Origin of the sequence: Pseudoxanthomonas taiwanensis (genome assembly GCF_010093135.1) — a bacterium.
Lineage (GTDB): Bacteria > Pseudomonadota > Gammaproteobacteria > Xanthomonadales > Xanthomonadaceae > Pseudoxanthomonas > Pseudoxanthomonas taiwanensis.
Map to the genome: position 1 here is coordinate 1 of NZ_PDWK01000025.1, position 42,002 is coordinate 42,002.

Here is a 42,002-nt window from a genome sequence, read left to right on the forward strand (position 1 = left end):
CTGCTCGCTACATGCATACGGCACGTGATGATACGGTGCGTCTTAGCTGTGTTTTTTTGTTCAAAGCAAAAGACGGCTGACGAGAGTCTCTCGGGTGTCCTGGGATCGGAGAATGAGAAAAGAGACAGTCCCTGTCCCGCCCCGCCGGCCCGGCCGTCGACGCCGTGGACTGGTGCTCCCCCCTGTAGGAGCCCGGTGCGCGGCGGCCTGGCCGACGCATCCGGCGCCGGCGTTCGCCCGCCAAGCCCAGGGCGCCGCACCGGCTGCGGCACGTGCAACGCAGGCTCCGGTCCCTGACTGCCCCGTCCGATCGCCGCTGGCTCCCGGCCGGATCGCCGCCGACGCGCTCCTGCGGGGGATGCCCGGGAGCGGCGGCAGGCTACAATGCGCGGCGATGACCGACACCGCCCCTGTCCCGCTGCTGGCCGCCCGTGGCCTGGCGTTCGCCCGCAACGAGGTGCCGGTGTTCGGCCCGCTGGATTTCGCCGTCGAGGCCGGCGAGGCCCTGCTGGTGCAGGGCGGCAACGGCAGCGGCAAGACCACCCTGCTGCGCGTCCTGGCCGGGCTGCTGCGCGCGGACGCCGGCGGCATCGAGATCGAGGGCCAGCCCGCCGCGCCGGCCTCGCGCGCCCATGCCATCGCCTACCTCGGCCATCTGCCCGCGCTCAAGGGCGAACTGACCGTGGAGGAAAACCTGCGCTTCCTGTGCGGCCTGCACGGCCGGCGACCCGGCCAGACCATCGGCGACGCCCTGGCCATCGTCGGCCTGTCCGGCTACGAGGACGCGCCGGCGCGGCAGCTGTCGGCCGGGCAGAAGAAGCGCGTGGGCCTGGCACGCATGTGGCTGTCGCCGGCGCCGCTGTGGCTGCTGGACGAGCCCTACGCCAACCTCGACCTGGACGGCATCAACCTGGTCAACCGCATGATCCCGGCGCACCTGCGCGCCGGCGGCGCGGCCCTGGTCACCACCCACGGCGCCTACGCCGCCCCGCCGGTGCGCACGCGCCTGCTGGAGCTGGGAGCGGCCGCATGAGCACCCGCCCCGGCCTGCTGCGCGGCGCCCGGGCCCTGCTGCTGCGCGACCTGCGTCTGGTCTGGCGGCGCCGCGGCGACGCCCTGCAGCCGGCGCTGTTCGCGGTGCTGGTGGTGGTGATGTTCGCCCTGGCCCTGGGCGGCGAGAAGCAGGTGCTGCGCGACCACGTCGCCCCGCACGCGATCTGGGTGGCGGTGCTGCTGGCCGGCCTGCTGTCGCTGGACAGCCTGTTCCGCGGCGATGCCGAGGACGGCTCGCTGGAGCAGTGGCTGCTGGCGCCGGTGCCGCTGGCCTGGCTGGTGGCGGTGCGCACCTTCGGCCACTGGCTGACCACCGCCGTGCCGCTGCTGGAGGCGGTGCCGGTGCTGGGCGAGTTCCTGTACCTGCCGCGCGCGCAGTTGCCGCTACTGCTGTTGACCCTGCTGCTGGGCACGCCCACGCTGAGCCTGCTGGGCGCGGTGGTGGCCGCGCTGACCGTGGGCCTGAAGCGTTCGGGCATCCTGGTGGCGCTGCTGGCCCTGCCGCTGTACGTGCCGGTGCTGGTGTTCGGCGCCGGCAGCGTGGCCGCCGCCGCACAGGGCCTGGATCCCAGCGGTTCGCTGCTGCTGATGGCGGCGATGCTGGTGGCTTCGGCGGTGCTGGCGCCGCGGGCCGCGGCGGCGGCGATCCGGATCGCGCGGGGGTGAGACTCAGGTTCCGGAGCGCGCCCCCGCCTGCGCCTTGCGCTGGATCAAGGGCCGCCGCGGCGCGTGCGGCGACAATGCAGGCTGGTGCGGTGTGGCCGCGCGGTGCGCCCACCCGGTCCACCCACGGCCTCCGCCGCCTTCGCTTGGCGCGGGGGACGGAGTCTGAAAAAATGCGCTTTTCCTGCCCGTACAGCCCGACCGGCCGGCGGCCCGCGCCCCCGACCGGCGCCTTCCAGCGAGCAATGTCCTGTCCATGAACCCGGTGATCCGCTGGTTCCACCTCCTCGGCTCGCCGCCGTACTTCGACCGCTTCGCCGCGCGCTGGGCACCGTGGTGCTACCTGGCCGGCGTGCTGCTGATGGCGGTGGGCACGTGGCAGGCGCTGTTTGTGGTGCCGGCCGACTACCAGCAGGGCGACAGCGCCCGCATCCTCTACATCCATGTGCCTTCGGCCTGGATGAGCCTGGCCGTGTACGCGCTGATGGCCGTCTACGCGGGCGTCGCCCTGGTGTGGCGGATCAAGCTGTGCGAGATCCTGGCCATGGCGTGCGCCCCGATCGGCGCGGCCTTCACCGCCATCACCCTGGCCACCGGTTCGATCTGGGGCAAGCCCATGTGGGGCACCTGGTGGGACTGGGACCCGCGCCTGACCACCGAGCTGATCCTGCTGTTCCTGTACCTGGGCGTGATCGGCCTCTACCACGCCGGCGACGACCGCCGCGCCTCGGCCCGGGCCGCCGGCCTGCTGGCCATCGTCGGCGTGGCCCTGCTGCCGGTGATCCGCTACTCGGTCGAGTGGTGGGACTCGCTGCACCAGGGCCAGACCGTGCGCGTGTTCGGCCAGTCCAGCCTGGACCCGAGCATGGCCGCGCCGCTGTGGTGGATGGTGGTCGGCACCAAGTTCTGGTTCGCCGGCTCCCTGCTGGCCCGTGCCCGCGCCGACAACCTGCGCCGCGAGGCCGGGCGCGACTGGGTGCGCAAGCTCGCCGAGGAAAGTGCATGACCTACCTGCCTTACGTGATCGGCGCCTACGCGGTGTTCGCGGTGGTGCTGCTGTGGGACTTCCTGGCGCCGCGGCTGCAGCTGCGGCGCGAACTGCGTGCCGCCCGCCTGCGCGCGGCGCGCGCGCGCAAGCCGGCCGCCACGGCCGGGGAGCTGAGCCGATGAACCCGGTCCGCCGCCGCCGCCTGCTGCTGGTGGCCCTGCTGGTGCTGGCCTCCGGCGCGGTGACCGCGCTGGTGGCCATGGCCCTGCAGCGCAACGTCGCCTATCTCTACACTCCGGCCGAGGTGCTGCGCGGCGAGGCCGGCGAGCGTGCCCGCTTCCGCCTGGGCGGCATGGTCGAGAAGGGCTCCTTCCGCCGCGAGGCCGGCTCGCTGGAATCGCACTTCCGCGTCACCGACGGCGACGCGCAGCTGCCGGTGGTCTACACCGGCATCCTCCCCGACCTGTTCCGCGAGGGCCAGGCGGTGGTGGCCACCGGCCGCATGCAGGACGGCGTGTTCGTCGCCGACACCGTGCTGGCCAAGCACGACGAGACCTACATGCCCAGGGAAGTGGCCGACAAGATGGGCATCGCACACCGCAAGCACGACGTGCAGGTGCCGGCGGAGGACACGCCATGAGGCCCTTCCCGGTGGGCGGCCGGAAGCGGCGCGGGTACGGCCATGCTGCCTGAACTCGGCCAGGTCCTGCTGCTGCTGGCGATGGTGGTGGCCGCGCTGCAGGCGGTGCTGCCGCTGGCCGGCGCCGCGCGCGGCAACGCCGCGTGGATGGCGGTGGCGCGCCCGGCCGCGCACCTGCAACTGCTGCTGCTGGCCGGCGCCTTCGCCATCCTGACCCACGCCTTCGTGGTCCAGGACTTCTCGGTCCGCTACGTGGCGGCCAACTCCAACTCGCTGCTGCCGATGGTCTACCGCTACTCGGCGGTGTGGGGCTCGCACGAGGGGTCGCTGCTGCTGTGGGCGCTGGTGCTGGCACTGTGGACCTCGGCCGTGGCCCTGTTCTCGCGCTCCCTGCCGCCGCCGGTGGTGGCGCGGGTGCTGGGCGTGATGGGCGCGGTGGCGCTGGGCTTCCTCGCCTTCCTGGTGTTCACCTCCAACCCGTTCGAGCGGCTGCTGCCGGCCCCGCCGGAGGGCCGCGACCTCAACCCGCTGCTGCAGGACCCGGGCCTGATCCTGCACCCGCCGATGCTGTACTTCGGCTACGTGGGCTTCGCCGTGCCGTTCGCCTTCGCCATCGCCGCGCTGCTGGACGGCCACATCGACGCGCGCTGGCTGCGCTGGACCCGGCCCTGGACCAACGTGGCCTGGGCGTTCCTGACCCTGGGCATCGCGCTGGGCAGCTGGTGGGCCTACTACGAGCTGGGCTGGGGCGGCTGGTGGTTCTGGGACCCGGTGGAGAACGCCAGCTTCATGCCCTGGCTGGTGGGCGCGGCGCTGATCCACTCGCAGGCGGTGACCGAGAAACGCGGCAGCTTCCCCGGCTGGACCCTGCTGCTGGCCATCGCCGCGTTCTCGCTGTCGCTGCTGGGCACCTTCCTGGTCCGCTCCGGCGTGCTGACCAGCGTGCACGCCTTCGCCTCCGATCCCTCGCGTGGCATGTTCATCCTGGCCTTCCTGGGCACGGTAGTCGGCGCCTCGCTGCTGCTGTATGCGCTGCGCGCCGGCCGCCTGGCCGAGGGCCCGGGCTTCGCCCCGGCCTCGCGCGAGACCCTGCTGCTGGTCAACAACCTGCTGCTGTCCAGCGCCTGCGCCATGGTGCTGCTGGGCACGCTGTACCCGCTGCTGGCCGATGCCCTGGAGCTGGGCAAGATCTCGGTCGGTCCACCCTACTTCGGCCTGCTGTTCTTCGTGCTGATGGTGCCGCTGGTGGTGCTGGTGCCGTTCGGCCCGCTGGCGCGCTGGCAGCGCGAGCAGCCCTCGAGGCTGGTCGCGGCGCTGGTGCCGTGGCTGGGCGTGGCCGCGGGCCTGGGCGTGCTGGCCTGGTTCCGGGCGCCGCAGGGTGCATGGAAGAGCGCGCTGGGCGTGGCCGGCGCGGCGTGGGTGGGCCTGGGCACGCTGCGCTTCGCCTGGGCGCGGCTGCGCAACAGCGGGCGCATGAACGCCGAGACCTGGGGCCTGGTGCTGGCGCACCTGGGCATCGCCGTGTTCCTGGTCGGCGCCCTGCTGGTCGAGGCGCAGAACGTGCAGCGCGAGGTGGCGCTGGCACCGGGCCAGCGCCTGGAGCTGGACCGCTACACCTTCGTGTTCGAGGGCGTGGAGCGCATCCCCGGCCCGAACTACACCGCCGAGCGCGGCAGCGTCCGGCTGCTGCGCGACGGCCGCCCGCTGGCCGTGCTGCATCCTGAGAAGCGCGCCTACGCCAGCGGCGGCCAGGTGATGACCGAGGCGGCGATCCGCCCCGGCCTGGCCGGCGACGTGTACGTGGCCCTGGGCGAGCCGCTGGGCAACGGCAGCTGGGCGGTGCGCGTGCACGTCAAGCCCTTCGTGCGCTGGATCTGGACCGGCGCCCTGCTGATGGCCCTGGGCGGCCTGGGCGCCGCCGCCGACCGCCGCTTCCGCCGACCCACGGAGAAAGCCCCATGACCGCTTCCCAGGAAACCCCGAAGAACGCGCCCCCGCGCCCGGGACTGCCGCCGGTGGCCATCGTCATCGGCGCGCTGTTCTTCATCGGGCTGGTCGGGCTGATGCTGTACGGCGTGCGCCGCTCCGGCGACGCCGGCCGCGACGTGCTGCCCTCGGCGCTGATCGGCAAGCCGGCGCCGGAGTTCTCGCTGCCGGTGCTGCACGATCCCGGCGTCCGCTTCGGCTCGGCCGAGCTGCGCGGCGCGCCCTACGTGCTCAACGTCTGGGGCAGCTGGTGCGCGGCCTGCCGCGAGGAACACCCGGTGCTGACCCGCTTCGCCGAGACCCGGCGCGTGCGCGTGGTCGGCTACAACTGGAAGGACGAGCCGGAGGAGGCGCTGCGCTGGCTGGAGCGGTTCGGCAACCCGTTCTTCGTCGTGGTCGCCGACCAGGAAGGCCGCACCGCGCTGGACTGGGGTGTGGCTGGCGCGCCGGAGACCTTCCTGGTGGACGGCAACGGCATCGTGCGCTGGAAGCACACCGGCCCGCTGACCGACCAGGTCGTGCGCGGCCAGCTGCTGCCCGAGCTGGAACGGGCGGAGCGGGCGCGGTGAGCCGGCCGCTGCGCTCCCTGCTGCTGGCGCTGGCCCTGGCGGCCGGCGCCGGCGTGCACGCGCAGCCGGTGGACGACCCGGCGCCGCTGCAGTTCCACGACGCGGCCGAGGAGGCGCGCTTCCAGCACCTGGCCGGGCAGCTGCGCTGCGTGATGTGCCAGAACCAGTCGCTGGCCGACTCCAACGCGCAGATCGCCCGCGACATGCGCCGCCAGGTGCTGGACCTGATGCGCGAGGGCCGCTCGGACGAGGAGATCAGGCGCTTCCTGGTGGACCGCTACGGCGAGTTCGTGCTGTACCGGCCGCAGGTCGGCTCGCACACCTGGCTGCTGTGGTTCGGCCCGGGCCTGGTGTTGCTGGGCGGCGCCGTGGCGGTGTGGCGGATCGTGCGCCGGCGCGCGGCCAACGCCACCGGCGGGCCGCTGGCCGACGAGGAACTGGACCCGTGAGCGACGCCACCCTGCCCTTCGTGATCGTCGCCGCCCTGCTCAGCGTGGCCGTGCTCGGCCGCGTGCTGTGGCCGGTCTGGCGCGGCCCGCGCTGGCCGCTGGGTGCCGCGGTCGCCTCGCTCTCGGTGGTGGTGCTGGGCCTGTACGTGCTGGTGGGCACGCCACAGGCGCTGCGCGCCCCGGCCGCCGCGGAGGCACCGCGGACCCTGCAGGAGGCGGTGGCGCGGCTGGAGGAGGAGCTGCAGCGCAACCCGGACGCGGCCGAGGGCTGGGCCCTGCTGGGCCGTTCGCGCGCGGCCCTGGGCGACCAGGCCGGCGCCCGCGACGCCTACGCTCGCGCGGTGGCGCTGGCGCCGGACGAGCCGGGTCTGCTGGTGGACGCGGCCGAGGCGCGCGCCCTGGCCGATCCGGAGCGGCGCTTCGACGAACAGGCGCTGGCCTGGCTGCGCCGCGCGCTGGAGCTGCAGCCCGGCCACCAGCGCGCCACCTGGTTCCTCGGCGGGGCCCAGCGCCAGGCCGGCCGGGCCGCCGAGGCCGCCGCGACCTGGGAGCCGCTGCTGGCCACGGTGGACGCGGCCACCGCGCGCAGCCTGCGCGAACAGATCGACGCCGCCCGCGCCGACGCCGGCCTGCCGCCGCTGCAGGCGGAGGCGGCCCCGGCCACCGCGCTGCGGGTGCGGCTGATGGTGCCGGCCGACCTGGCCGCACGCACCGGCGCCCGCGAAGACGCGGCGGTGTTCGTGATCGCGCGCATCCCCGGCGGCCCGCCGATGCCGGTGGCCGTGGAGCGCCATCCGCTGCGCGGCCTGCCGGCGGAGGTGGTGCTGGATGACCGCGACAGCCCCATGCCCACGCAGAAACTGTCGGCGCTGGGCGAGGTCGAGGTGCTGGCGCGGTTGTCGCTCGGCGGCAGCGCCGGGCGCGGCGAGGGCGACATCGAATCGCCCCCCGTGCGGGTGCGGCTGCCGGCGCAGGCACCGGTGGAGCTGCGCCTGGACGCGGCGCGCTGAGCCCGCCCCCGGCGGAACACGGCTTTCCCGCCCCGCGCTGCGGCCGGCGGCGCGATGCCGGTACACTGCGGCGCCTATGGCTACCGTCACGCCTGACGCCGCGCCCGGCGAGTTCATCCCGCCCGGCAGCCGCTTCCACTTCCTGCCGTCCCCGTTCCCGATGAAACGGGGCGGGCAGCTGCTGGGTGCGCGGGTGACCTACGAGACCTGGGGCCGCCTCAACGACGCCCGCGACAACGCGGTGCTGATCGTCACCGGCCTGTCGCCGGACGCCCACGCCGCCTCGCACGCCGACGACCCCACGCCCGGCTGGTGGGAGGCCATGCTCGGTCCCGGCAAGCCGATCGACACCGGCCGCTGGTTCGTGGTCTGCGTCAACTCGCTGGGCAGCTGCAAGGGCTCCACCGGCCCGGCCTCGATCGATCCGGCCACCGGCCAGCCCTACCGCCTGTCGTTCCCGGCCCTGTCGATCGAGGACATCGCCGACGCCGCCGCCGCGGTGGTGCGCGGCCTGGGCATCGAACGGCTGGCCTGCGTGATCGGCAACTCCATGGGCGGCATGACCGCGCTGGCGCTGCTGCTGCGCCACCCGGGCATCGCCCGCGCCCACATCAACATCTCCGGCAGCGCGCGCGCCCTGCCGTTCTCCATCGCGGTGCGCTCGCTGCAGCGCGAGGCCATCCGCCTGGACCCGAACTGGAACGAGGGGCACTACGACGCCGGGCGCTATCCCGAATCGGGCATGCGCATCGCCCGCAAGCTGGGCGTGATCACCTACCGCTCGGCGCTGGAGTGGGACGGCCGCTTCGGCCGCGTGCGCCTGGACTCGGACCGCGCCGACAACGAGCCCTTCGGCCTGGAGTTCGAGGTGGAAAGCTACCTGGAAGGCCACGCGCGCCGCTTCGTGCGCCGCTTCGACCCCAACTGCTACCTGTACCTGAGCCGCTCGATGGACTGGTTCGACCTGGCCGAATACGCCGACGGCGACGTGCTGGCCGGGCTGGCGAAGATCCGGGTCGAGCGCGCCCTGGCCATCGGCGCCAACACCGACATCCTGTTCCCGGTGCAGCAGCAGGAGGAGATCGCCGAGGGCCTGGCCCGCGGCGGCGCGCAGGCGCGCTTCCTGGGCCTGGACTCGCCCCAGGGCCACGACGCCTTCCTGGTCGACTTCGGCCGCTTCGGCCCGGCGGTGCGCGGCTTCCTGGACGAGCTGGCCGGGTAAACGTTTCCACCGAAACGTTTATCTAACATCCGTCCCGGTACCCTGCCGACCCGTCCCAACGGAGCCTGGGCTTGGATTTCCCCGGCAAACAGAAACTGGTCGAGGCGCTGGATGCGGCCGTGCGCCTGCGCGAGAAGACCGCGGTCACCGCCCGGCTGCGCCAGGCCCTGTCCAGGCTGTTCGCCGGCGGCGCGGTGGAGCTGCCGCCGGCGGTGCTGGAGCCGGTGGCCGACCACTACGCGCGCCGCCTGCTGCACCAGAGCCCGGACCTGGGCTACAGCGTCATCGCCATGACCTGGGGGCCCGGCCAGGGCACCCCGATCCACGACCACGACGGTTGCTGGTGCGTGGAAGGCGTCTGGCACGGGCGCCTGGCCATCACCCGCTACGAGCCGCTGGAGCGCGACGGCGACCGCTGGCGCTTCCAGGCCGTGGAGACGCTGGAGGCCGGCCCCGGCTCGGCCGGCAGCCTGATCCCGCCGCACGAATACCACGTCATCCGCAACACCGACCCGGCGGCGGTGGCCGTCTCGCTGCACGTGTACCAGCACCCGCTGCTGCGCTGCCACGTGTTCGTGCCCGAGCCCGGCGCGGACGGCTGGACCCGGCGCGAGCTGCGCGAACTGGCCACCGACCCGGCGCGATAGCCGGTGCCGGCAGGCCCCGGCTATACTTGCCGCGCCGGCCGAAGTGGCGGAACTGGTAGACGCAGCGGACTCAAAATCCGCCGCCCTCAAAGCGTGTGGGTTCGAGTCCCACCTTCGGCACCATCGGCAAGGGCCGGGCCTGTCGCCCGGCCCTTCGCGCATCCGCGCCAAGCCCGGCTCACCGGCACCAGGTCCCGCCACCGCGGCCGCCATCGGCGCAGCCGCAGGAGTCGGCCACATGGCCGTCCCGCTCCGGGCCTGGCCGCCGGCGTGCGGCGTGGATGCAGCGCCAGGTGGCGCGGGCGCCGGCACCCGCGGCCAGCGCCAGGAAACCCGCCGCCACCCACAGCAGCCCGGGCGAGGCCGCCTCCCGCGGCGTGCCTGCGGCCGGCCCCAGCCAGGACAGGCCGGCCCCCAACAGGGCTCCCAGCAGCAGCGACAGCGCCGTTCCATAGGCGCGCAGCAGACGCATCCCGCGCATCACGACCTCCTTCGCCGGCGCAGGCTAGTCGGTCCCGGTCGCAGCCGCTGAGACGTGGCGCTCACGCCGCTCGCGGCAAGCTGCGCGGCGGGGCCCAAGGGAGCGTGCAATGAACGAACTGCCCGAGAGGATCGTCGAGTCGCAGGAGGAGATCGCGCGCCTGGAGGCGCTGTGCCGGGTGCTGGACGATCAGGCGCAGGTGCGCCTGCGCCTGGCCGACGGCAGCTACGTGGACGGCGTGGTGGCGGTGCGCCCGAGCATGCAGACCTTCCGCCTGGACGGGCGCGAAGGCACCAACGCCCTGCTGCGCCTGGAGCCGCTGTCCGGCACCACGCCGCCACGCTACCTGTGGCTGGATGGCGTGGCCGAGGTCATCCGTCTGGGCACGGCCTGAGCGGCCGCCGCGCTCAGGCGCGGCCGGCGCCGATGTCGGCGATCTTGTCCACCAGCTCCGCCACCCGGTAGGGCTTGGCGATGAACGCCACCTGCCCGGGCAGCGGCGGCAGCTGCGAGCGCGGATGGCCCGAGGCCAGCACCACACGGATGCCGGGCCGCAGCGCCAGCGCCTCCTGGGCCAGTTCCACGCCGGAGACGCCGTGCGGCATCACCACGTCGCTGAAGACCACGTCCACCGGCCCCTCGCCGCGCAACACGCGCAAGGCCTCGGCGCCGCCGCCGGCCACGGTGACCCGGAAACCGGCCAGTTCCAGCGCCTCGGCCACCACGTCGCGCAGCAGCAGGTCGTCGTCCACGAACAGCACATGGGTCTGCGATGCACTCACGCCCTTTCCTCCCCTTCCGGCGCCGCGTACGGCAGGCACAGCTCCACCCGGGTTCCGCCGCCGGGCCGGCTGGTGATGACCATGCGGCCGCCCGACTGGCACACGAAGCCGTGCACCTGGCTCAGGCCCAGGCCGCTGCCCTTGCCCACGTCCTTGGTGGTGAAGAACGGATCCATCGCCCGCTCGGCCACCTCCGGCGCCATGCCGATGCCGGTGTCGCTGACCGCCACGCGCACCTCGCGGCCGCGGCCGGCGCCCTCGGCGCCCGACACCACGCTGGACTCCGCTTCCGCGCCGGCCGCGGCCGCACCGGCCACATGGGCGTCGGGACCGGCAATCCCTGTCGTGACCACGATGGTGCCGCCGCCTTCCATGGCATCGCGCGCGTTGAGCACCAGGTTGAGCAGCGCGGCCTCGAGCTGGCAGGCGTCCACCACCACCGGTAGCTCGCCCGGGGCCAGCCGGTACTCGATGCGGATGGTCTCGTCGCAGGCGCGGCGCAGCCGCGTGGCCGAGCGCCGCAGCTGCGCGTTCACGTCCAGCCGCTCCGGCGCCAGCGCCTGCCCGCGCGAGAACGACAGCAGCTGGCGGGTCAGCAGCGAGGCATGGTCGGCGGCGCGGTGGGCCGGCTGCAGCAGCTCGCGGCGGCGCTGCGGATCGTCGCCGAAGCGCCCGACCAGGTCCAGGCTGTTGACGATCACCGTCATCAGGTTGTTGAAGTCGTGCGCCAGGCCCGCGGTCAGGCGCGCCATCGCCTCCAGGCGCTGGCTGCGCGCCCGCGCCTCGCGCGAGCGCTCCAGCTGCTGCTGGGCGATGCGGCGCTCGGTGATGTCGCGGGTGACCTTGGCGAAGCCGACCAGCCGGCCGTCGCGGTGGATCGCGTCCACCACCACGCTGGCCCAGAAGCGCGAGCCGTCCTTGCGCACGCGCCAGCCCTCGGCGGTGTGCCGCCCCTCGCGCGCGGCCTCCTCCAGCGTGCGCTGCGGCAGGCCGCCGGCGCGGTCCTCGGGCGTGTAGAAGCGTGAGAAGTGCTGGCCGATGATCTCGCTGGCGGTGTAGCCCTTGATGCGCTGCCCGCCCGGATTCCAGCTCACCACGCAACCGTCGCGGTCGAGCATGTAGATGGCGTAGTCGGTTACGCTCTCGACCAGCAGCCGGAACTGGTCATAGTCGGCGATGGCCCCGCCGCTCCAGACGGGCTGTGGTCGTCCCTGCATGGACTGGATCCCCCGGGGTGATTGCAGGAATTGGAGGATTTTGGCGGCCGGCACCGTGAAGGCAGCGTTGTGGAAGCCTGTCGGTCTGCGGTTTCACGCGCGGTTGCCGGCCGCGGCCACAGGCTGGCCTTCCCCGCATTCCGGTGAGCGCATGCGCCAGGCCCTGCTGATCGTGGACATGATCAACCGCTTCGATTTCGAGGGCGGCGCGGCGCTGCTGCGCGCCACGCGGCCGGTGGCGCCGCGCATCGGCGCGCTGGCCCGCCGCTTCCGCGCCGCGAGCGCGCCGGTGGTCTACGGCAACGACAACTTCCTGGACTGGCGCGGCGGTTTCGCCGACCTGGTGGCCAGCTGCGCCGGCGAAGGCGTGGGCGGCGCGGAGATCGTGCGCCACGTGCTGCCGGAGGCGCGCGACCGCTTCGTGCTCAAGCCCCGCCACTCCGGGTTCCTCGATTCGCCGCTGGAGCTGCTGCTGCGCCAGCTGCGGGTGCGCCGGGTGGTGGTCACCGGCATCGCCGCCGATTCCTGCATCCTGATCACCGCGCACGACGCGCACATGCGCCAGCTGCAGGTGCAGGTGCCGCGCGACTGCGTGGCGGCGCAGACCGTCGCGCGCCGCGACCGTGCGCTGGCGCTGATGCGGGATGCCTTCGGGATCGACGTGCGCGGAGCGCGCACGGTGCGTCTTGTCGCGGATGCGGCCGGCCGCGGCCGCGGTGCCGGCGCCGGGAGGCGCCGGCGGAATCAGGCCACGCCGTAGTGGCGCGCCACGTCCCGGGCGAGCAGCCGCTCGGCCAGCTGTTCGAGCGCCATCACCCGCACCGTGCCCACCTGGGGCAGGCGCAGCAGGCGCTCGACGTAGATCTCGCGTCCCTGCTCGGTTTCCAGCATGCACCGGGTGAACCCGTGCGGGACCACGCCGCGGGACCCGTCCTTGCTCCCGCCGACATACAACACGATGGACATTTCGGCCGTACCTCTTACTGCCTTGTACCGTTTCCGGTCGATGCGCACAGTGTGCCGGCAGGCACGTTAGTTCTCCGTGCAACCAAAGTTAGAGGCGGTGTGTTGCCGCAAGCGGTACGGGCGGTTGCGGCAAGGTGAACGCGTCGTTCAGGCGCGCGCCCACGGCCACCAGCCGCGGCCGTGCATGGCGTAGCGGTCGGCCGCGCGCTCGAACGGATTGCGCACCGACACGCCGCCGCACAGCAGGTACAGCGGCACGAACAGCGGTCCCAGCACCATGTACTGGTAGACGTGCGCGCGCTCGTGGTCGCCCAGGCGCACGGCGGGATGGCGGCAGCGGCCGGCGCGGTGCTCGTAGGTGGCACAGCGCGCCTCCAGGTCCGGGCCGGTGGCCAGGATCACGTTGCCCAGGGTGAGCGCCCCGCCCGGGCCCCACGGACACCGGGCGAACAGCAGCGCGCATTCCCCGCGCGCCAGGCGCGGCCGCGCGCCCAACGGCACCAGGACCAGGCCGGCCAGCAGGCCCGCCAGCGTCCACGGCAGGGCCCAGAGCATCCCGGCCGCCAGTGCCAGCGCGCGCAGCCGCCTGCGCACCGGGCTCAGTCCGATTCGTTGGGCATCAGCAGCCACAGGATCAGGTAGACCAGGATGCCCGGGAACGCCGCCGAGGCGATGGACACGACCACGTAGAGGATGCGCAGCAGGGTCGAGTTCCAGCCGAAGCGGCGGGCGATGCCGCCGATGACGCCGGCGATCATGCGGTCGTTGAGCGAACGTGCCAGACCGGTATTCGGGGTTGCGCTCATGGCCGACTCCACGGGAAACCTGGCCCGAGTCTAGCGCTGCCCCGCGTCCACGCGCAGTTGATGCAGGCGTTCGCGCAGCCATTCACCCGCCGACCGTTCAGGCTGGCCCGGGCAGGCCGCGCCACGGGCGCCCGGTGGGGCTGCCGCGGCTGCCGGCCTGTCCGATGAAGTCCCCGGCGCTGCCGTGCAGGCCACGGCACCACGCATGCGGTACTGGGCACCGGAGGCCGGTCGCGTGCGGCGCTGGCGCCCTATCTGGCCGCCAGCCAGCCGTGGATCGCCGCCGGCACCTCGCGCTGGGCGCGGCTGGAGACGTAGATGCCGATGTGGCCGCCGCGGAAGCCCAGCTCGGTGTAGTCGCGCGTACCGACCAGGTCGCGCAGTGCGCGCGAGGCCGCCGGCGGCACCAGGTGGTCCTGTTCGGCGTAGACGTTCAGCACCGGCATGTCGATGAAGCCCAGGTCCACCGCCTGGCCGCCGATGCGCGCGGTGCGGTTGACGAAGGCGTTGCCCTGGTAGAACTGCTTGACGAAGTCGCGGAACGCCTCGCCCACCTGGTCGGGCGAGTCGAAGATCCACTTCTCCATGCGCAGGAAGTCCTCCACCGCCTTCGCGTCGCCCAGCGCGTCCACCAGGCCCACGTACTTCTGCAGGTTCAGGCGGAACGGCTTGAGCATCAGGTAGCTGGCGTTCATCAGGTCCGCCGGCACGTTGCCCAAGGCGTCCACGAACAGGTCCACATCCAGCCCGCGCACCCAGTTGGAGAGCATGTTGTCCGGGGTGTGGAAGTCCACCGGCGTGACCATGGTCACCAGGTTGCGCACCTTCCCCGGATGCAGCGCGCTGTAGCACAGCGACAGCGCCCCGCCCTGGCACACACCCAGCAGGTTGACCGGGCCGCCGTGCAGGCCCGCCAGGTGGTCCACGGCGCCGTCGATGTAGCGGTTGATGTAGTCGTCCAGGGTCAGGAAGCGGTCCGAGCGGTCCGGATAGCCCCAGTCCAGCACGTACACGTCCACGCCCAGCGCCAGCAGGCCGCGCACCAGCGAGCGGTCCGCCTGCAGGTCCACCATGTAGGGCCGGTTGACCAGCGCGTAGACGATCAGCAGCGGCGGGCCGGACACCGGCCCCTCGGCGGCGAAGCGGTACAGCACCACCTTGCCGTCGCGCCAGACCTCCTGGCGCGGGGTGGCGCCATAGTCCACCTGGCCGACCTGCGCCAGCACGCGCGCGCCCTCGGCCAGGCGCTGCTGGAACTCCCAGGCCTCGCGCGCCAGCGCGACCGGATCCAGGCGCAGCGGACCGCTCACCGGGCACGTCCTCCGCGCCCGCGCGGCGCGGCCTTGGCCGCGGCCCGGGCGCCGGGCTGCTTCGTGGCAGCGGCCCTGGACACGGCCTTCTTCGCGGTGGCGGCCTTCTTCGCCGGCGCGGACTTGCGCGCGGCGGGCTTCTTCGTGGCGGCAGGCCGTTTCGCGGCGGCCCTGCTGCCGGCCGGCGCCGCGGGGGCCGCGGAGCTTGCCCGGCCGTCACCGCCGGCGTGGCGGCCGGCGCGCATGGCACGTTCCAGCTCGGCCACCTTGCGGTGCACCGCGTCCAGCTCGCTGCGCCCGGGCAGGCCCAGCAGCGCGCCCAGCAGCTCCACCTCGCGCTGCAGGCCCAGGCGCAGGCGCATCTGCGCGTTGGTCATGGCGGCGAAGGCCTGGCCGAACTCCGGGGTCAGGGCCAGTTCGGCCCAGGCGTCCTCGGCCGCGTCGATCCACAGGTCGAACAGGGCGCGGGCCGATTCCAGCGGGGTACCGGTCTCCTCGCGCTCGGCCAGGCGCCGCTCGAACAGCTCGAAGGCGCGCTGCCCGGCGCGCTCCAGGTGTCCGGCGAAGTCCTGGCTGCGCTGCTCCCATTCCTGCCAGGCGCGGGCCAGCGCCTGCAGGCGCTCCTGGTGCTCGCGCGCCGGGCCGAAGGCCGGCTGCCGCAACCAGTGCTCCTGCTGCTCGCGCAGCGGGCGCAGCAGGCCTTCCAGCAGCGGGCGCACCTGGCGCAGCCAGTCGCCGGACAGGCCCGGCAGGCCGCGCAGCATGGCGAACGGATCGGCGGCCTCGCCGCCCAGCGCCTCGCGCCAGGCCTGGGCGATCTCGGCCGGGCTGCCGCCCCCGGCGAACCGGGCGGCCAGGCGCTGCATGCGCCCGTACCAGTCCAAGGCGGCCAGGTCCGGCCCCTGCCGGTCAACGCCGGCCAGCCCGCTCCAGGTTTCCCAGTACTGCCGCAGCAGCGACTCCAGGTCGCCGGCGGCCTTCGCCTCGGCCATGTGCCCTCCGTATTGCGCCGATCTTAGCAGCGGGCGCGGGCCGCGGCGCGGGCACCGGGCACGGTCAGGGCTTGGGGATGCGCAGGGTCTTGCTGATCATCAGCGAGCCGGACAGGGCGAACAGCAGCACCAGCGGGTGCAGCTGCCAGGGACCGAGCTGCCACTGCCCCCACCACAGCTCCGGGCCGATGGCCCCGCGCGCGGCGGCCACGGCCAGCACCACCACCAGCAGCAGGCTGGTCGGGATGGGCGTGCCCTCGAAGTACCTGACCTTGTCGCCACCGCCGGACAGGGCCTCGGCGGTGACGTTGTAGCGGGCCAGGCGGCTGACCCCGCAGCCGACGAAGTAGCTCAGCACCAGCCAGTCCCAGCCGCCCTGCATGCCGCAGGCGTAGGCCAGCGCGGCCGGGGCCACGCCGAAGGAGATCACGTCGGCCAGCGAGTCCAGCTCCCGGCCCAGGGTGGAGGCGGACTTGCGCCAGCGCGCCACCCGCCCGTCCAGGGCGTCGAACACGAACGCGGCCGGGATCAGCGCCATGCCCAGCAGCAGGTCGGCCGTCCGCCCCTCCTGCAGGAAGCGCATGGCCGCGAAGATGGCCCCGGTGCCGCAGAAGGCGTTGGCCAGGGTGAACCAGTCGGCCAGCTGGAACTCGCGCAGCATGGAGAAGTGGCGGCTCATGCAGGCACCCGTGTGGAGGACGGGTGCCAGCATAAGCCCGCCGCCGTCGAGACGCCGCGCAGGTCGCCGCGGCCGACGCTCACGGCATCGGCAGCTGCGCCGCCTCCACCGCGCCCAGGCCGCGGCCGCTGGCCGGGATCAGCGCGTCCTCCGGCAGCGGCGCCCTGCCGTCCAGGTAGGCCTCCACCCGGTCCAGCGCGGCGTACACGTACGGCAGCATCGGCGCGTGGCGTGCCCCATAGGCCGGGAAGGCGAGGAAGGCGTCGAAGTGCTCGCCGCTGCGCCCCTGCCAGTAGCGCACCTGGTCGCGGCCGGCGGCACGGGCCATGGCCACGTAGGGCGCACTGGTGAAGACCGGCGGGATCAGGCCGTCGTCGGTGCCGTGCACCACCAGCACCGGCAGGCCGGGACGCGGCGCCGCGGCACGGGTGGCGGCGATGCCGGCGCGCACGCGCCCAGCGTCGGCGCCCTGCCCGTCGTACAGTGCGCGCAGGCACTGCAGGCCCGGCAGGGTGAAGTCCGGCGGCGCGACCTTGCTATCCACCAGCCCCACGCCGTTGCCCGGCGGGATGCCGGCGGCGTCGGCCCACCACGCGTTGCGCTCGTCGGCGGTCGCCGCGCGCGGGGTGAAGTCCGGGTTCTGCGCGGCGAAGGCGAAGCCGCAGGGATGCTCGCCGATGCCGTAGCGGCCGTAGGCCGAGGCGTAGGTCACCGCCACCGAGCGCCACAGGTCGAAGCCCACGCTCGGCACGCCGGCGCGGATGGCCTCGTCGGTCCAGCCGTTGGCACGCAGCCTGTCGTAGGCCGAGCGCGCCTGCGCCGCGGTGTCCGCGCCCTCGACCAGGCCGGCCGCGGCCGCGCTGGCGCAGCGGGCCTGCCACAGCGGCTCGACCTGGGCGCGCAGCGGCGGCTGCGGCAGCTCGTCGGCGGGCACGTGCAGCAGCGCGCAGGGCTGCAGCAGCGCGGCCTCGGTGGCGAAGTCGTACAGCGGGCGGCCGCCGTGGCCTTCCACGTACACGTTCGGCTCGCCGGCCACCACCGCGTCCAGCCAGTCGCCCTCCAGCTCGGCCGCGCGCAGCACCGCGCCGCCGCCGTTGGAGATGCCCACCGCGATCACCCGGGTGTCGGCGAAGGTGAACGGCGCGGCATGCGGGAAGGCACGGCCCAGCACGTCGAGGGCGAACTCGGCGGCCTGCTTGACGTGGCGGCCCCAGTCGGCCTCCGGGTTGTCGCCCGAGTGCGCGTGCTTGAAGGCCACGCCGGTGGCGCCTTCCGGCAGCTCCGGGGCGAAGGCCAGGTCGCCACCGCCGTCCAGCGGCGCGGTGGTGCCGTCCAGGCGCACGCCGGTGCGCGCGTCCAGGTCCACGTAGTCGGAGCCGGCGCCCTTGTCGGTGTAGGCCACCGCGCAGCCGCGCGGCAGCGCCCACGGCGCGGCCACGGCGATGGCGCCGTACACGCCGCGCGAGCCGGAGGCAGGCGCCACCACCACGCAGCGGCGCTGCAGGTCGAAGGCGTCGGGGACCTGCACCAGCACGCGGTGCGGATGTCTGGCGCCCGGCAGCCTCGCCAGCGCCGAGTACTCGCGCCCCGGCACCGCCTGCACGCTGCCGTACAGGCTGCCGTAGCCGCCGCCGGGCGAGAGGTCGGCGATGCCGCGCCAGCTGCTCCAGATGGCGCGGCGGCGCAGTTCGGCCGGCGTCGGGTTGGTCGGATCGGCCCAGGCCGGCGGCGCCATCGCGCGCAGCCCGTCCAGGCCCAGGCCGGCGGTGAGCAGGTCGTCGCCATCGCGGTGCTCGGTGACCCGCGGCTCGACGGCGGCCGCGCCGCTGGCAGCGGTGGAACGCTCGGGGGTGCTGCCGCAGGCGGCCAGGACGGCGGCGGACAGCAGCAGGATCGGCAGGCGTGGCATCGGCAGGCAACCTTTCTCGGAAATGCACGCACGCTACCGGCGGCGCGCGCGCGCGTCATCGTACTTTGGTACCAGCCGGCCCCACCGCGGCTTGCGCTAAGCTGCCGGCGCTTCCAGCCAACACGGGTCCTTCCATGCGCAGCATCCTCATCACCGGCGCGGCCAGCGGCATCGGCGCGGGCATCGCCCTCGAGCTGGGCCGGGCCGGCCACCACATCATCGTCAGCGACCTCAATCCCGACGCCGCCGGCGAGGTGGCGCGGCAGATCCGCGAGGCCGGCGGCTCGGCCGAGGCCGTGGCCCTGGACGTGACCTCCGACGAGAGCGTGGCCGCGGCGCTGGCCGCGATCTCGCGCCCGGTCGAGGTGCTGGTCAACAACGCCGGCCTGCAGCACGTGGCGCGCCTGGAGGAGTTCCCGATGGCCAGGTGGGACTTCCTGGTGCAGGTGATGCTCACCGGCGTGGCGCGGTTGACCCGCGCGGTGCTGCCGGGCATGCGCGAGCGCGGATTCGGCCGCATCGTCAACATCGGCAGCATCCACTCGCTGGTGGCCAGCCCGTTCAAGAGCGCCTACGTGGCCGCCAAGCACGGCCTGGTCGGCTTCTCCAAGGTGATCGCGCTGGAGACGGCCGACACCGACATCACCATCAACACCATCTGCCCCAGCTACGTGAAGACCCCGCTGGTGGACAGCCAGATCGCCGACCAGGCGCGCACCCGCGGCATCTCCGAGGCCGAGGTGGTCTCGCAGGTGATGCTCAAACCCATGCCCAAGGGTGTGTTCATCGGCTTCGACGAGCTGGCCGGCGTCACCGCCTTCCTGATCTCGCCGGCGGCGCGCAACATGACCGGCCAGACCCTGGTGCTGGACGGCGGCTGGACCGTGCAGTAAGCCGTACGGCGCCCTCCTCCGCTCCCGCACCGGCCATGCCCACCCTGTTGATCGCCGACGACCATCCGCTGTTCCGGGCCGCGCTGCGCGCGGCCGCGGCCGACGCGGTGGCGCAGCTGCGTGTGCTGGAGGCCGACTCGCTGGACGGCGTGCTGGCCGCGCTGGAGGAGCACCCGGACGTGGACCTGGTGCTGCTGGACCTGCACATGCCCGGCAACCACGGCCTGGCCGGGCTGGCCGCGATCCGCGCCCAGTTCCCGGCGGTGGCGGTGGTGGTGGTGTCGGCCAACGACGACCCGCGTGTGGTGCGCCGCGCGCTCGACCACGGTGCCGCCGGCTACCTGCCCAAGAGCTCGGGCCTGGAGGAGCTGCGCGAGGCCATCCGCAGCGTGCTGGCCTGCGAGCAGTGGCTGCCGGCCTCGCTGCGCGCGGCGGTGGCGCGCGCGCAGTCCTCGCCGCACGACCGCGAGCTGGCCGCGCGCCTGGCCAGCCTCTCGCCGCAGCAGTTCCGCGTGCTCCCCCTGGTGGCGCAGGGTCTGCTCAACAAGCAGATCGCCGACCGCCTGCAGGTGCAGGAGCGCACGGTCAAGGCGCACCTGTCGGCGATCTTCGAGCGCCTGGGCGTGCGCAACCGCACCCAGGCCGGCGTGGTGCTGCGCGAGCTGGAACTCAGCGACCCCAGCCGGCAGCTGGAAGGCTGATCCGTGGAACATCGCCGGCGCGCCCGGCGTCCCGCGCGGGACTGGCGAAATTTTCGCCAACCCACTTGACTGGCCCGCCGCGCAAGGCGTGCGCGCGGTTATCCACATCTTTGTCCGCCAGCCATCCACACCGGGTGTGGAAAACGGCGGCCCCGCCCCTCCCGGCGCTGGCGAATTTTTCGCCACCCCTCTTGACAGCATTGCCGCGCAAGGCGGCCGCGCGGTTATCCACACGCTTTTCCCGGCGCTTTCCACATCCGGTGTGGAAATCCTCGCGCGGCGTGGAACATCGCCTTACAGGCGGGACCAGTGCCAGGACACCATGCGCCCGTCGCGGTACGGCATCACGCCGTGGAAGGGGCGCGGGTCGCCGTCGAACACCAGCGGCAGGAAGTGGCGGTCGCCGTCCCACAGCGGCAGCTCGAGGATGCGCTCCACCGGCACCCACTCCAGGGTGCCTTCCGGGTTGGACCGCAGCGGTTCGCCCTCCCAGCCGTCGATCACGAACACGAAGCCCAGCCAGTCCTCGCCGTTCCTGCCGAAACCGGGCCAGCTGATGGTGCCGCGCAGCTGCATGGAGGTGCACTCGATGCCGGCCTCCTCGCGGATCTCGCGGCGCATGCCGGCCAGCACGTCCTCGTCGCGCTCGATCTTGCCGCCCAGGCCGTTGTACTTGCCCAGGTGCTGGTCGCCCGGGCGGGCGTTGCGGTGGATCATCAGAACCTGGCGGCGGTCCGGCGAGAGCACGTAGCCGAGGGTGGCGACGATGGGCGTGTACGGCATGGCGCGCTGCCTTGCGGTGCGGAAGCGGCGATTCTAGCCGTGCTCCGGCCGCCGCCCCGCGTGCCGGTCCTCACAGGCGCGAGGCGGCCAGCAGGCGGTCGAGCACGGACTTCAGCGCCAGCGGGCGCACCGGTTTGGACAGCAGGGTCAGGTCGGCCTCGCGCACCGCCCGGCGCACGCCCTCGCCGGCGTCGGCCGACAGCACCAGGCAGGGTGCGCCGCCGAAGCGTCCGGCCAGGCGTGCGGCCAGGGCCACACCGGTGTCGCCATCGTCCAGGTGGTAGTCCAGCAGCCACAGGTCGGCCGCGCCCCCGGCCAGCGCCGCCTCCGCCTGGGCCCCGCCGGCGGCGCGCAACACCTGGCAGCCCCAGCCTTCCAGCAGCTGCGCCAGCGCCGCCAGCGCGTCCGGATCGTTGTCCACCACCAGCAGGCGGCGGCCGGCCAGGCCGTGGCCGCCGGCCGGCACCGGCGCGGCGGCGGCCGGCGCGGCGACCTGCGCCACCTCCACCACGAACACCGAGCCGCGCCCGGGCGTGCTGCGCACCGACAGCGGCGCCTCCAGCAGGCGGGCGATGCGGTCGGCGATGGACAGGCCCAGGCCCAGGCCCTGCCCCGGCGCGCCCTCGCCGCGGCGGAACTCCTCGAAGATGGCCTGGCGCGCGGCCTCGGGGATGCCCGGCCCGGTATCGTGCACCTCAATGCGCAGGCGGCCGCCGTGGCGGCGCACGCCCAGCACCACCCGGCCGCTGGCGGTGTAGCGCACGGCGTTGGCCAGGAAGGTCTGCAGCACCCGGCGCAGCAGCTGCGGGTCGGTGTGGGTCCAGGCGCGGGTGCCGTGGAAGGACAGGCGCAGCCCGCGGTCGGCAGCCAGCGCGCGGAACTGCTCGGCCAGCGGCGCCAGCACCTCGTCCAGCGGGAAGGCACGCGGCGCCGGCACCAGGCCGCCGGCCTCCAGGCGCGACATGTCCAGCAACCCGCTCAGCAGGTCGGGGGTCGAATCCAGCGCGCCGCCGAGCTGGCGCAGGGTCTCGCGCGGGCCGCGGCCGATCCCGGCGTCCTCCAGCTGCTGCGACAGCGAGTCCACGAACAGCTGCGCCGCGTGCAGCGGCTGCAGCAGGTCGTGGCCGATCGCCGCCAGGAAGCGGCTCTTGGCATCGTTGGCGTGCTCGGCCTCGCGCTTGGCCGTCTCCAGCAGCGCGGTGCGCTCGGCCACGCGCTGCTCCAGGGTCTCGTTGGCGCGCTTGAGCGCCCGCTCGGCCTGGCGGAACGCGGTCACGTCGGTGAAGGTGGCGACGAAGCCGCCGCCCGGCATGGGGTTGCCGCGGATCTCGACGATGCTGCCGTCCGGGAACACGCGTTCGGTCAGGTGCGGGGTGCCGGCGCGCATGAACGCCAGGCGCCGCTCCACCGCCCGCTCCAGCGCGCGGCCGTCGGCCGGGGCGGCGTCCCCGGCGCGCAGCGGCATGCGCTGCAGCGACCAGCGGGTCAGGTCGGCGATCGGCCGGCCGACCTGGAGCAGCTCCTCGGGGAAGCCGAACAGCTCGGCGTAGCGCCGGTTCCAGGCCACCAGGCGGTGGTCGCGGTCGATCACACTGATGCCCTGGCTCATGTTCTGCAGCGCCGCCTGCAGCACCTGCTGGTTGAAGCGCAGGTCCTGCGAGGCCTCGCCGACGATGGCCGCGACCGTCTCCAGGTCGGAGCTCTCGCGCCGCGCCGCGTCCAGCAGCAGGCGCGCCGAGGCCGCGCCCAGTACCGCCGACAGCTCGCGCTCCAGGCGCGCCTCGACCTGCGCCGGCACCGGCCCCTCGCGCGGCGCGTCGGCCAGCAGCGCCTCCACCCGCTCCCACGGCAGGAAGCGGCGGCCGGCGTCACGCAGGGCGTCGGCATCGAGGTGGCGGCTGGCGCGGCGCGGGGCCTCGCGCCGCCAGGCCATGGCCAGCAGGGGGGCCAGGGTGCCCATGAACAGGCTGGCGCCGACCGCGCGGCCCAGCGGGCTCCAGCCGGTCAGGCCGAACAGCGCGCCGGGCGCCAGCCAGCGCTGGCCGAACGGCCCGTCCTCCAGCCACGGCGCCTGCCAGCCGGCGGCGGCAGCCACGGTGGGGGTCAGCAGCACCCAGGCCCAGGTCAGGAACCCCGCCACAACGCCGGCGATGGCCGCGCGCGGCGGGGTCTGCGGCCGCCACACGGCAAAGCCCAGCACCGGCACCAGGGTGGCCAGCGCCGAAAACGACACCGCACCCACGTCCGCCAGGGTCTCGCTGCCGGCGACCAGGCGGCTGTAGGCCCAGGCCAGCAGCATGATCGCGGCGATGCCGGCGCGGCGCAGGCGCAGCAGGTCGCCGCGGCGGTCGCCGTCGCCGCCGCGCGACCAGGCACCGCGCAGCAGGCCCGGGGCGAACCAATGGTTGCCGATCATCAGGCTCAGGGTCAGGGTGCTGACCACCACCATGCCGGTGGCCGCGCTCAGGCCACCGAGGAAGGCGAACAACGCCAGCCCGCCCTGCCCATGCGCCAGCGGCAGGGCCAGCGCGTACATGTCCGAAGGCACGGCGTCGCCCAGCAGGGCGCGGCCGGCATGGGCCAGCGGCAGGGTCGGCGCGGCGATGGCCAGCAGGTACAGCGGGAACAGCCAGCGCGCGGAGCGCCCGTGGCGCCCGGCGCGGCACTCGACCACGCCGACGTGGAACTGGCGCGGCAGCACGACCATGGCCAGCGCGCCCAGCAGCACCAGCGGCATGAAACCGCCGGCCGGCGGCTCCGGCGGTGGCGCCGGCACCTCCGGCAGCGACCCCAGCCCGAACCAGACGAAGGCGCCCAGCGCCAGCATCGCCGCCAGCTTGAACAGCGACTCGAAGGCCATGGCCAGGACCAGGCCGCGGTTGTGCTCGGCCGCCGAGGCGCGGCGGGTGCCGAACAGCATGGCGAACGGGGCCATGGCCAGGGCCACGTACGGGGCGCCGTCGCGCCAGGGCGGCCCCGCCCCGGCCATGCCCGGGACCAGGGTGGCCAGGCTCATGGTCACCGCCTTCAGCTGCAGGGCGATGTACGGCACCAGGCCCAGCGCCGCGACCAGGGTGACGCTGGCGGCCAGCCAGGCGTCCTTGCCCAGGCGGGTGGCGATCAGGTCGGCCAGCGAGGTGGCGTTGGTCTCGCGGGCCAGGCGCACCAGCCGGACCATGAAGCCCACGGCCAGCGCGTAGAACAGGATGGCGCCGACGAAGGTCGGCGGCAGCGGCCAGCCGTAGCGGTCGGCCTGGGTGACCGTGCCGTAGAAGGTCCAGGACGTGCAGGGCACCGCCAGCGACAGCGCGTAGACGTGGCGCCAGCCGCCGGCCAGCAGCGCCGGCCGGCGCTCGGCGTACAGCGCGGTGCCGAACATCAGCCCCAGCCACACCAGCGCGGCCAGGCCCACCACCCAGATGCTCAGCATCCCCCGTTCCCCGACACCCGCCCGTCCTCCGGCCCCTCGCCGGTCCCGAGCATAGCGCGACGGCGGCGGGCCGGGCCCGCCGCCGTCGTTTCCGGTCCGGCCTGTGGACGGATCAGAAGTTGTAGCGCACCGACACGTACCAGTTGCGCGGCAGGCCGTAGTAGGCGGTCTGGATGTTGGCCACCGAGGAGAATTCCTGGCCCTCGATCATGTAGACCTCGTCGGTGAGGTTGCGCACGCCGGCGCGCACCTGCCAGGCGTAGGACGGCGAATCCCACACGCCGTACACGCCGGCCACGGTGTAGCCCTCCTGGCTGAGCACGGCGCGGTTGTCCACCGACAGCCAGGTGCGGCTGCGGTAGGACACGTCGCCGCCGATGCCCAGAGTGCCGCCATTGGCCAGGGCGAAGTTGTGCTGGACAGCCAGGCGCCCGGTGAACTCCGGCGAGAACGGCACATGGTCGCGGCTGAGGGTCGGGTCGTAGAGCGGGTACGACGGATCCATGCGGAAGTCGTCGAAGCGCTGGTACCCGGCGTCCAGCCAGCTCAGCTGCGCGCTGACCACGGTCGAGGCGCCCAGCAGCGCGCTGCCCTCCAGCTCCAGGCCCTTGATGTCCAGCTCGGCGGCGTTCAGCACCGGGAAGGTGCTGGAATCCTGCGCCACGCGCGCCTGGAAGTCCTTGTAGTCGCTGACGAAGGCGGTGACGCTGCCACGCATGCGGCGGTCGGAGGACTGCGCCTTCAGGCCGGCCTCGTAGGTCCAGACGAACTCCGGATCGAACATCGGCTCGGCCACGTCGGCGGCGGAGTTGGCGCGGCCGTTGAAGCCGCCGGACTTGAAGCCGCGGTTGGCCGACACGTAACCCATCAGGTTGTCGCTGAAGGCCTTCTGCAGGCTCAGCGACGGAGTCACGGCGGTCCACGAGGCGCGGGTCCGCGGCAGGTCCACGGTGCCGTTGAGCATGGACGCCGGGAACAGCCCCAGGAACAGGCCCTGCGACTCCCAGAAGGTGCTGGTGGTGCGCTCGTACTCCTTCTCGTCCCTGGTCCAGCGCACGCCCGCGGCCAGGGTCCAGGTCGGCGTGAACTCCCAGCTGACGTGGGCGAAGACGGCCTTGCTGGTGGTGGTCAGATCGTCCTCGATGGTGCGCAGGAACCCGGCCGGCTGGCCCTGGATCAGGTAGATGTCGTCGCCGTAGGCCTCCTGGTAGGAGGGCACGTCCTCCTGCATCCAGTAGGCGCCGAAGGTGGCGTGCAGGTTGCCGCCGTTGTCGTAATGCAGCTGGAACTCCTGGCTCTTCTGCTCCTGGTCCAGCGCCACCAGCACGTCGCCCAGCTCGTACTCGGAGGCGTCGATGTCGATGAAGGAACTGGTGTCCAGCTTGCGGAAGGCGCTGATGCTCTTCAGCGTCCAGGCCTCGTTGATGTCCCAGTCCATGGACAGGGAGACGCCGGAGTGCTTCATGCTCTGGCCCTTGCCGGGCTCGAACGAGGTTTCCGCCGAGCGGTCCCACTTGCCGGTGGCGCCCGGCACCAGCACGGCGACCGGGAGCTGGGTGTTCAGCTCGCTCAGGATCAGCGGGGCCATGGGCCGGCCCATGGTCAGATTGGCGTCCTGCTTGGTGTGGTCCACGGACAGCATGGCCTGGAAGTTCTCCACCGGACGGAAGGCCAGCTTCACGCGCACGGCCAGGGTGTCGTCGTCGTTGAAGTCGTCGCCGCTGGCGCGGTTCTCGACGTAGCCGTCGTTGGTGATCTTGGCCATGGCGATGCTGGCCGCGACCGTGTCGTTGAGCTGGCCGCCGGCGTAGAAGCGGCCCTCCAGACGGCCGTAGTCGCCCACGGTAAGCTCCGCCGAACCGCCCGCGTCGTCGAACGGGTTCTTGGTAGTCAGCTTGATCGCGCCGCCGGTGGAGTTCTTGCCGTACAGGGTCCCCTGCGGGCCGCGCAGCACCTCGACCTGCTGCACGTCGAACAGCGAGAACAGGGCGCCGTTGATGCGCGAGTAGTACACGTCGTCCACGTACATGCCCACGCCCGGGTCGAACGTCTGCAGCGCATCCGGCTGGCCGATGCCGCGGATGAACACGTTGACGCTGTTGGCCGAGCCGCGGCCCTGGACGATGTTCAGGTTGGGCACGGCACCCTGCAGGCCGTCCACGTTGCTGGCCTGCAGGTCCTTCAGCTGCTCCTCGCCGAAGGCGGACACCGCCACCGGCACGTCCTGGATGGACTCGGCGCGGCGCCGCGCGGTCACGGTGACCTGGTCCAGCGTGGTGGCGTCGGCCTGCGCCGTCGCGCCGGCGGCCGCCTGGCCTTCCTGCGCCCAGGCCAGCGACGCGGGGACCAGCAGCACGCTGCCGATGGCCATGCTCAGGTACTTGCGCTTCATCTCCCCTCCTCCCGGGTATGACAGGGGCGGCGAACGGTCGCCGCCGACGCCCGGCAAGGTACGCGCCCCTCGGCGGGGCCGGCATCGTCCGTTGGTACAGTGGGCCGCGGCCGCGCACCCTGCCGATACTGCCGGCGCCCCGCCGACTGGGAGGCGGGCGGAGTGCGTGCAATGTCCTTCCTGATCGTGCTGGCGGCGCTGGCGTTCCTGATGCTGGTCGCCTACCGCGGCTACAGCGTGATCCTGTTCGCGCCGGTGGCCGCCCTGGGCGCGGTGCTGCTGACCGATCCGAGCCTGGTGGCGCCGATGTTCACCGGGCTGTTCATGGACAGGATGGTCGGCTTCCTGAAGCTGTACTTCCCGGTGTTCCTGCTGGGCGCGGTGTTCGGCAAGCTGATCGAGATCTCCGGCTTCTCCAAGGCCATCGTCGCGGCCACCATCCGCCTGGTCGGCGCACAGCGGGCGATGCTGTCCATCGTGCTGGTGTGCGCGCTGCTGACCTACGGCGGCGTGTCGCTGTTCGTGGTGGTGTTCGCGGTCTATCCGTTCGCCGCCGAGCTGTTCCGGCAAAGCAACATCCCCAAGCGGCTGATCCCCGGCACCATCGCCCTGGGCGCGTTCACCTTCACCATGGACGCGCTGCCGGGCACGCCGCAGATCCAGAACATCATCCCCACCGCGTTCTTCGGCACCGACAGCTGGGCCGCGCCGGTGCTGGGCAGCCTGGGCACGGTGTTCATCCTGGTCCTGGGCATGGCCTACCTGGAGTGGTGCCGGCGCGCGGCCGCCCGCAACGGCGAGGGCTACGACAGCGGCATGGCGTTGCGCAACGAGCCCGAGCCCTTCCGCGGCGAGCGCCTGGCCCATCCGCTGGTGGCCATCCTGCCGCTGGTGCTGGTGGGCGTGGCCAATTTCCTGTTCACCCGCTGGATTCCGCAGCTGTACGGGGCCACCCACAGCTTCGTGCCGGCGGTGGTCGGCAACCCCGCGCCGGTGGTGCAGGAGGTGTCCAAGGTCGCCGCCATCTGGGCGGTGCAAGGTGCGCTGCTGGTCGGCATCCTCAGCGTGCTGGCCTTTGCCTGGAAGCCTGTGGTGGCGGCCTTCGCCGAGGGCACCCGCGCGGCCATCGGCGGCGCCCTGCTGGCCTCGATGAACACCGCCTCCGAGTACGGCTTCGGCGCGGTGATCGCCGCCCTGCCCGGCTTCCTGGTGGTGGCCGACGCGCTGGGCGCGATCCCCAACCCGCTGGTCAACGAGGCGGTGTCGGTGACCGCGCTGGCCGGCATCACCGGTTCGGCCTCCGGCGGCATGAGCATCGCCCTGGCGGCCATGGCCGACAGCTTCATCGCCAACGCCCAGGCCGCCGGCATCCCGATGGAGGTGCTGCACCGGGTGGCGGCGATGGCCTCCGGCGGCATGGACACCCTGCCGCACAACGGCGCGGTGATCACCCTGCTGGCGGTCCCCGGCCTGACCCACCGCCAGTCCTACAAGGACGTGTTCGCCATCACCCTGGTCAAGACCCTGGCGGTGTTCTTCGTCATCGGCGTGTTCTACGCCACCGGCTGGGCGTGAGCCGCGCTCAGCCGCCGTGGCCCCCGGCCGCCGCGCCGGAGGCGACGGTCGCGCCGCCGGCGCAGTCGCCGGCCAGCAGGCGCGAACCGCGCAGCCAGTCCGGATCCGGGTAGTAGGCGAAGACGAAGGCGCCCCCGCGCAGGCTGTCGATCAGCGGCCGCGCCACCTGCGGACGCACCGCCGGACAGCCCAGGCTGCGCCCCAGCCGCCCCTGCAGCCGGGCGGCCACCGGGTCCACGTAGGGCGCACCGTGGATGACGATGGCCCGCTCGCGGGCGCGGTCGTTGAAGCCCGGCTCCAGGCCGCGCAGGCGCAGCGAGTAGCCGTTGCCGCCGACGTAGGTCTCCTGCGCGGCGAAGGCGCCCAGGCTGGTCATGTGGCTGCCATCGGCGTTGGAGAAGCGCCGGGCCAGGTTGTCGCCGCTGTTGCGGCCATGCGCGACCCATTCCTCGAACAGCAGGCGGCCGCCGGCCAGGTCGAACACCCACAGCCGCGGTTCGGTGGACGGGCGCGAATAGTCGATCACCCCCAGCCGGCGCGGATCCACGCCCGCCTGCGGGTCACGCAACGCACAGGACATGGCCCGCACGGCCAGGGCCAGCACCTGGTGGTCGGCCGCCGGCGCGGCCTCGGCCAGGCGCCGGACCAGGTCGGCTTCGGCAACGGCGGCGTCCGCCGCCTCGACGGGGGGCACACCCTCCGGCCGCGTGGCCGGCACCACCGGCGGCGCGGCGGCCAGCAGCAGGGGGAACAGGGCCAGCCGGCGGCCGGCGCGCAACCTCGGGGACTTCATCCGGCAATTCCGCGTGGGGAGCGTGGGCCGGGCTCCCCGGGCCCACGCCGCAAGCCTGGCCGATCAGCCGCCGGATTCCAACAGCGGCTGCGCCTCCCGTTCATCCCCCGGCCGGCGTAGCGCCGGCAGGTCGGTCACCAGCACCGTGGTGCCGGGCACCAGCGCGTCGTACAGGCGCCGGGCGAAGCCGGGCGGCAGGCGCAGCGGCTGGCTGGGCCGGCGCAGCAGGTCAGGTCCCGGCGCGGCAATGGCGCCCTCCCCGTCCCCTGCCGTCTCCGGCCGCGGCCCCGGCGGATCGAGGATGGGATAGGCGGTCCAACGCCGCGAGGGGCGCGAGGGGTCCAGCAGGCTGGCGCCCTCGCCGCTGCCGGCCTCCATCACGAACAGGGTGGTGCCGCGGAACGCCGGCGCGCCCTCCGGCAGCTCCAGCGCCGCCTCCCCCACCAGCACGCCGCCGCGCAGCACGTACACGCGGCGGTCGGCCAGGCTCACCACCACCCCGGTGCGCCCCTCCGGCGCGGCCGCATCGTCCCACAGGTAGCCGGGCCCGCCGGCCTCCGGCAGGGGCAGCGGCAGACCGCCGGCGGACACCGGCGCCAGCACCGCCGGGTACACCAGGGTGGTCGGCGCGGCGCGGGCGTCGGCCACCACCACGGTGTCGCCGTTGCGGGTGATGGCGAACAGCTTCTCGGCGAAGGCCTGCGGCAGGCGCACGCAGCCGTGCGAGGCCGGATAGCCCGGCAGGGTGCCTCCGTGCAGGGCGATGCCGTCCCAGGTCAGGCGCTGCATGTACGGCATCGGCGCGCCGTCGTAGAGGTTGGAGTGGTGCTCCCGCTTCTTCTGCAGGATGGTGAACACGCCGGTGGGCGTTTCCTTGCCCGGCCTGCCGGAGCTGATCGTGGACACGCCGATGGCGATGCCGTTGCGGTAGACGTAGGCACGCTGCTCGTCGAGGCTGACCACCAGCACCACCGGGCCGTCCGGCGCCACCTCCGGATGCCACAGGAACTCGCCCGGACTGAGGTCCAGCGGCCCGCGCGGGGCCGCCTCCTGCGCCGCGGCGCCAGCGACGGCCAGCAGCATCAGCAGCAACGCCGCCAGGTGGCGCCACGGGCGCGGCGTGTTCGCCTCCCCCTTCATGCTCCTCCCCGGATGCGGCCGTCGGCCAAGGGTAACCGCCCGGCGCGCGGCACGGGGCGGCCGGCCCTGCCCGTTCAGGCCAGCAGGTGCCGGCGCAGCGCGTCGTAGTCCGGCGGCAGCGGCCGGGCATGGGCCGGCCGCGCCAGCAGCGCGGCCAGCGCCGGCGGCACCGGCACCGGGCCGACCAGCGGCTCGACCACTGCCTCGAACTTGGCCGGATGCGCGGTGGCGGCCACCGCCCAGTCACCCTCCACCCCCTGCGCGCGCAGCGTCTCCAACACGTGCACCGCGGTAGCGGTGTGCGGACAGAACACCTCGCCATGGCGCGCGTGGCGCGCAGCGATGGTGGCGCGGATCGCTGCGTCGTCCACCGCCATCGCGGTGAAGGAAGCGCGCAGCGCCGCGTCGTCGCCGCGGTACAGCCAGCGCAGGCGCTCGAAGTTGCTCGGCGCGCCCCCGTCCATGGCGTTGGCCAGGGTGGCCAGGCTGGCGCGCGGCAGGTACGGGCCGCCGTCGAAGTACTCCGGCAGCACGCGGTTGGCGTTGGTGGCCAGCACGATGCGGCCCAGAGGCACGCCCTGGGTGCGCGCCAGGACCGCCGCCAGGGCGTTGCCGAGGTTGCCGGTGGGCACCACGAAGTTGAGTTCCCGGCCGGTGGCGGCGTGGTGGGCCAGTGCCGCGTGGGCGTAGTAGCTCATCTGCGGCAACAGCCGGCCCAGGCTGATGCTGTTGGCCGAGCTGAGCGGCACCTGCGCCTGCAGCTGCGCGTCGTTGAGCGCCTGCTTGACCAGGGCCTGGCAGTCGTCGAAGGAGCCGGCCACGCGCAGGGCCTGCACGTTGCCGCCGAAGCAGCCCAGCTGGTGCGCCTGGCGCGGCGAGACCCGCCCGTCCGGGTACAGCACCACCACGCGCAGGCCCGGCCGGCCGTGGAAGGCGGCGGCCACCGCCGCGCCGGTGTCGCCCGAGGTGGCCACCAGGATGGTCAGCGGCCGCTCCGCGCCACGGCGCAGGCGCGCCAGGCAGGCGGCCAGGAAGCGCGCGCCCACGTCCTTGAACGCCGCGGTCGGGCCGTGGAACAGCTCCAGCACATGGTCGCCGGGGGTGGCCAGCGGGCGCAGCGGCACCGGGAAGTCCAGGGCCTCGGCGCAGATGGCCGGCAGCTTGGCGGCCAGCGCATCGCCCGCGAAGAACGGTGCCAGCAGCGTGGCGGTGGTCCGGGCCAGGTCGGGGCCGGCCTGCAGCGCGCGCGGCGGCGGCAGTTCCGCCGGCACATACAGGCCGCCGTCCGGGGCCAGGCCGGCGGCGATGGCCTGGCCCAGCCCGACGGCGGGTGCGGCGTTGCGGGTGGAGACGTAGTCCATGCGGGGCGTATCCATGTCCGGAAGGAGGGCGGCGGTGCTCACAGCAGGACCGCCCCGGGGCTGTCGATCGGGCAGACCCAGGCCTGGCTGTCCAGGCCGGCCTCGGCGAAGGCGGCCTGCACCGCCGGCGCGGTGGCCGCGGCGCGCTCGCGCGTCTCGAACCAGGCGAACACACTGGGCCCGGCTCCGGAGATGCTGGCGCCCATCGCCCCGCCGTCCAGGGCGGCGCGCTTGGCCGCGTCGAAGCCGGCCACCAGCGGCGCGCGGCGCGGCTCGACCAGCACGTCGCGCAGGCCGGCGCGCACCAGCGTGGCGTCGCCGGTGTAACAGCCGGCCAGCACCAGGCCGAGGTTGGCGCTCTGTGCCACGAAGTCGGCCAGCGCGTAGCTGCCGGCCAGCGCCTCGCGCGCGCGGCGCGTCTCCAGCACCGCCTCCGGATGCACCAGCAGGCAGTGCCACTGCTCCGGTACCGGGATGCGCACCAGACGTTCGGCCGTGGCCAGGACCAGCCCGCCCAGCAGCATCGGCCCGAGGTTGTCGCCGTGGCGGCCGCCGCTGGCCACGGCCTCGCCGGCCAGGGCGAACGGATACAGCGCCTGGCGCGGCAGCGGCGTGTCCAGCAGCGCGTTGGCCGCCACCAGCGCGGCCACGCACGAGGCCGCCGAACCGCCCATGCCCGAGCCCAGGGCGATGCCCTTGTCGATCTCCAGCTCGAAGCCGCCGGCCAGCCCCAGCCGCTGGCGCATGGCCTGCAGGGCCACGCCGGCGGTGTTGCGCTCGGCCTCCAGCGGCAGCGGCCGCGGGGCGCCGCGGATGGCGGCGATGCGCACCTCCGGCTCGGGGATGCGCCGCACCGTGACCGTGTCCCCCACCCCGGCCAGGGCGTGGCCGAGGATGTCGAAGCCGACCGCGACGTTGCCCACCGAGGCCGGGGCGAAGGCGCGGGCCTCGCGTGCCTCCTGGCGCGCCGCCGTCACAGGCGCGCTCCCTGGCCGGCGGCCACGCGCAGCAGGTCGGCGAACACGCCGGCGGCGGTCACCTCCGGCCCGGCGCCGGGGCCCTGCACGATCAGCGGGTTGTCGCTGTAGCGGCGGGTGGTGAACTGGACGATGTTGTCGGTCAGGCGCAGGTTGGCGAAGGCGTGCTCGCGCGGCAGCTCGACCAGGCCCACGCTGGCCCGGCCCGCGCGGCCGTCCAGGCGCGCCACATAGCGCAGCACCCTGCCGGCGGTCCGGGCCGCCTCCAGCCGCGCGGCCAAGGCCGCGTCCACCTCGGGCAGGCGCGCCATGAATTCCTCGGCGCTGCCCTGGCGCAGGCCTTCCGGCACCAGGCTCTCCACGTCCACGTCCTCCAGGCTCAGCGCGCAGCCGGCCTCGCGCGCCAGGATCACCAGCTTGCGCGCCACGTCGGTGCCGGACAGGTCGTCGCGCGGGTCCGGCTCGGTATAGCCCAGCGCGCGCGCCTGCGCCACCAGCTGCGAGAACGGCACGCCGCCGTCGAAGCGGTTGAACAGCCAGGCCAGGGTGCCGGAGAGGATGCCGTCGATGGCCAGCACCGCGTCGCCGGTGTCCAGCAGGTCGCGCAGGGTCGAGATCACCGGCAGGCCAGCGCCGACCGTGGCCTCGTAACGGAAGCGCGCGCCGCTGGCGGCGGCCGCCTCGCGGATGGCCTGGTAGCGCGCCAGCGGGCCGGCCCCGGCCTGCTTGTTGGGCGTGACGACGTGGATGCCGGCGGCCAGCCATTGCGCGTAGCGGTCGGCCACCTCCGGGCTGCCGCTGCAGTCCACGATCACCATGTGCGGCAGGTGCGAGTCCAGCAGGTGTGCGGTGAAGCGGTCCAGGTCCACCGGACCGGGGGCGGCGGCGAAGCGCTTGCGCCAGTCCGTGCCGATGCCCAGCGGGTCCAGCAGCATGCGCCCGCGCGAGGCGATCGCGCGCAGGCGCAGGTCCAGGTGGGCGCGCGCCAGCAGGCCGTCGCGCGCGGCCAGCATCTGGTCCAGCAGGGTGCCGCCGACGTTGCCCGGGCCGATGATGCCCACCGCGAAGGTCTGCGGCGAGAGCCAGAAGCCGGCGTGGGCGGCGCGCAGCGCGCGGGTGGCGTCGGCGCTGTCGATGGCCAGGGAGATGTTGCGCTCGGACGAGCCCTGGGCGATGGCGCGGATATTGACCTGGGCACGGCCCAGGGCCTGGACCAGGCGCGCGGCCACGCCCGGCTGCCCGGCCATGCCGTCGCCCCCCGCCGCCAGCACGCTGATGCCCGGCACCAGCTGCACGCGCTGCACGTGGCCCACCGCCAGCTCGTGGGCGAAGGCGTTGACCAGCGCCGCCTGGGCGCGCTCGGCGTCGGCCTGGCGCACGACGCAGCAGATCGAGTGCTCCGAGGAGCCCTGCGAGATCATCACCACCGACACGCGCGCGGCGCGCAGCGCCGAAAACACGCGCTCGGCCGTGCCCGGCACGCCGATCAGGCCGGTGCCCTCCAGGTTGAGCAGGGCCAGGTTCGGGCTCAGGGTCAGGCCCTTGACCGGGCCGCGGCCGTCGCGCTCGGCGGCGATGCGGGTGCCCGGGTGTTCCGGCCGGAAGGTGTTGCGGATGATGATCGGCAGGCCCAGCTCCATCGCCGGGGCCATGGTCTGCGGGTGCACGACCTTGGCGCCGAAGTAGGCCAGCTCGCAGGCCTCGTCGTAGCTGAGCGCCTCCAGCTGCACCGCCTCCGGCACCACCCGCGGGTCGGCCGAGAGCACGCCGTCCACGTCGGTCCAGATGTGCAGCTCGTCGGCGCCGAACAGGCGGGCGAAGATCGCGCCGGAGTAGTCGCTGCCGTTGCGGCCCAGGGTGCTGACCCGGCCCTGCGCGTCGCGGGCGACGAAGCCGGTGGCCACCACCCGCGGCTGCGGGTTGTTCCGCCGCCACTGTTCCAGCCGTGCGGCGCTGCGCTCCCAGTCCACGTCCACGCCCAGCTCGCCGTGGCTGACCACCAGCACCTCGCGGGCGTCCAGCACCGCCACGTCCTGTCCCAGCGCACGCAGGTGCATGCCCAGCAGCTGCGCCGAATACACCTCGCCCAGGCCCTGCACGCGCTGCAGCACCTCCTCCGGCAGGCTGCCGAGCACGCTCACCGCCTCCAGCACCCGGGCCAGCTCGTCGAAGCGGCGGTCGATCCCCCCCACCGCCTCGCCGGCCTGCTCGGCCAGCAGGGCCACGGCGGTGCTGCGATGGCGCGCGCGCAGGTCGTGCCAGGGATCGCGCCAGGCGTCGCCGCCACGGCCGGCGGCGTGGGCCAGCTCGATCAGCGCGTCGGTCACGCCCTTCATCGCCGAGACCACGGTGACCTGCAGCGCCTCGTCGCGCTCCAGCAGCAGGCGGGCGACGTGGCGGTAGCGTTCGGCATCGGCGACGGACGTCCCGCCGAACTTGTGCACGACGGTGCGGGCGGGACGGACGGGAGCGGAGGGAAGTTCGGCTTCAGCGGCGGGCAACGACATGGGGACCTCTCGTCTGAGGCCCCGCCGCATCCGGTGCGGGCGCTACCCCGCAACCTGATCCAGGTGCGGGGCCGTGGGTTTCGTGGTTACACGGGGACGGCCGACCGCACCGGGGTGGTAATACCGGTGGTGGTGGTAATGGTGGTGGCAAGGCCCATGGCCGGCGCACGCCCACGCTCCCGCTCCGGGGCCGGAAGGAGGTGGAAGTGGGCGCAGGACCTGGACATGGCCCCAAGAGGACACGATGCCACCGCACCCTGTCAAGGGGTTGCAGTGCAACATCGGCGGAAAAATTCCGTTGCGGAAGAAACAGTTAGCGTCGCCCGACGCTCCGCCCCGCCGCCGGCATGGCGGTCCGGGAAGGGCGGAATGGCGGCCCCGACACGATTCGAACGTGCGACCTTCCCCTTAGGAGGGGGACGCTCTATCCAGCTGAGCTACGGGGCCGTGGCGTGCATTGTCGCATGACCAGCGCGCCCAGCCCAACGCCCCGGTGGGCGCGGGGCGCTTTGCTAGAATCCGGGCGCTTCACGCGTGCCGCCGTCCCCCACCTGCGGCGCATCTTCTTCCGGGCCCCCGGCCCCGCATCCGATTCGCAGGAGAACGCATGTCCCAAGCCCTGCTCCAGGCCCTTGGCCTTGGCGCCACCAATTCCGGCACCTACCTTGGCGACGGCCGCTGGTCCGAGGCGACCGGCGCCGGCACGCTGCGCCCGACCAACCCGACCACCGGCGAGGTGATCGCCGAGGTCCACGCCACCACCGAGGCCGACTACGAGGCGGTGGTCGCCCGCGCCCAGGCGGCGTTCAAGGAGTGGCGGAACGTCCCCGCCCCGCGCCGCGGCGAGGCCATCCGCCTGTGCGGCGAGGCCCTGCGCCGGCACAAGGACGCGCTGGGCTCGCTGGTCGCGCTGGAGATGGGCAAGAGCAAGGCCGAGGGCGACGGCGAGGTCCAGGAGATGATCGACATCGCCGACTTCGCCGTGGGCCAGAGCCGCATGCTGTACGGCTACACCATGCACTCCGAGCGCCCGGGCCACCGCATGTACGAGCAGTACCACCCGCTGGGCCTGGTCGGCATCATCTCGGCCTTCAACTTCCCGGTCGCGGTGTGGAGCTGGAACTCGTTCCTGGCGGCCATCTGCGGCGACATCTGCATCTGGAAGCCGTCCAACAAGACCCCCCTGACCGCCATCGCCGCCACCAGGATCTGCAACGAGACCCTCAAGGCCGGCGGCTTCCCGGACATCTTCTTCCTGATCAACGACGCCGGCACCGCGCTGGCGGAGAGGATGGTGGACGACCGCCGCATCCCGCTGATCAGCTTCACCGGCTCGACCAGGGTCGGCCGCATCGTGGCCGAGAAGGTGGCCCGCCGCCTGGGCCGCTGCCTGCTGGAGCTGGGCGGCAACAACGCCATCATCCTGGACGAGAGCGCCGACCTGAAGCTGGCGATCCCGGCCATCGTGTTCGGCGCGGTCGGCACCGCCGGCCAGCGCTGCACCACCACCCGCCGCCTGATCGTGCACGAGTCCATCTACGACAGCGTGCTGGATTCGCTGGTCAAGGCCTACAAGCAGGTCGAGGCGCGCATCGGCGATCCGCTGGACCCGCACAACCTGATGGGCCCGCTCAACAGCGCCGAGGCGGTGGAGCAGTACCTGGCGGCCATCGAGAAGGCCAAGGCCTCCGGCGGCACCGTGGTCACCGGCGGCGCCAGGCTGGACCGGCCGGGCCACTTCGTGCTGCCGACCATCATCACCGGCCTGAAGAACAGCGACGAGGTGGTCCAGCACGAGACCTTCGCGCCGATCCTGTACGTGATGAAGTACTCGACCCTGGACGAGGCCATCGAGATGCAGAACGGCGTGCCGCAGGGCCTGTCCTCGGCGATCTTCACCCAGAACCTGAAGGTGGCCGAGCGCTTCCTGTCGGCGTCCGGCAGCGACTGCGGCATCGCCAACGTCAACATCGGTACCTCCGGCGCCGAGATCGGCGGTGCCTTCGGCGGCGAGAAGGACACCGGCGGCGGCCGCGAGTCCGGTTCGGACGCCTGGAAGGTGTACATGCGCCGCCAGACCAACACCATCAACTGGTCCGACGCCCTGCCGCTGGCCCAGGGCATCAAGTTCGACCTGTAAGCGGCACCGTGGCCGGCGGCCCCGTGCCGCCGGCCGCATCCCGGCCGGCACGCGCCGGCCGCGCGGTCCATCGGCATGCCGGCCTGCCGGCGACGGAGGCGCAATGACGGACGGTCTTGCCCCCACCACGCGCTTCACCGGCCGCGTCGCGGACTACGTCCGCCACCGTCCCGGCTATCCGCCGGCGCTGCTGCGCTGGCTGCGCGACGAACACGGCGTGGCCCCGGACTGGCCGGTGGCCGACATCGGCGCCGGCACCGGGATCTCTGCCCGGATGTTCCTCGAGGCCGGCCACGCGGTGGTGGCGGTGGAGCCGAATCCGGCCATGCGCCAGGCCGCCATCGCCGCGCTGGGCGGGCATCCGCGCTTTGCCGCGGTGGACGGCCGCGCCGAGGCCACCCACCTGCCCGACGCCAGCGTGGCCCTGGTCTCGGCCGCGCAGGCCTTCCACTGGTTCGACCGGCGGACGGTGAAGGCCGAATCGCGGCGCATCCTGCGCCCGGGCGGCCTGGTGGCGGTGTACTGGAACTTCCGCCGCACCTCCGGCAGCCCGTTCCTGGAAGGCTACGAGCGCCTGCTGCGCGAGCACGCTCCGGAGTACGCGCAGGTGGCCGGGCGCTATCCGGACGAGGCGGCCATGGCCCGCTGGTTCGGCGCCGGCCTGCGCGGCATGGCGACCTTCCCGAACACCCAGAGGCTGGACCTGGACGCCCTGCGTGGCCGGCTGCTGTCCTCCTCCTACGCGCCGCGCGCGGGCGACCCGCGCCACGGGCCGATGATGGAAGCGCTGGAGGCGCTGTTCGCCTCCACCGCGGTGGACGGCCGGGTGGATTTCGATTACGACACCCGCATCCACGTCGGCGTCCCGGACGGATGAGCATGCGCATCGCCGCCATCTCCGACATCCACGGCAACCTCGACGCGCTGCAGGCGGTGCTGGCCGACATCGCCCGCCGCGGCTGCGACCTGGTGGTCAACCTGGGCGACATGCTGTCCGGCCCGCTGCGCGCGGCCGCGACCGCCGACCTGCTGATGGAACGCCGCTTCCCCACCGTGCGCGGCAACCACGACCGCCAGCTGCTGGACCCGCCGGACCGCATGCGCCCGTCCGATGCCATGGCCCACGCGCAGCTGTCGCGGGCGCAGCTGGACTGGCTGGCGGCCCTCCCGCCGCTGCTGCGCATCGAGGACGTGCTGCTGTGCCACGGCACCCCGGACAGCGACTGCACGTACCTGCTGGAGGACGTGCACGCGGGCCGGCTGCGCCCCTCCGCCCCGGCCGAGGTGGCCCGCCGCCTGGGCGGTGGCGGCGCGCGCCTGGTCCTGTGCGGGCATTCCCATACCCCGCGCACGGTGCGCCTGGACGACGGTTGCCTGGTGGTCAACCCGGGCAGCGTGGGCCTGCCGGCGTACCGCACGGACTGGCCTTCGCCGCACCGGGCCGAGACAGGGACCCCGCACGCGCGCTACGCTGTGCTGCAGCGCCACGGGCATGACTGGGAGGCGGAGCTGGTGGCGGTGGAATACGACTTCCGGGCCATGGCCCGGCTCGCCGCGGCCCGCGGCTGCGGCGACTGGTCCATGGCCCTGCGTACCGGACGGGTGGCCTGAACCATGCCGCCGTCCCCCTGCCCCCTCCATCCTGCCTGCTGACGATGTACGGCATCGCCCGCCCCCTGCTGTTCACCCTGGAGGCCGAGCGCGCCCACGAGGCGGCCCTCGCCGGCCTGGACCTGGCCTGGCGCACCGGCGCCATGACCCTGCTGGCACACCGGCGCGAACCGCTGCCCACGCGCGTGCTGGGCCTGGAGTTCCCCAATCCGGTTGGCCTGGCCGCCGGCCTGGACAAGAACGGCGCGCACGTGGACGCGCTGCTGGCGCTAGGCTTCGGCTTCGTCGAGGTCGGCACGGTCACCCCGCGCCCGCAGCCGGGCAACCCGCGGCCGCGCCTGTTCCGCCTGCCCGGGCACCGCGCCATCATCAACCGCATGGGCTTCAACAACGACGGCGTGGACGCGCTGGTCCGCAACGTCGAGCGCGCGCAGCGCAAGGGCGGCCTGCTGGGCATCAACATCGGCAAGAACAAGGACACGCCCAACGAGTCGGCCTCGGACGACTACCTGTACTGCCTGGAGCGGGTCTACCCGCTGGCGGACTACGTCACCGTCAACATCTCCTCGCCCAACACCGCCGGCCTGCGCGAGCTGCAGGAGGAACAGGCGCTGCACCGCCTGGTCGGCGACCTGCGCGAGGCGCAGGAGGCGCTGGCGGCGCGCCACGGCAGGCGCGTGCCGGTGCTGGTCAAGGTGGCGCCGGACCTCAACGACAACGACATCGACGCGTGCGCGCGCGTGCTCGGCGACCTGCGCGTGGACGGCGTGATCGCCACCAACACCACCGTCAACCGCACGACCGTGCAGGGCCACCGCCACGCCAAGGAGCCGGGCGGGCTGTCGGGCGCGCCACTGATGGGCCAGTCCACCCTGGTGCTGCGCCGGCTGCGCGCGCGCCTGCCCGAAGCGATCCCGCTGGTGGGCGTGGGCGGCATCCTCTCCGGCGCCGACGCCGTGGCCAAGATGGCCGCCGGCGCGAACCTGGTGCAGGTCTACACCGGCCTGGTCTACCGCGGTCCGGCACTGGTGGGCGAATGCGTGGACGCCATCCGCAGGCGCAAGGAGGCGCCCAGCCGCGGGGCGGCCGTGCCGGCATGACCGCGCTGTACCGTCTGCGCCGCGACGCCGACCTGGGCACCCGCAACACCTTCCGTGTGGCGGCGCGTGCGCCCTGGCTGCTGGAGGTCAACGACCTGTCCGTGCTGGGCGAGGCGCTGGCCCTGGACCAGGTGCGCGGCCTGCCCCTGCTGGTGCTGGGCGGCGGCAGCAACCTGCTGTTCGCCGGCGACGCCCCCGGCGCGGTGCTGAGCCTGGGCGCCTCGCGCATCGCCCTGGCCGGCCAGGCCGGTGGCCGCGTGGTGGTGCGCGCGGAGGCCGGCGCCTCCTGGCACGGCCTGGTGATGTGGAGCCTGGAGCAGGGCCTGTGCGGCCTGGAGAACCTGGCCCTGATCCCCGGCAGCGTGGGCGCGGCACCGATCCAGAACATCGGCGCCTACGGCGTGGAGGTCGGCGAGCACGTGCTGGCGGTGGAGGCCGGGGACCGCGAGGCCGGCCGCCCCGTGCGGCTGGACCGCGAGGCCTGCGCCTTCGCCTACCGCGACAGCGGGTTCAAGCGCCATCCGGGCCGCTGGATCGTCACCGCGGTGGAGCTGGGCCTGGCCCGGCAGGCGCCGCTGCGCCTGGACTACGCCGGCATCGGCGAGGAGCTGGAGGCCATGGGTGTGCGCGCGCCGACGGCGCGCGACGTGGCCGAGGCGGTGATCCGCATCCGCCGGCGCAAGCTGCCGGACCCGGCAGGAACCGGCAACGCCGGCAGCTTCTTCAAGAACCCGATCGTGCCCGAGGCGCAGGCCCGGGCCCTGCAGGCCGCACATCCGCGCCTGCCGGTGTTCCCCGGCGACCGCCCTGGCACGCGCAAGCTCTCGGCTGCCTGGCTGATCGACGCCTGCGGCTGGAAGGGCGCGCGCGAGGGTGACGCCGGCGTGGCCGCCTCGCACGCCCTGGTGCTGGTCAACCACGGCCGGGCCAGCGGCGCGCAGCTGCTGGCCCTGGCCCGGCGCATCGCCGCCTCGGTGCACGAACGCTTCGGCGTGGCCCTGGAACCGGAACCGCGGCTGGTGGGCGCGCAATGGTGAGCCGGATGCCGACGCCCTGGCGGGCGGCGCTGCTGATGCTGGCCAGCACCGCGATGTTCGGCCTGATGGCGGTGGCCATCCGCCTGGCCTCGGCCAGCCTGCACACCTTCGAGATCGCCTTCTTCCGCAACTTCTTCGGCCTGCTGGCGGCACTACCGCTGTTGCTGCGCCACGGCCCCGGCCTGCTGCGCACCCGGCACTTCCCGCGCTACCTGTTCCGTTGTCTGGTCGGCGTCTGCTCCATGCTGTGCGGCTTCTGGGCCATCGGCCACCTGCCGCTGGCGCAGGCGGTGTCGCTGTCCTACTCCACCCCGCTGTTCGTGACCATCGCCGCGGCCGCGCTGCTGGGCGAGCAGGTGCGGATCCGCCGCTGGGCGGCGGTGGTGGCCGGCTTCATCGGCGTGCTGCTGATCGTGCGCCCCGGCACCGAGGGCTTCAGCGCCGGCTCGCTGGTGGCGGTGATGGCGGCGCTGCTGTCGAGCATCGTGGCCATCCAGATCAAGCAGCTGTCGGCGGTGGAACCGGCCGACCGCATCGTGCTGTGGACCACCCTGCTGTGGGTGCCGATGTCGCTGGTGCCCGCCCTGGGCGTGTGGCAGTGGCCGCAGGGCATCGCCTGGCTGTGGGTGGTGGCCGCCGGCGTGTTCGGCACCGGCGGGCACATGCTGTGGACGCGGGCGCTGAAGCTGGGCGACGTGTCGGCGCTGCAGCCGATCAGCTTCATGCAGCTGCCGATCGTGGCGCTGTTCGGCTGGCTGCTGTTCGGCGAGGCGCTGGACCGCTGGACCGTGCTGGGCGCGCTGGTGATCCTGGCGGCCAATGCCTACATCGCCCACCGCGAGGCGGTGCTGGCGCGCCGCGCCTCCTCCGAGGCCGCCAGCGCGGCGGCCAAACCGGGCGAGTGAGCACGCCGGCGCCTTGCACGGCGCATCCGGCGAAAAAATTTCTTCACCAGTTCTTCCCAACTCCGGATCGATCCGTTATGATTTGCGCCCTCGTCGGGGTGTAGCTCAGGCTGGTAGAGCGCTACGTTCGGGACGTAGAGGTCGCAGGTTCGAATCCTGTCTCCCCGACCAGCAGACGAGAAGAAGAAAGCCTGCCCTGCGCAGGCTTTTTTCGTATCCGGCCCCGAGACCAGCCGGATTCCTCCCGCGGCGGTGGCCGGTGCCGCCCGCGCCCGTATGCCCCCACGC

The 42,002-nt window shown here is 73.6% G+C and carries 40 protein-coding genes and 3 tRNA genes; 24 read left to right on the forward strand and 19 right to left on the reverse strand.

Annotated features, from left to right (window positions below):
• Nucleotides 1-394 precede the first annotated feature (394 nt).
• The 12 genes from ccmA to CR938_RS06700 all read left to right on the forward strand — a co-directional run bounded on the left by ccmA (nucleotide 395) and on the right by CR938_RS06700 (nucleotide 9,350).
• Entirely contained in the window at nucleotides 395-1,033 is a 639-nt protein-coding gene (ccmA, locus tag CR938_RS06645; RefSeq protein WP_162124251.1) for a heme ABC exporter ATP-binding protein CcmA, read from the forward strand.
• Nucleotides 1,030-1,719 carry a heme exporter protein CcmB gene (gene ccmB / locus CR938_RS06650; protein ID WP_162124252.1) on the forward strand — a complete coding sequence of 230 codons (690 nt, stop codon included), beginning with the start codon at nucleotides 1,030-1,032 and terminating at the stop codon, nucleotides 1,717-1,719. Before ccmA ends, ccmB begins: the two co-directional genes overlap by 4 nt.
• Nucleotides 1,720-1,972: 253 nt before the next feature.
• The gene (locus CR938_RS06655; RefSeq protein WP_162124253.1) at nucleotides 1,973-2,722 is read left to right on the forward strand and encodes a heme ABC transporter permease; all 750 of its coding nucleotides are present in this window, start codon (nucleotides 1,973-1,975) and stop codon (nucleotides 2,720-2,722) included.
• Nucleotides 2,719-2,886 carry a heme exporter protein CcmD gene (gene ccmD, locus CR938_RS06660; protein WP_162124254.1) on the forward strand — a complete coding sequence of 56 codons (168 nt, stop codon included), beginning with the start codon at nucleotides 2,719-2,721 and terminating at the stop codon, nucleotides 2,884-2,886. Before CR938_RS06655 ends, ccmD begins: the two co-directional genes overlap by 4 nt.
• Nucleotides 2,883-3,344, forward strand: a complete 462-nt coding sequence (gene ccmE, locus CR938_RS06665) for a cytochrome c maturation protein CcmE (RefSeq protein WP_162124255.1) — start codon at nucleotides 2,883-2,885, stop codon at nucleotides 3,342-3,344. Before ccmD ends, ccmE begins: the two co-directional genes overlap by 4 nt.
• A gap of 42 nt (nucleotides 3,345-3,386) precedes the next feature.
• Entirely contained in the window at nucleotides 3,387-5,306 is a 1,920-nt protein-coding gene (locus tag CR938_RS06670) for a heme lyase CcmF/NrfE family subunit (RefSeq protein ID WP_162124256.1), read from the forward strand.
• Nucleotides 5,303-5,899 carry a DsbE family thiol:disulfide interchange protein gene (locus tag CR938_RS06675; protein WP_162124257.1) on the forward strand — a complete coding sequence of 199 codons (597 nt, stop codon included), beginning with the start codon at nucleotides 5,303-5,305 and terminating at the stop codon, nucleotides 5,897-5,899. The genes CR938_RS06670 and CR938_RS06675 overlap by 4 nt, the downstream gene beginning before the upstream one ends.
• Complete coding sequence (locus tag CR938_RS06680) at nucleotides 5,896-6,348, forward strand: cytochrome c-type biogenesis protein (protein ID WP_162124258.1); 453 nt, start codon at nucleotides 5,896-5,898, stop codon at nucleotides 6,346-6,348. The genes CR938_RS06675 and CR938_RS06680 overlap by 4 nt, the downstream gene beginning before the upstream one ends.
• On the forward strand, nucleotides 6,345-7,358 hold the full coding sequence (locus tag CR938_RS06685; RefSeq protein WP_246190997.1) for a tetratricopeptide repeat protein: 1,014 nt from the start codon (nucleotides 6,345-6,347) through the stop codon (nucleotides 7,356-7,358). Before CR938_RS06680 ends, CR938_RS06685 begins: the two co-directional genes overlap by 4 nt.
• A 76-nt stretch (nucleotides 7,359-7,434) precedes the next feature.
• Nucleotides 7,435-8,580: a homoserine O-acetyltransferase MetX gene (metX, locus tag CR938_RS06690; RefSeq protein WP_162124259.1), complete on the forward strand. Its 1,146-nt coding sequence runs from the start codon at nucleotides 7,435-7,437 to the stop codon at nucleotides 8,578-8,580.
• A 65-nt stretch (nucleotides 8,581-8,645) separates the two neighbouring features.
• Entirely contained in the window at nucleotides 8,646-9,227 is a 582-nt protein-coding gene (locus CR938_RS06695; RefSeq protein ID WP_162124288.1) for a cysteine dioxygenase family protein, read from the forward strand.
• A 37-nt stretch (nucleotides 9,228-9,264) separates the two neighbouring features.
• Nucleotides 9,265-9,350: transfer RNA gene (locus tag CR938_RS06700), tRNA-Leu, on the forward strand.
• Nucleotides 9,351-9,405: 55 nt separating this feature from the next.
• On the opposite strand, the gene CR938_RS06705 is transcribed toward CR938_RS06700, so the two are convergent.
• A complete protein-coding gene (locus CR938_RS06705) occupies nucleotides 9,406-9,708 on the reverse strand; it encodes a hypothetical protein (protein ID WP_162124260.1) in 303 nt (100 codons plus the stop codon).
• A gap of 109 nt (nucleotides 9,709-9,817) precedes the next feature.
• Here CR938_RS06705 and CR938_RS06710 point away from each other — a divergent pair, with 109 nt between their 5' ends.
• Nucleotides 9,818-10,102: a DUF3247 family protein gene (locus CR938_RS06710; protein WP_162124261.1), complete on the forward strand. Its 285-nt coding sequence runs from the start codon at nucleotides 9,818-9,820 to the stop codon at nucleotides 10,100-10,102.
• A 13-nt stretch (nucleotides 10,103-10,115) separates the two neighbouring features.
• Here the strand turns inward: CR938_RS06710 and CR938_RS06715 are convergent, their stop codons facing one another.
• Nucleotides 10,116-10,490, reverse strand: coding sequence for a response regulator (locus tag CR938_RS06715; RefSeq protein WP_246190998.1), 375 nt, complete (start codon nucleotides 10,488-10,490; stop codon nucleotides 10,116-10,118).
• Nucleotides 10,487-11,707, reverse strand: coding sequence for a two-component system sensor histidine kinase NtrB (locus tag CR938_RS06720; protein WP_162124262.1), 1,221 nt, complete (start codon nucleotides 11,705-11,707; stop codon nucleotides 10,487-10,489). Before CR938_RS06720 ends, CR938_RS06715 begins: the two co-directional genes overlap by 4 nt.
• A 151-nt stretch (nucleotides 11,708-11,858) precedes the next feature.
• Between CR938_RS06720 and CR938_RS06725 the strand changes: the two genes are divergently transcribed.
• Nucleotides 11,859-12,467: a cysteine hydrolase family protein gene (locus tag CR938_RS06725; RefSeq protein WP_162124263.1), complete on the forward strand. Its 609-nt coding sequence runs from the start codon at nucleotides 11,859-11,861 to the stop codon at nucleotides 12,465-12,467.
• On the opposite strand, the gene CR938_RS06730 is transcribed toward CR938_RS06725, so the two are convergent.
• From CR938_RS06730 to CR938_RS06760, 7 genes are all read right to left on the reverse strand, one after another.
• On the reverse strand, nucleotides 12,452-12,673 hold the full coding sequence (locus CR938_RS06730) for a hypothetical protein (protein ID WP_162124264.1): 222 nt from the start codon (nucleotides 12,671-12,673) through the stop codon (nucleotides 12,452-12,454). The genes CR938_RS06725 and CR938_RS06730 overlap by 16 nt on opposite strands.
• 147 nt (nucleotides 12,674-12,820) lie before the next feature.
• Nucleotides 12,821-13,228: a hypothetical protein gene (locus tag CR938_RS06735; protein WP_162124290.1), complete on the reverse strand. Its 408-nt coding sequence runs from the start codon at nucleotides 13,226-13,228 to the stop codon at nucleotides 12,821-12,823.
• A 44-nt stretch (nucleotides 13,229-13,272) separates the two neighbouring features.
• Nucleotides 13,273-13,479, reverse strand: a complete 207-nt coding sequence (locus tag CR938_RS06740) for a PspC domain-containing protein (protein WP_162124265.1) — start codon at nucleotides 13,477-13,479, stop codon at nucleotides 13,273-13,275.
• A gap of 251 nt (nucleotides 13,480-13,730) precedes the next feature.
• Entirely contained in the window at nucleotides 13,731-14,777 is a 1,047-nt protein-coding gene (gene phaC / locus CR938_RS06745; protein ID WP_425502422.1) for a class III poly(R)-hydroxyalkanoic acid synthase subunit PhaC, read from the reverse strand.
• Between the two features lie 8 nt (nucleotides 14,778-14,785).
• Entirely contained in the window at nucleotides 14,786-15,781 is a 996-nt protein-coding gene (locus tag CR938_RS06750) for a poly(R)-hydroxyalkanoic acid synthase subunit PhaE (RefSeq protein WP_162124267.1), read from the reverse strand.
• Between the two features lie 64 nt (nucleotides 15,782-15,845).
• Complete coding sequence (locus tag CR938_RS06755) at nucleotides 15,846-16,460, reverse strand: CDP-alcohol phosphatidyltransferase family protein (protein ID WP_162124268.1); 615 nt, start codon at nucleotides 16,458-16,460, stop codon at nucleotides 15,846-15,848.
• 79 nt (nucleotides 16,461-16,539) lie between these two features.
• Entirely contained in the window at nucleotides 16,540-18,369 is a 1,830-nt protein-coding gene (locus CR938_RS06760; protein ID WP_162124269.1) for a 3-hydroxybutyrate oligomer hydrolase family protein, read from the reverse strand.
• A gap of 134 nt (nucleotides 18,370-18,503) precedes the next feature.
• On the opposite strand from CR938_RS06760, the gene CR938_RS06765 reads away from it, so the two are divergent.
• Both CR938_RS06765 and CR938_RS06770 read left to right on the forward strand, forming a co-directional pair.
• Nucleotides 18,504-19,262, forward strand: a complete 759-nt coding sequence (locus tag CR938_RS06765; protein WP_162124270.1) for a 3-hydroxybutyrate dehydrogenase — start codon at nucleotides 18,504-18,506, stop codon at nucleotides 19,260-19,262.
• Between the two features lie 35 nt (nucleotides 19,263-19,297).
• A complete protein-coding gene (locus tag CR938_RS06770) occupies nucleotides 19,298-19,963 on the forward strand; it encodes a response regulator (protein WP_162124271.1) in 666 nt (221 codons plus the stop codon).
• 294 nt (nucleotides 19,964-20,257) lie between these two features.
• Here the strand turns inward: CR938_RS06770 and CR938_RS06775 are convergent, their stop codons facing one another.
• The 3 genes from CR938_RS06775 to CR938_RS06785 all read right to left on the reverse strand — a co-directional run bounded on the left by CR938_RS06775 (nucleotide 20,258) and on the right by CR938_RS06785 (nucleotide 26,568).
• Nucleotides 20,258-20,746: an NUDIX hydrolase gene (locus CR938_RS06775; protein ID WP_162124272.1), complete on the reverse strand. Its 489-nt coding sequence runs from the start codon at nucleotides 20,744-20,746 to the stop codon at nucleotides 20,258-20,260.
• A 70-nt stretch (nucleotides 20,747-20,816) separates the two neighbouring features.
• Nucleotides 20,817-24,176 carry a hybrid sensor histidine kinase/response regulator gene (locus tag CR938_RS06780; RefSeq protein ID WP_162124273.1) on the reverse strand — a complete coding sequence of 1,120 codons (3,360 nt, stop codon included), beginning with the start codon at nucleotides 24,174-24,176 and terminating at the stop codon, nucleotides 20,817-20,819.
• 112 nt (nucleotides 24,177-24,288) lie between these two features.
• Entirely contained in the window at nucleotides 24,289-26,568 is a 2,280-nt protein-coding gene (locus CR938_RS06785; RefSeq protein WP_162124274.1) for a TonB-dependent receptor, read from the reverse strand.
• Nucleotides 26,569-26,739: 171 nt separating this feature from the next.
• Here CR938_RS06785 and CR938_RS06790 point away from each other — a divergent pair, with 171 nt between their 5' ends.
• Complete coding sequence (locus tag CR938_RS06790; RefSeq protein WP_162124275.1) at nucleotides 26,740-28,143, forward strand: GntP family permease; 1,404 nt, start codon at nucleotides 26,740-26,742, stop codon at nucleotides 28,141-28,143.
• Nucleotides 28,144-28,150: 7 nt separating this feature from the next.
• On the opposite strand, the gene CR938_RS06795 is transcribed toward CR938_RS06790, so the two are convergent.
• The 6 genes from CR938_RS06795 to CR938_RS06820 all read right to left on the reverse strand — a co-directional run bounded on the left by CR938_RS06795 (nucleotide 28,151) and on the right by CR938_RS06820 (nucleotide 35,368).
• Entirely contained in the window at nucleotides 28,151-28,936 is a 786-nt protein-coding gene (locus CR938_RS06795; RefSeq protein ID WP_162124276.1) for a murein L,D-transpeptidase catalytic domain family protein, read from the reverse strand.
• 63 nt (nucleotides 28,937-28,999) lie between these two features.
• Nucleotides 29,000-30,076, reverse strand: a complete 1,077-nt coding sequence (locus CR938_RS06800; protein ID WP_162124277.1) for a L,D-transpeptidase — start codon at nucleotides 30,074-30,076, stop codon at nucleotides 29,000-29,002.
• Between the two features lie 74 nt (nucleotides 30,077-30,150).
• The gene (thrC, locus tag CR938_RS06805; RefSeq protein ID WP_162124278.1) at nucleotides 30,151-31,437 is read right to left on the reverse strand and encodes a threonine synthase; all 1,287 of its coding nucleotides are present in this window, start codon (nucleotides 31,435-31,437) and stop codon (nucleotides 30,151-30,153) included.
• Between the two features lie 38 nt (nucleotides 31,438-31,475).
• Nucleotides 31,476-32,414 carry a homoserine kinase gene (locus CR938_RS06810; protein ID WP_162124279.1) on the reverse strand — a complete coding sequence of 313 codons (939 nt, stop codon included), beginning with the start codon at nucleotides 32,412-32,414 and terminating at the stop codon, nucleotides 31,476-31,478.
• Nucleotides 32,411-34,921, reverse strand: coding sequence for a bifunctional aspartate kinase/homoserine dehydrogenase I (gene thrA, locus CR938_RS06815; RefSeq protein WP_162124280.1), 2,511 nt, complete (start codon nucleotides 34,919-34,921; stop codon nucleotides 32,411-32,413). Before thrA ends, CR938_RS06810 begins: the two co-directional genes overlap by 4 nt.
• A gap of 370 nt (nucleotides 34,922-35,291) precedes the next feature.
• Nucleotides 35,292-35,368, reverse strand: a tRNA-Arg gene (locus CR938_RS06820).
• A gap of 160 nt (nucleotides 35,369-35,528) precedes the next feature.
• On the opposite strand from CR938_RS06820, the gene amaB reads away from it, so the two are divergent.
• From amaB to CR938_RS06855, 7 genes are all read left to right on the forward strand, one after another.
• Nucleotides 35,529-37,061, forward strand: a complete 1,533-nt coding sequence (amaB, locus tag CR938_RS06825) for an L-piperidine-6-carboxylate dehydrogenase (protein ID WP_162124281.1) — start codon at nucleotides 35,529-35,531, stop codon at nucleotides 37,059-37,061.
• Between the two features lie 103 nt (nucleotides 37,062-37,164).
• Entirely contained in the window at nucleotides 37,165-37,938 is a 774-nt protein-coding gene (locus tag CR938_RS06830; RefSeq protein WP_162124282.1) for a class I SAM-dependent methyltransferase, read from the forward strand.
• Between the two features lie 2 nt (nucleotides 37,939-37,940).
• Nucleotides 37,941-38,672 carry a metallophosphoesterase family protein gene (locus tag CR938_RS06835; RefSeq protein WP_162124283.1) on the forward strand — a complete coding sequence of 244 codons (732 nt, stop codon included), beginning with the start codon at nucleotides 37,941-37,943 and terminating at the stop codon, nucleotides 38,670-38,672.
• Nucleotides 38,673-38,716: 44 nt separating this feature from the next.
• The gene (locus CR938_RS06840; protein WP_162124284.1) at nucleotides 38,717-39,772 is read left to right on the forward strand and encodes a quinone-dependent dihydroorotate dehydrogenase; all 1,056 of its coding nucleotides are present in this window, start codon (nucleotides 38,717-38,719) and stop codon (nucleotides 39,770-39,772) included.
• A complete protein-coding gene (murB, locus tag CR938_RS06845; RefSeq protein ID WP_162124285.1) occupies nucleotides 39,769-40,809 on the forward strand; it encodes a UDP-N-acetylmuramate dehydrogenase in 1,041 nt (346 codons plus the stop codon). Before CR938_RS06840 ends, murB begins: the two co-directional genes overlap by 4 nt.
• The gene (locus CR938_RS06850; RefSeq protein WP_162124286.1) at nucleotides 40,803-41,714 is read left to right on the forward strand and encodes a DMT family transporter; all 912 of its coding nucleotides are present in this window, start codon (nucleotides 40,803-40,805) and stop codon (nucleotides 41,712-41,714) included. The genes murB and CR938_RS06850 overlap by 7 nt, the downstream gene beginning before the upstream one ends.
• Before the next feature lie 94 nt (nucleotides 41,715-41,808).
• Nucleotides 41,809-41,885 (forward strand) — tRNA-Pro (locus CR938_RS06855).
• Nucleotides 41,886-42,002 lie beyond the last annotated feature (117 nt).

Bases quoted from the DNA above. Each gene is read 5' to 3' on its own strand.
- CR938_RS06735 (WP_162124290.1), bottom strand. From the start codon at position 13,228: ATGCTCTGGGCCCTGCCGTGGACGCTGGCGGGCCTGCTGGCCGGCCTG.
- CR938_RS06840 (WP_162124284.1), top strand. From the start codon at position 38,717: ATGTACGGCATCGCCCGCCCCCTGCTGTTCACCCTGGAGGCCGAGCGC.
- CR938_RS06705 (WP_162124260.1), bottom strand. From the start codon at position 9,708: ATGCGCGGGATGCGTCTGCTGCGCGCCTATGGAACGGCGCTGTCGCTG.
- CR938_RS06675 (WP_162124257.1), top strand. From the start codon at position 5,303: ATGACCGCTTCCCAGGAAACCCCGAAGAACGCGCCCCCGCGCCCGGGA.
- CR938_RS06750 (WP_162124267.1), bottom strand. From the start codon at position 15,781: ATGGCCGAGGCGAAGGCCGCCGGCGACCTGGAGTCGCTGCTGCGGCAG.
- murB (WP_162124285.1), top strand. From the start codon at position 39,769: ATGACCGCGCTGTACCGTCTGCGCCGCGACGCCGACCTGGGCACCCGC.
- ccmE (WP_162124255.1), top strand. From the start codon at position 2,883: ATGAACCCGGTCCGCCGCCGCCGCCTGCTGCTGGTGGCCCTGCTGGTG.
- ccmD (WP_162124254.1), top strand. From the start codon at position 2,719: ATGACCTACCTGCCTTACGTGATCGGCGCCTACGCGGTGTTCGCGGTG.
- CR938_RS06775 (WP_162124272.1), bottom strand. From the start codon at position 20,746: ATGCCGTACACGCCCATCGTCGCCACCCTCGGCTACGTGCTCTCGCCG.
- CR938_RS06655 (WP_162124253.1), top strand. From the start codon at position 1,973: ATGAACCCGGTGATCCGCTGGTTCCACCTCCTCGGCTCGCCGCCGTAC.
- ccmA (WP_162124251.1), top strand. From the start codon at position 395: ATGACCGACACCGCCCCTGTCCCGCTGCTGGCCGCCCGTGGCCTGGCG.
- thrC (WP_162124278.1), bottom strand. From the start codon at position 31,437: ATGGACTACGTCTCCACCCGCAACGCCGCACCCGCCGTCGGGCTGGGC.
- CR938_RS06760 (WP_162124269.1), bottom strand. From the start codon at position 18,369: ATGCCACGCCTGCCGATCCTGCTGCTGTCCGCCGCCGTCCTGGCCGCC.
- CR938_RS06755 (WP_162124268.1), bottom strand. From the start codon at position 16,460: ATGAGCCGCCACTTCTCCATGCTGCGCGAGTTCCAGCTGGCCGACTGG.
- CR938_RS06725 (WP_162124263.1), top strand. From the start codon at position 11,859: ATGCGCCAGGCCCTGCTGATCGTGGACATGATCAACCGCTTCGATTTC.
- thrA (WP_162124280.1), bottom strand. From the start codon at position 34,921: ATGTCGTTGCCCGCCGCTGAAGCCGAACTTCCCTCCGCTCCCGTCCGT.
- CR938_RS06780 (WP_162124273.1), bottom strand. From the start codon at position 24,176: ATGCTGAGCATCTGGGTGGTGGGCCTGGCCGCGCTGGTGTGGCTGGGG.
- CR938_RS06835 (WP_162124283.1), top strand. From the start codon at position 37,941: ATGCGCATCGCCGCCATCTCCGACATCCACGGCAACCTCGACGCGCTG.
- CR938_RS06830 (WP_162124282.1), top strand. From the start codon at position 37,165: ATGACGGACGGTCTTGCCCCCACCACGCGCTTCACCGGCCGCGTCGCG.
- CR938_RS06710 (WP_162124261.1), top strand. From the start codon at position 9,818: ATGAACGAACTGCCCGAGAGGATCGTCGAGTCGCAGGAGGAGATCGCG.
- CR938_RS06770 (WP_162124271.1), top strand. From the start codon at position 19,298: ATGCCCACCCTGTTGATCGCCGACGACCATCCGCTGTTCCGGGCCGCG.
- ccmB (WP_162124252.1), top strand. From the start codon at position 1,030: ATGAGCACCCGCCCCGGCCTGCTGCGCGGCGCCCGGGCCCTGCTGCTG.
- CR938_RS06800 (WP_162124277.1), bottom strand. From the start codon at position 30,076: ATGAAGGGGGAGGCGAACACGCCGCGCCCGTGGCGCCACCTGGCGGCG.
- CR938_RS06765 (WP_162124270.1), top strand. From the start codon at position 18,504: ATGCGCAGCATCCTCATCACCGGCGCGGCCAGCGGCATCGGCGCGGGC.
- CR938_RS06850 (WP_162124286.1), top strand. From the start codon at position 40,803: ATGGTGAGCCGGATGCCGACGCCCTGGCGGGCGGCGCTGCTGATGCTG.
- metX (WP_162124259.1), top strand. From the start codon at position 7,435: ATGGCTACCGTCACGCCTGACGCCGCGCCCGGCGAGTTCATCCCGCCC.
- CR938_RS06795 (WP_162124276.1), bottom strand. From the start codon at position 28,936: ATGAAGTCCCCGAGGTTGCGCGCCGGCCGCCGGCTGGCCCTGTTCCCC.
- CR938_RS06670 (WP_162124256.1), top strand. From the start codon at position 3,387: ATGCTGCCTGAACTCGGCCAGGTCCTGCTGCTGCTGGCGATGGTGGTG.
- CR938_RS06790 (WP_162124275.1), top strand. From the start codon at position 26,740: ATGTCCTTCCTGATCGTGCTGGCGGCGCTGGCGTTCCTGATGCTGGTC.
- CR938_RS06740 (WP_162124265.1), bottom strand. From the start codon at position 13,479: ATGAGCGCAACCCCGAATACCGGTCTGGCACGTTCGCTCAACGACCGC.
- CR938_RS06720 (WP_162124262.1), bottom strand. From the start codon at position 11,707: ATGCAGGGACGACCACAGCCCGTCTGGAGCGGCGGGGCCATCGCCGAC.
- CR938_RS06730 (WP_162124264.1), bottom strand. From the start codon at position 12,673: ATGTCCATCGTGTTGTATGTCGGCGGGAGCAAGGACGGGTCCCGCGGC.
- amaB (WP_162124281.1), top strand. From the start codon at position 35,529: ATGTCCCAAGCCCTGCTCCAGGCCCTTGGCCTTGGCGCCACCAATTCC.
- CR938_RS06785 (WP_162124274.1), bottom strand. From the start codon at position 26,568: ATGAAGCGCAAGTACCTGAGCATGGCCATCGGCAGCGTGCTGCTGGTC.